Consider the following 47675-nt stretch of genomic DNA (forward strand, 5'->3'; position numbering starts at 1 on the left):
GGATCGACTGGTACAACTACCACCGACCCCACACCGGCATCCAAGGCCAAACACCCGCCAGCCGCGTCACCAACCTGCCCGAACAACACACCTAGTACGTGCCCGTCAGGTGGGCGAAGACGACCACGTTGCCCTGGTAGCCGGTGCGCGGGGAGAAGCCCCCGCCGCAGGTGATCACGCGCAGTTCGGCACGCGGTGACGAGCCGTACACGCGGGAGTCGGGGAAGGCCTTGGCGTCGTAGACCTCCACCGCGTGGACGGTGAACACGGCCGTACGTCCGTCGGCGCGGGCGATCTCGATCAGCGCGCCCCGGCGCAGCGCGCCGAGGTGGTAGAAGACCGCGGGCCCGGTGGCGTCGTCCACGTGCCCGGCGACGACGGCGGTGCCGGTGGCGCCCGGGGTGGTGCCGTCCCGGTACCAGCCCGCCAGGTTCCGGCGGGCTGGCGGTGGTACTTCGAGACTGCCGTCGGCCTGCAGCCCGAGCCCGGTGAGCGGGGCGTCCACCCGGATGGACGGGATCCGGATCCGGGTGGGCGGGGAGCCGGGGAGCGCGGCGATGGCGCCGGGGAACCGGGCCTGGGCGCTCAGCGCCTCACCGGCGGAGGGCAGCGGAGGCCGGACGGATTCGCCGGAGCCGCTGCCGATGAGCCAGACGCCGATGCAGGTGGCGAGTGCGACGAGCCCGCCGGCGCGGGCACGGGCGCGGCGTGCCTCTGCCTCCATGCGGCCCCCTCGGCTCGTGACGTGGTGATGTGGTGATGTGGGACGCCGTGATGCCGGACGTCGTGATGTGGGACGTGGTGACTGGCCGTCGCCCGGCCCCGCGAACGGGGGGGACCTCGCGGGGCGGGCGACGGGGGACGGTACCGGTCGGACCGCGGCCGGAGCCGCGGTGGGCGTCCGTCAGTTCCGCGTGCCGCTCGCCCGGCGACGCAGGAACCAGGTACCGCCGACGGCGGTGGCGGCCAGCACTGCCACTCCCGCCGCGATCTTGACGGGGTCGGTGGTGGTGGTCGTGCCACCGCCCACCCCGGTGCGCACGTGGCCCTGGGGGGCGCGTTCGTGCTCGGTGACGATCAGGTCGCCGGTGGCGAACTTGCCGTTCGCGCAGGTGGCGCCGATCGCATGGGTGCCGGGCTGGGTTCCGCGGCCGACCTGGAACTGCCCCACGACCACCTCCTTGTGGGTGCCCGGGGCCAGTGTGAAGCGGCCGCCCCCGACGGTGGTGGCATCGCCCTCGGCGTGACTGCCCGGGCCGCAGGCCTTCGTGTTCACCGTGACGGTGGTGCCGGGGGCGGCGGACGCGGGCCAGATCTCCAGCGGGGCGAAGTCGCCGGCCGCGAAGTTCGTCATGCCGAACCCCGTCATGCCCAGGTCCGCGGCGGCGACCGCGCCGGCCACCGGGCCGGTGAACGCGACGGCGGTCAGCGCGGTGGCGGTGAGCACGTGGGCGGTGCGTCGGCGCATGGGGGGTCTCCTGTGGACACGGGGTCGTGTCTCCGAGGTAACCCGGGCGGCGGGCCGGGCGCCTGCTGATGCGGAGTCAGATCGGGGTCCCGGTGCCGGGCCGATGGGTTGCTTCCGCAGGTGGGAAGGGGTGCGGGGGTACTTTTCGTACCCCACCCCGTCCGGGTGACGGGTGGCGGGTGACGCCGGCCTCGCGGGTGCGGGCCGCCGCTGCGCGGAGCCTCTCCCCGCCCCGCCCTTCCCCCGTTCCCCGGGGCTCCGCCCCGGACCCTGCGCCGCACCGTCGGCGGGGCTGGTGCGCGCCGGCCCGCCCCGGACCGCGCACCTCGGGGGCCGGGGGCTGGCCCGGCGGGGCGGATTCGGCCCAGCCCCCGGCTCCCCCCCCCCCCCCCGGAGTCCGGCGAGCCGGCGAGCGGTGGGGGGAGAGGGGGTTACGCCAGGGGGAGGGTGAGGGCGGCCGAGGCTCCGGTGGGGGAGGCGTTGGTGAGCGTGAGCCGGGCCCCGATGACCTGCGCCTGGCCCAGGGCGATGGTCAGGCCCAGGCCGGTGCCCTGGCCGCGTTCGGTCGCGCCCGTCAGGAACCGCTGCGGGCCGTCCCGCAGCAGCGTCCGGGGGAAGCCCGCGCCGTGGTCCCGGACGGTGACCGTGTTGGCGGCCACCGTCACGGTGATCGGGTCCGCGCCGTGCCTGCGGGCGTTGAGCAGCAGGTTCGTCAGGATCCGCTCCAGCCGCCGGACGTCGGTGCGCACCCGGGCCGTGCCGTCGGCGGCGCCGAGGAGCTGCGCCTCCACGCCCGAACGCCGGGTGGCCGACTCCACCAGCGGCCCCAGCGGGTGGACGTCCAGCTGGGCCACCTCCCGGTCCCCGTCGAGCCGGGCCACCTCCAGGAGGTCCTCCGTCAGTGCGCAGAGGGCCGCGACCCGGTCGCGCACCAGCTCCGTGGGCCGTCCCGGGGGGAGCAGTTCGGCGGCGGTGAGCAGACCGGTCAGCGGGGTCCGCAGCTCGTGGGCCACGTCCGCCGTGAAGCGCTGCTCCGCCACCAGCCGCCGTTGCAGGCTGGCTGCCATCGTGTCGACCGCCGCCGACAGCTCGGCCACCTCGTTCCGCGTCCCGGGAACGCCCGACGGGCCGATGCGCGCGTCGAGTTCGCCCGTACTGATCCGCCGGGCCGTCTCGGCCGCGGACCGCAGGTCCTTGCTCAGCCGGCTGGCCAGCGCCGCCCCGCCGATCGCGGCGAGGGTGACGACGACCACCCCGAAGGCCATCAGCTTCTGGTCCAGCTCCCACAGTTCGTCCTTCTCCGCCGCCAGCGACTGCCGTACGGAGAGCACTTGGTCGCCGCCGACCGGCCGGGCGGCCCACACCGCCGGGTGGGGGCCGTGCAGGTCGAGGTAGGTGGTGCGCTGCCCCGCCAGGGCGGCCTGCCGCAGGGGTTCGGGCAGGCCGGGGCAGTCGAGGCGGGCGTCGGCCTCCCCGACCTTGTCGAAGTCGAGCTGGCCCGTGAGCTCGTACACCTGCCGGACCCGGACGAGCTGCGCGACGGCGCTCTTGCGCGCCGCGTCGGCGACCTGGTTCGCGCGGGCCTCGTGGATCAGGATCCCGATGGTGAGCGCGACGAGCGAGCAGCCGGCGGCGAGCAGGACGGCGATCTTCCAGCGCAGCCCGAGGGAGTGCAGGAGGCGGCGGCAGCGGAGCAGGAAGCGCTTCACCTGGCCGCCCGGCTCGTGGGTTCGGGGGATGCGGAGCCGGACGGCCGCGGGGCCGGGCAGCTGCCGGAGTGCGGCGCGGAGATGGCGTTGCCGAACGTGTGGTCGTCGCTGAGGACGCTCATCCGCTGCCCGTCCCAGTGGTAGCGGATGTCGTGCGAGGAGCCGTCCTCGTCGGTGGTGCGGACCAGCAGGTCGGCGCCGAGGGTCTCGACGCTCATCCGCCGGCCGCTGGTGTACAGGATCGGCACGATCTTCCCGTCAGCGGCGGTGTAGACGCTCAGCACCGAACGCCCCGTCTGGGTGTCGGCGGCGACGATCAGCTCGTGCTTCCCGTCGCCCGTGAGGTCCACGTACCGGGCCGGCCGTACCCCGGCCTTGCCCGGCCCCTGGATCTGTTTCTCCCAGCTGAAGCGCTTCATGTTCCTGTCCGCGCGGATCACGGCCATCACGTCGACCTCCTCGATCCCCTGCGGCCCCACCGGCGGGGCGCCTTCGAGCGGCTTCGGCGGTGCCTCCCGGCCGGCCACCGCCGTACCGGTGGAGCTGGGCGAATCCGTCCACGAGGGCCACAGCGGCTTCGGCCGGGGCTGGGAGGAGACGGGTGGCGCGACCTCGTCGGGCCCGAGGCCCCCGGGTGCGCCGCAGCCGCCGAGGCCGATGCAGAGCAGGGCGGCCGCGGCGAGGCTGCGGAGGGTCGGTCGAGTCATGGAAGGCGGAACCGTCGGGTGGTGGGGGAGGGCGGGTGCGGAGGGCTGGATGCGGGGGGCCGGGTGCGGCGAGGCAGACTGACGGTAGACGGTAGACGGCGCCCGTCACGGGGACCGGGCGGACGTGTAACAGCGGTGCGTACGCGGGCTCCCGGGGCCGAACTCGGGACCTTCGGCCCGCCCCGCGGCCGGTGGGAGTCCGGTCAGCAGCTCAGTCTGAATCGAGGGAGGCCCGCATGACATCGGCCGATCGGCCGGAAGGCCACGGCGAAGGAACGATTCCGCAGGGCGAGGAGCTCCCGTTCTTCGTCTACGGAACCCTGCGCCCCGGCGAGGTCAACCACGACCTGTTCCTGCGCGGCCGCACGGCCGCCGAGGAGCCCGCCCGCCTTCCGGACGCGGCCCTGTACGAGGGCCCCGGATACCCGTACGCCGTGGACCGCCCCGGCTCCGCCATAGCCGGGGAGCTGATCACCCCGGCCCCCGGGGCCTATGGGGAACTCCTCGTGGCGCTCGACCTGCTGGAGGAGTACGCGGGCCCCGGACACCCCGCGAACGTCTACGACCGCCTCGCCCGCGAGGCGCTGCGCCCCGACGGCACTCCGGTCCGCGCCTGGGTCTACCTGGCCGCCCCGACCCTGGCCCGCCACCTCGCCCGCGCCGGCACCCCCATCCCGGGCGGCGACTGGCTGCGCCGCTGAGGCCTCTCGGCTCTACGGGCCTCTCGGCTTTACGGGCCTCTGGGCTCTACAGGCCTCTGGGCTCTACAGGCTCTCGGCTCTACAGGCCTTCCGCGCCGCGGTTGCGCAGGCGCCGGCCGTACTGCTGGAGGACCCACAGCTCCTCCTGGACCGCCGCCAGCTGCTCCGGGGCGTCCTGGTGGCCGAGGCGGGACAGGGTGCCCTGGATCTCGTGCACCCGGCGGTCCACGGCGCGGAGCCTGACCTGGACCAGCTGGACCCCGGCGTAGACCTCGTCCACGGTCTTCGCGTGGATGGCCTCGACGACGAGCTCGGTGACCAGCGCGCGGACGGTGTCGTTCGGCGCGGCGTCCCGGACCCGGGTCAGGTAGTCCTCGGTGCCGAGCGAGGCGCCGCCCGCGTCCATGATGGCCTGGCGCACGGCCGCGTAGGGCGGTGCGGTGAACTCGTCCATGCCGTACGCGTCGAAGGCGGGGGAGACCAGGGCCGGGCGCTGGAGCGCCAGCTTGAGCAGCTCGCGCTCGGTGATGTGGGCGGGACTGCGCAGGTTCAGCGCGGGTCCCGTGGGCGCCGCGGAGGGCGCCGCGATGTCGTCGTAGGAGTGGCCGGAGTGACCGGAGTGACCGGAGCCGGGGCCCCCGGAGTGGGCGGACTGCCCCCGGCGCTGCTGCTGGGGCTGGTTGCCGCGCTCCCGGGCCCAGCGGTCGAGCTGGGCGATCCGCTTGACCACGAACTGCTCGTCGCGCATGCCGAGCATGCCCGCGAGCTGGACCGCCGACTCGTGCTGGATCGCGACGTTCTTGATCTTCTTGATGATCGGGGCGGCTTCCTCGAGCGCCGCCGCCCGCCCCGCCGGGTTCTCCAGATTGTGCCGGGCCACGATGTGCTTCAGCGCGAACTCGAACAGCGGGGTGCGGGCCTCGACCAGCCCGGCCACGGCCGCGTCGCCCTTGGCCAGGCGCAGGTCGCAGGGGTCCATGCCGCCCGGGGCGATGGTGATGGAGGTCTCCGCCGCGAACTTCTGGTCGTCCTCGAAGGCGCGCAGCGCGGCCTTCTGGCCGGCCGCGTCCCCGTCGAAGGTGAAGATCACCTCGGCGGTCGCGTTGTCCATGAGCAGCCGGCGCAGGATCTTGATGTGGTCGCCGCCGAAGGCGGTGCCGCAGGTGGCGATCGCGGTGGTGACCCCGGCCATGTGGCAGGCCATCACGTCGGTGTAGCCCTCGACCACGACGGCCCGCGAGGTCTTGGCGATCTCCTTCTTGGCCAGGTCGATGCCGTACAGCACCTGGGACTTCTTGTAGATCGCCGTCTCGGGGGTGTTCAGGTACTTGGGGCCGTTGTCGTCGTCGCGCAGCTTGCGCGCGCCGAAGCCGACGACCTCGCCGCTGATGTCGCGGATGGGCCACATCAGGCGGCCGCGGAAGCGGTCGATGGGCTTTCCGCTGCGGCTGTCCTGGGCCAGGCCCGAGCTGATCAGTTCTTTGTCGCTGAAGCCCTTGCCGCGCAGGAAACGGGTCAGGTGGTCCCAGCCGGCCGGGCTGTAGCCCACGCTGAAGTGCTGGGCCGCCGCCTGGTCGAAGCCGCGCTCGGCCAGGAACTTGCGGCCGATCTCCGCCTCGGCGCTGCCGAGCTGGTCCATGTAGAACTGGGCCGCGGCCTTGTGCGCCTCGACCAGCCGGATGCGTTCGCCGCGCCCGCTGGTGCCGGCGGTGTAGCCGCCCTCTTCGTACCGCAGGGTGATGCCGGCCAGGCCGGCGAGGCGCTCCACCGCCTCCGAGAAGGAGAGGTGGTCGATCTTCATGACGAAGTCGAGGGTGTCCCCGCCCGCCTGGCAGCCGAAGCAGTGGTAGAAGCCCTTGCTGGGGCTGACCTGGAAGGACGGGGACTTCTCGTCGTGGAAGGGGCAGAGGCCCTTGAGGTTGCCGCCGCCCGCGTTGCGCAGCTGGAGGTACTCCGAGACCACGGCGTCGATCGGGACCGCGTCCCGTACCGCCTTCACGTCGTCGTCGTTGATCCGTCCCGCCACACGCGCAAGTCTACGGCCGGGCGGAGACGATCCCGTCAGGCACCCTCCGCCGGAAGGAGCGCCGAAAGCGGAATCGAGGGATCCGCCAGCTTCTCCCGGTCCACGGGCGCCTTCGACCTGATCAGGGCCTGGATGTCGTCGGTGACGTCCCACACGTTCACGTTCATCCCGGCCAGCACCCGGCCGTCCGAGAGCCAGAAGGCGATGAACTCCCGCTTGCCCGCGTCCCCGCGGATCAGCACCTGGTCGTAGCCGCCGGCCGGGGCGTACCCCGAGTACTCCAGACCCACGTCGTACTGGTCGGAGAAGAAGTACGGAACCCGGTCGTACGAGACCTCCTGCCCCAGCATCGCCCGCGCGGCGGCCGGGCCGCCGTTGAGCGCGTTCGCCCAGTGCTCCACCCGCAGCCGGGTCCCCAGCACCGGGTGGTGCGCGGCCGCCACGTCCCCGACGGCGAACACGTCCGGGTCGGAGGTGCGCAGCGAGGCGTCCACGGCGATGCCGCCGCCGTGCTCCCGGTCCACCAGGGCCAGGCCCGAGGTCTCCGCGAGCGCGGTCCGCGGGGCGGCCCCGATCGCCGCGAGGACCGCGTGCGCCGGGTGCTCCTCCCCGTCGTCCGTACGGGCCGCCAGCACCATGCCGTCGTGCCCGACGATCTCCGTCAGCTGGGAGCCGAAGTGGAAGCGGACCCCGTGCTCGGTGTGCAGGTCCGCGAAGAGCCGGCCGACCTCCGGGCCGAGCACCGCGTGCAGCGGGGTCGGCGCCGGTTCGATCACGGTGACCTCGGCCCCGTACCCGCGGGCCGCCGCGGCGACCTCCAGGCCGATCCAGCCGGCGCCCGCGATCAGCAGGTGCCCGTTGTCCCGGCCCAGGCCCGCCAGGGCCTTGCGGAGCCGCTCGGCGTGCGAGAGCCGGCGCAGGTGGTGCACCCCGACCAGCTCGGTGCCCGGGATGTCCAGCCGGCGCGGTTCGGCGCCGGTGGCGAGCAGCAGCTTGTCGTAGGGCAGCGCCGTGCCGTCGCCGAGGACCACCTTCTTGGCCTCGCGGTCGAGATGGACCGCGGGCTGGCCGAGGTGCAGCTCGATGTCGGAGGCCGCGTACCAGGACGCCTCGTGCACGAAGACGCTGTCGCGCTCCTCCTTGCCCGCCAGGTAGCCCTTGGAGAGCGGCGGCCGCTCGTAGGGATGCTCGCGCTCGTCGCCGATCAGGATCACCCGTCCCGTGAACCCCTCGGACCTCAGCGTCTCGGCCGCCTTAGCCCCGGCGAGCCCTGCGCCCACGATGACGAACGTCCGGTGTGCGTCGACCACCTGATGCCTCCTCATAACCTCTGCGCCACATGCGACCACATGCGAGCGTCCCGCACCGAGCCTGCCGCGTGAAGGGGGAGTGGCCCGATCGGCTCACCCTTCGGCGCGTCGCGCGCGCTGGGTGAGACGGGCGTGCAGGGAGCGCGCGGAGGCGTCCGTGAGGGCCGCGATCTGGTCCACGACCGCCCGCTTCCTGGTCCGGTCGTCCGGGGCCGCGTCGAAGATCGCGCGGAACTGCGGGTCCAGACCCTCGGGCGCGCGGGCGCTGACGGCCTCAGCCAGTTCGGCCAGGACGATGCGCTGATCGGCTCGGATCCGCTCCTGCTCGTCACGCTGTATGACGTACAGGTCGGCCACCGCCTTCAGCACCGCGCACTCGTTGCGGGCCTCGCGCGGCACCACCAGCTCCGCCGCGTACCGGGTCAGCCGGCCGGTCCCGTACGCCTGCCGGGTCGCGCCCTCGGCGGCCAGGCAGAAACGGCCGATCAGCTGGCTGGTCGCGTCCTTCAGCCGGGCCTGCGCCACGGCCGAGCCGTCGTACCCGTGCGGCCACCACTCCTGCTCCATCAAACGGTCCAGTGCCTCGCGCAGTTCCTCCGGCTCGGTGTCGGCGGGCACGTAGCGGCCGATGGCCACCCGCCAGATCTCGGTGCGCTCGGGCTCCGCGAAGAGCAGGTTCGGGTCGAGGTGCCCGGCGTGCAGACCGTCCTCGAAGTCGTGGACGGAGTACGCCACGTCGTCCGACCAGTCCATGACCTGCGCCTCGAAGCACTTGCGGTCCGCGGGCGCGCCGCGCCGCAGCCAGTCGAAGACCGGCAGGTCGTCCTCGTAGGCGCCGAACTTCACCGAGCCGGGGTCGGTGGGGTGGTCCCCGCGCGCCCAGGGGTACTTGGTGGCGGCGTCCAGGCAGGCCCGGGTCAGGTTGAGCCCGACGCTGACCAGCTCGCCCGTCGCCGGATCGGGGACGAACCGCTTGGGCTCCAGCCGGGTCAGCAGCCGCAGCGACTGGGCGTTGCCCTCGAAACCGCCGCAGTCCTTGGCGAACTCGTTGAGCGCTTCCTCGCCGTTGTGGCCGAAGGGCGGGTGCCCCATGTCGTGGGACAGGCAGGCGGCTTCGACCAGATCCGGGTCGCAGCCGAGCGCGGCGCCGAGCTCGCGGCCGACCTGGGCGCATTCCAGGGAGTGCGTCAGCCGCGTACGGGGACTCGCGTCCCAGTCGTACGAACGCGTCCCCGGGGTCACCACCTGGGTCTTCCCGGCGAGCCGGCGCAGGGCGGCGGAGTGCAGGACGCGGGCGCGGTCACGCTGGAAGGCGGTCCGCCCGGGCCGTTTGTCGGGCTCGGTGGCCCAGCGCTCGGTGTCGGCGGGATCGTACGGCTCGCCGGGCAGGTCGAGGGCGGGTCGGACAGGTGCGGTGGTGCCTTCCATGCCTTCCATGGTCAAACGGTAACCGCACGAACCGACAAGACGAGGCAAGAGGAGCAATCCGAGCGATTGGGACCGGGCCGGCCGTCAGGCGGTGGCCAGTTCGAGCGGCTCCCCGTGGCCTACGGGCCCTGCGAGCGCGGCGGCGGCTTCGTCGTAGCGCTGGAGCACCAGCCGGGCCAGCGCCGGATGCGCGCCCAGCGGGGCCGCGGCCGGACCCGGCGCGGCGGCGGCGCTCGCCGCGGCGAAGCGGCCCGGGGCGGTGAAGTAGGAGGCGACCGCGACCCGGTGGAGGCCCCGCGCGGCCAGGGCCCGTACGGCGGCGGGCACGGAGGGCGCGGTGCCCGAGGCGTAGGCGGCCACCACGGGCACCCCGCCGAGCCGCTCCGAGAGCAGGTCGGCGGTGGCCCGCACATCGGCGGCGGAGTCGGGGTCGCGGGACCCGGAGGCGGCCAGCACCACCGCCGACCCGGCGCTCCAGCCGGCCTCCACGAGCCGCTCGTACAGGGCCTCGACGAGCAGCGGATGCGGGCCCAGCGGGGCGGCGACACGGGTCCGCAGGTGCCCGGCGCGGGCGGCGGAGGCCGGCAGGTCCCGCTTGACGTGGGTGCCGCGGCCGAGCAGCAGCGGCACCAGGACGGCGTCCCCGCGGGCCCGGTCGAGGGTGTGCTCCAGCAGCGGGTGGTTCAGCTCGATGTGACCGAGCCGGACGTCGAGACGGGGGCGGAGCTCACGGACCCGTTCGAGCAGGGCTTCGACGGTGTGGAGGGCGCGCGGATCGCGGCTGCCGTGGGCCACGGCGACGAGGACGGGCTGCTGCATGGGAGGACTCCTGCGTGGTGTCGGGGACGCAGACCGCTGAGCTGCGCACCGAGCTGGGCGGTGATCCGGGTCAGCAGCTCCGCCGTGGTCGCGGGCGGAAGCGGTGGAAGGGACTGGGGCAGGGGCAGGGGCAGGGACTGGGACTGGGACTGGGACTGGGGCAGGGACTGGGACTGGGACTGGGGCAGGGACTGGGACTGGGACTGGGACTGGGGCAGGGACTGGGACTGGGGCAGGGACTCGGGAGGATGCGCCGGCTCCGTCATGAACCGATCCTGCGCGCGACAGGTTGCCTCCGCGTTGCGCCGGGGTGACGGGTGTTTTCCGGCTGCTCACAGGGGGGTGGACGGCGAGGGTGGGATCGGCCCGGGCTCCCCTGTGCGCGGGCGCGGGCGCGGACGCCGGTGCCGGGAGGCTCGGGGGACGGGGACGGGGACGGGTGGGGGTCACATGGATGGCTTCCTGAACTGGGCGGCCCGCGGATGCAGAGCGCCGCCCGCCGGCGCGGCCGTCCCGGGCGGTGCGGAGCCGGTCCGGGCGTCGGCCTGCACCCACGGGGAGCCGGAGGCGGGGGACCGCGGGCTGCTCCTGTGCGCGGCCTCCCGGCCCGCCCTGGAGGGCCGGGTCTCCTTTCTCGTCCCGGCGCCGGGGCGGGGAGCGGCGTACGCCGCGGTGCGGCACCGGGCCCTAGCCCGGGCGGGAAACCGCCGGGACCGTACACGCGTCCGTAGACGACGGAGCCACCAGCAGGACCGATAGGGCCGACGAGGCCGACCAGGTCGACAAGGGGAACGCATTGAGGCGTGCAGGGCGAGTGCTACGAGGTCTGCCGGGGGCGGCGCGGGAGCGGCTGAAGGGCGTGCGGATCGGGGTGCCCCGGACCGTACGGGCCCGGCGGCGGGCCGTGCGGGTGGTGATGGCGGGCTGCGTGCTCGCCCTGCTGCCCTCCGCGTGGACGCACGCGTCCGCCGGGCCCCGGCTGCGGACCACCGCCGACGCGCCGGCCGCCGAGGTGGCCGTGGTGTTCGGTGCCGGGCTGTGGAAGGGCCGGCCCACGCCGTACCTCGCGCGCCGCCTCGACGCCGCCGTCGAGCTCTACCGCGCGGGGAAGGTCAAGGTCGTCCTGGTCACCGGCGACAACAGCCGCACCGACTACGACGAGCCCGACGCGATGCGCGCGTACCTGACGGGCCACGGGGTGCCCGACGCCCGCGTCGTCAGCGACTACGCGGGCTTCGACTCGTGGGACTCCTGCGTCCGGGCCCGGGAGGTCTTCGGCGTGCACCGGGCGGTGCTGATCAGCCAGGGCTTCCACATCCGCCGGGCGGTCGCGCTGTGCCGGGCGGCGGGCGTGGACTCCTACGGGGTCGGGGTGTCCGACGTGCACGACGCGACCTGGTACTACGGCGGGGCCCGCGAGGTCTTCGCGGCGGGCAAGGCGGCACTGGACGCGGTGTTCGAGCCGGAGCCGCGGTTCCTGGGGCCGAAGGAGGAGGGGGTGTCGCGCGCCCTGGCCTCTCTGGCAGACTGACGCCGCGATCGGCGTATGCCGATTAGTCATATACCGATCTGTCTCGTGCGTCAGGGGTGTGGAACCGTGGCTGTTGTGGATCTGAGCGGCAAGGTCGTCGTCGTCACCGGTGGGGCCCGCGGTCTCGGCGCGGCGGCCGCGCAGGCCGTCGTGGACGGCGGGGGCAAGGTGCTGATCACCGACGTCCTGGAGGCCGAGGGCGCCGAGACGGCGGCCAAGCTCGGCGACGCGGCGCGCTTCCTGCGCCACGACGTGACCAGCGAATCCGACTGGGACGCGGTCCTCGCCTTCGCCGTGGCCGAGTTCGGCCGCATCGACGGACTGGTCAACAACGCGGGCATCTCCACCGGCCAGTTCCTGGAGCACGAGAGCGTCGAGCACTTCCGCAAGGTCCTCGAGATCAACCTGGTCGGCGTCTTCATCGGCATCAAGGCCGCGATCCCGCTGATGCGGGAGAACGGCGGCGGCTCCATCGTCAACATCTCCTCCGCCGCCGGCCTCACCGGCCTCGCCCTGACCGCCGGCTACGGGGCCTCCAAGTGGGGCGTGCGCGGACTGTCGAAGATCGGCGCGGTCGAGCTCGCGGAGTCCCGGATCCGGGTGAACTCCGTCCACCCCGGGATGACGCTCACCCCGATGACGGCCCCGGTCGGCATCGAGGCGGGCGAGGGCAACTACCCCGGCGCCCCCCTCGGCCGCGTCGGCCTCCCCGAGGAGATCGCCGCCGCCGTCGCCTTCCTCCTCTCGGACGCCGCGGGCTACATGACGGGCGCCGAACTCGCGGTCGACGGCGGCTGGACGGCCGGCCTCACGGTGAAGTACCTGACGGGACAGTGACGTACCTGACGGGACGGTGACGTGCCTGGAAGTACCTGACGGGACAGTGACCCGGCCCCGGCGCCCGGCGGATATTCGGGTGCCGCCGCCGGGGCACCGGGCTACGGTCCGCCCCGTGGAACACGACGCACCCCTCGTACGCGAGGTCCCCGGCCACCGCACCGTGCCCCTCCTCCCCGAGCGGGGCATGCTGAACGTCGACGCCGTCGACGGCCGGATCGTGTACGTCGAGATCCTCGACCGGCCCCCGCTGGGCGGGGCCTCACCGCGGCCGCCGGGAGGCGCTGAGGCGGAGCACGCGGAGATGTAACGGGAGGCTGCGGCCCGCGTAACACCCCCGACGCACGCTGGGCTCCATGCACCCCTCGGATTCCGTCACCGCCACGCACTGTCCGTACTGCGCGCTGCAGTGCGGGATGAACCTGCGCCCCGGGCCGGGCGGCGCGGGCGTGACGGTGGAGGAGCGGGCCGACTTCCCCGTGAACCGGGGCGCGCTGTGCGGCAAGGGCCGCACCGCCCCCGCCGTGCTCTCCTCCCGGGTGCGCCTCACCGAGCCGCTCGTCCGCACCGGCGCCGGGCGGCTGGAGCCGGCCACCTGGGAGGAGGCCCTCGACGCCGTCGCCGGCGGCCTCGCCCGCACACGGCGGTCGTACGGGGCCGACGCGGTCGGGGTGTTCGGCGGCGGCGGGCTGACCAACGAGAAGGCCTACGCCCTCGGGAAGTTCGCCCGCATCGCCCTGGGGACCTCGCAGATCGACTACAACGGCCGGTTCTGCATGTCCTCGGCCGCCGCCGCGCACCAGCGGGCCTTCGGGCTCGACCGGGGGCTGCCCTTCCCGCTGGAGGACATCCCCCGGACCGGCTGCGTCATCCTCGTCGGCTCCAACCCCGCCGACACCATGCCGCCGGCCCTCCGCTTCTTCCGGGAACTCCGCGAGAACGGCGGCACGTTGATCGTGGTGGACCCGCGCCGCACGCGCACCGCCGAACAGGCCGACCTGCACCTGGCCCCGCGCCCCGGCACCGACCTGGCGCTGGCGCTCGGCCTGCTGCACCTGGTGGTGGCGGGCGGGCACACCGACGAGGAGTTCATCGCCGGGCGCACCAGCGGCTGGGAGGAGGCCCGCGCGGCCGCGATGGCCCACTGGCCGGAGCTGGTGGAGCGGATCACCGGCGTGCCGGTGCCGAAGCTCCGCGAGGCGGTCGCGATGTTCTGCGCCCCCGAATCCGCGATGGTGCTCACCGCACGCGGCCCCGAGCAGCAGTCCAAGGGCACCGACACCGTCGGGGCCTGGATCAACCTCTGCCTCGCCACCGGCCGGGCCGGCCGCCCGCTCTCCGGCTACGGCTGCCTCACCGGCCAGGGCAACGGCCAGGGCGGCCGCGAGCACGGCCAGAAGGCCGACCAGCTCCCCGGTTACCGCAAGCTGACCGACCCGGCGGCCCGGGCCCACGTCGCCGGGGTCTGGGGGATCGACCCCGACACGCTCCCCGGCCCGGGCCGCAGCGCGTACGAACTCCTCGACGCGCTGGGCTCCGAGGTCAAAGCCCTGCTCCTGATGGGCTCCAACCCGGTGGTCTCGGCCCCCCGCGCCGCCCACGTCGAGGAGCGCATCCGCTCCCTGGACTTCCTGGCCGTCGCCGACGTGGTCCTCTCCGAGACGGCGGCCCTGGCGGACGTGGTGCTCCCCGTCACCCAGTGGGCGGAGGAGACCGGAACCACCACCAACCTGGAGGGCCGCGTCCTGCTCCGCCGCCGGGCCCTGACCCCGCCGCCGGGGGTCCGCTCCGACCTGGAGGTCCTGCACGGGCTGGCCGCCCGCCTCGGCATGCCGAAGGCCTTCCCGGCCGACGCGGAGGAGGTCTTCGAGGAGCTGCGGCGCGCCTCGGCGGGCGGCCCGGCGGACTACTCGGGCATCACCTACGCCCGCATCGAAGCCGAACAGGGCGTCTTCTGGCCCTGCCCCGCGGCGCCGGAGACCGCGGCGCCGGAGACCGCGGCGCCGGAGACCGCAGCGCCGGAGCCCGCGGCGGCCCCTGCCGCCCCGGCGGAGCCCGGCCCGGTGCCGCAGCCCGGCCCGGTGCCGCAGCCCGGCCCGGTGCCGGAGCCCCACCCCGGCACGCCCCGGCTCTTCCTGGACCGCTTCGCGACCGAGGACGGCCGGGCCCGCTTCGTGCCCGTCTCCCACCGCGACGCCGCCGAGGTGCCGGACACGGAGTACCCGCTCCTCCTCACCACCGGCCGGGTCGTCGCCCAGTACCAGTCGGGCGCGCAGACCCGCCGGGTGGACGAGCTCAACGAAGCCGCCCCCGGCCCCTTCGTGGAACTCCACCCCCGCCTCGCGGCCCGCATCGGCGCGGTCGACGGAGCCCCCCTCGCGGTCACCTCCCGCCGCGGCCGCGCGGTCGCCCCGGCCCGCATCACGGACACCATCCGGGCGGACACCGTCTTCATGCCCTTCCACTGGCCGGGCGAGGGCCGCGCCAACACCCTGACCAACCCGGCGCTCGACCCGGTCTCCCGGATGCCGGAGTTCAAGGTCTGCGCGGTCCGGGTGGAACCGGCCTAGGCGCCGCCCCGGGGCGCCGGCCCCGGCCCCCTCAGGGTGCGATCAGGTCCACCTTGATCACCTTGCAGGTGATCTCGTCCTCCGTCAGCCGGGCGAGGGCCGCGGCCTTCACCTCGGCCCGCTGCCCGGGCGCCAGGCCGTTGCTGATGCCCGCGCCCTCGGCCAGCCGGATCCCGGTGGGGCCGAGGAACTCGATGCTCACGAGGTAGGTGATGGTCCGCCCGCCGCTGTTGGTGACGGTCAGCCCGGCGGAGGGCCAGCGCGTGGCGGGGTCCACCCCGCACGAGTCGATCCGCACGTCGCCGACGGGCCCCCGGGAGCCGGGCGTGGGCAAGCCGGGCGTCGGGGAGCCGGGCGTACGGGAACCGGGCGTCCGGGACGCCCCGGTGACGGGCGCCGTGGCCCGGGCACTCTCCCCGTCCCGGTGCTCCGTCCCCTTGCCGCCCGGACCGACGAGGGTGATCAGCAGACCGGCCACACCCAGGGCGATCAGCGCGCCGAGCAGTCCGAGGAAGACGAACAGCGCCGTCCTGCGGCGCTTCGGCGCGGGCGCCAGGGGTCCGGCCGGCGGCCGGTCGTTCCGGCGGCGCCATCCCGGAGGCGGGTTCGAGGGGGGCACGGACACCTCCAGGGGGCCGGACCGGTGATCGTGCAGCTCAGCATCGCACCCGTCCGGCTCCGCCACACGTCGGCGCCGGGGGACCGGGGGAGCCGGGGAGCCCGGTCTCCTCGGACATGCGTCCGATCCGCATCGGGGTTCTGGTCCGGGGGTAACCATGGGTCACGCACCGGACCCAGAAAGTGGTCGCACGCCCCTCGTGGCAGCGATGTGTCGTACCCCACACTGAGGTGCGGTGCACCCGTCCTCGGAGCCCTGTGGAGGTCGCCCCCGTGCAGACCCAGAGCCTCACCGTCACCGTCAGCCCGCCCGCCGAAGAGCCCGCGGCCGAAGAGCCCGAGCCGGGGGCCGACGCCATGCACGAGGAGGAGGCCGAAGAGGCCGCAGAGGCCGAGGAGTTGGAGGGCCCGGAGCAGTCGGAGAAGGTGCCCCCGCCGCGCAGGCGCCCGGCGGAAGGCTCCGGCGGAGCGGGACCGTCCGCCGACCTCTTCCGGCAGTACCTGCGCGAGATAGGCAGGATCCCGCTGCTCACCGCCGTCGAGGAGGTCGAGCTCGCGCGGCGCGTGGAAGCGGGACTGTTCGCGGAGGAGAAGCTCGGCAGCGGAGCCCCGCTCGACCTGCAGCTCACCCTCGACCTCGACAAGCTCGTCGTCATGGGCCGGATGGCCAAGCGCCGCCTCATCGAGTCGAACCTGCGGCTCGTCGTCTCCGTCGCCAAGCGCTACGTCGGCCGCGGACTGACCATGCTCGACCTGGTCCAGGAGGGGAACCTCGGACTGATCCGCGCCGTCGAGAAGTTCGACTACGCCCGCGGCTACAAGTTCTCCACCTACGCCACCTGGTGGATCCGCCAGGCCATGTCCCGGGCGCTGGCCGACCAGGCCCGCACCATCCGGGTCCCCGTCCACGTCGTCGAACTGATCAACCGTGTCGTACGCGTCCAGCGCCGCATGCTCCAGGAGCGCGGGTACGAACCCACCGCCGAGGAGGTCGCGGTCCACCTGGAGCTGACCCCCGAGCGGGTGCTCGAAGTGCTGCGCCTCGCGCAGGAGCCGGTCTCCCTGCACGCGCCCGTGGGCGAGGAGGACGACGTCGCGCTCGGCGACCTCATCGAGGACGGGGACGCCGCCTCACCGGTCGAATCGGCCGCGTTCTTCCTGCTCCGCGAGCACCTGGAAGCGGTGCTCTCGACCCTCGGCGAGCGGGAGCGCAAGGTCGTCCAGCTCCGCTACGGGCTCGCCGACGGGCGGCCGCGCACCCTGGAGGAGATCGGGCGGATCTTCGGAGTGACCCGGGAGCGGATCCGCCAGATCGAGTCCAAGACCCTCAACAAGCTGCGCGACCACGCCTTCGCGGACCAGCTGCGCGGCTATCTGGACTGAGCACGCGGGCACGCACGCGGGTACGCGGGTACGGGAAAGGGGCGCCCCGCAGGACGCCCCTCCCGGTACCCGGCCGCGCTAGTCGACCTCGGCCACCGCCTGCGCGAACTGCGCCGCGTACAGCCGCGCGTACGCGCCGCCCGAGAGCAGCAGCTCCTCGTGCGTGCCCTGTTCCACGATCGAGCCGCTCTCCATGACCAGGATCAGGTCCGCGTCGCGGATCGTGGACAGCCGGTGCGCGATCACGAAGGACGTACGGCCGTGCGCGAGGCGCGCCATCGCCTTCTGGATCAGCACCTCGGTACGGGTGTCCACCGAGCTCGTGGCCTCGTCGAGCACCAGGATCACCGGGTCGGACAGGAACGCCCGCGCGATGGTGACCAGCTGCTTCTCGCCCGCGCTGACGCCGGCGCCCTCGTCGTCCAGCACCGTGTCGTAGCCCTCGGGCAGGGTGCGGATGAACCGGTCGGCGTGGGCCGCCTTCGCGGCCTCCTCGACCTCGGCGCGGGTGACCTCGCGCGTGGCCCCGTAGGCGATGTTCTCCGCGATGGTGCCGCCGAACAGCCAGGTGTCCTGGAGCACCATGCCGATGCCGCCGCGCAGTTCCTCGCGGGTCATCTTCGCTATGTCGACCCCGTCGAGGGCGATCTCCCCGCCGGTGACCTCGTAGAACCGCATCAGCAGGTTGACCAGCGTGGTCTTGCCGGCGCCGGTCGGGCCGACGATCGCGACCGTCTGTCCGGGGTCGACGCTCAGCGAGAGGTTCTCGATCAGCGGCTTGTCCGGCTCGTAGCGGAAGGCGACCTTGTCGAAGGTGACCTGCCCGCGCAGGTCCGCCGGACGCTCCGGAACCTCCGCGTCCGCCTCCTGCTCCGGGGCGTCCAGCAGCTCGTAGACCCGCTCCGCGGAGGCGACGCCGGACTGCACCAGGTTCGCCATGGAGGCGACCTGCGTCAGCGGCATCGAGAACTGGCGCGAGTACTGGATGAAGGCCTGCACGTCACCGATCGACAGGGTGCCGGAGGCGACCTTCAGCCCGCCGACGACCGCGACGAGCACGTAGTTGATGTTCGAGATGAACAGCATCACCGGCTGCATGATCCCGCTGACCAGCTGCGCCTTGAAGGAGGCCCGGTACAGCGCCTCGTTCTGCTCGGCGAACAGGGCCGCGGACTCCTTCTGCCGGCCGAAGACCTTGACCAGGGTGTGGCCCGAGTACATCTCCTCGACGTGCGCGTTCAGGGCGCCCGTGGACTTCCACTGCGCCACGAACTGCGGCTGCGACTTCTTGCCGATCTTCGCCGCGACGTACGCGGACACCGGGATGGTCACCAGCGCGACCAGCGCCAGCACCGGCGAGATCCAGAACATCATCGCCATCACGCCGACGATCGTCAGGAGCGAGTTGAGCAGCTGACCCATCGTCTGCTGGATCGTCTGCCCGATGTTGTCGATGTCGTTCGTGGCCCGGCTGAGCACCTCGCCGCGCTTCTGCTGGTCGAAGTACGACAGCGGCAGCCGCGACAGCTTCGCCTGCAGCTCCTCGCGCATCCGGTAGACGGTGCCGTTCATGATGTGGTTCGACAGCCGGGTGGCGACCAGCATCAGCAGACCGGCGACCGTGAAGACGGCCAGCGCCCACAGCGCCACCGCCCCGACCGCGCCGAAGTCGATGCCCTTGCCCGGGGTGAAGGCGGTGCCGGACAGCATGTCCGCCATCCCGCCCTCGCCCCTGGCGCGCAGGGCGTCCAGCGCCTGCTGCTTGGTGAGGCCCTTGTCGAAGTTCCGGCCGACGATCCCCGCGAACACCAGGTCGGTGGCCTGGCCGAGGATCTTCGGCCCGGTCACCGACGCGGCGACGCTGCCGACGACCGCGAGGATCATGCCCCACAGCTTGACCCGGTCGCGCGCGAGCGCGCTCAGCAGCCGCTTGCCGGACCCCTTGAAGTCCATGGACCGCGTCGTCGGCGGTCCCATCATCATCCGTCCTCCGGGCCCGCTCACGCCGCCTCCGCTTCCGTCAGCTGGGAGAGCACGATCTCCCGGTAGGTCTCATTGCCGGACATCAGCTCGTGGTGGCGCCCCTCGCCCACCACCTGCCCCTCGTCGAGGACGATGATCCGGTCCGCGTCGCGGATCGTGGAGACCCGCTGGGCGACGATGACCACGGTCGCCTCCTCGGTCTCGCGGGCCAGCGCCGAGCGCAGCGCCGCGTCCGTGGCGTAGTCCAGGGCCGAGAAGGAGTCGTCGAACAGGTAGATCTCCGGGCGCTGTACGAGCGTGCGCGCGATCGCGAGCCGCTGGCGCTGGCCGCCGGAGACGTTGGTGCCGCCCTGGGCGATCGGCGCGTCGAGCCCGCCCTCCAGCTCGGACACGAAGCCCTTGGCCTGCGCCACGTCCAGCGCGTGCCACAGCTCTTCGTCGGTGGCGTCGGGGCGTCCGTAGCGCAGGTTGGTGGCCACCGTCCCGGAGAAGAGGTACGGCTTCTGCGGGACCATGCCGACCGTCCTGGCGAGCAGGTCGGGGTCGAGGCGCCGTACGTCCTCGCCGTCGACGAGCACGTCGCCGCCGGTCGCGTCGAAGAGCCGGGGGATCAGCCCCAGCAGCGTGGACTTGCCGCTGCCGGTCGAGCCGATCACCGCGGTGGTCTCGCCGGGGCGGGCCACGAGGTCGACCCCGCGCAGCACGGAGGCCTCGGCGCCCGGGTAGCGGAAGTCGGCGCCGCGCAGTTCCAGCAGGCCGTGGCGGGCGAGCTCGCGGACCGGGTCGGTGGGCGGGATCACGCTGGACTCGGTGTCCAGGACCTCCTGGACGCGCTCGGCGCAGACCTCGGCGCGCGGCACCATCATGAACATGAAGGTGGCCATCATCACGGACATGACGATCTGCATCAGGTAGGCGAGGAAGGCCGTCAGCTGCCCGATCTCCATGCCGCCGCTGTCGATGCGCATGGCGCCGAACCAGATGACGGCGACGCTGGAGATGTTCACGACCACGATCACCGTCGGGAACATCAGCGCGAGCAGCTTGCCGGCCGCCAGCGAGACGCCGGTCAGGTCGGCGTTGGCCTCGCGGAAGCGGTCCTTCTCGTAGTCGTCGCGGATGAAGGCGCGGATCACCCGGTTGCCGGTGATCTGTTCGCGCAGGACCCGGTTGACCGTGTCCAGGCGCGTCTGCATCTTCCGGAACAGCGGGCGGGTCTTCAGCACGATCGCCCCGACCGACAGGCCGAGGATCGGGACGACGGCGAGCAGGACGCCGGAGAGCTTCACGTCCAGCGAGAGCGCCATGAAGATGCCGCCGACGCACATGATCGGTGCGGAGACCATCAGCGTGAAGGTCATCAGCACGAGCATCTGGATCTGCTGCACGTCGTTCGTCGTACGGGTGATCAGCGACGGGGCGCCGAAGTGGCCGAGCTCACGTGCGGAGAAGCTCTGCACGCGGTCGAAGACGCCGGCCCGGACGTCCCGGCCGAAGGCCGCGGCGGTACGGGCCCCGTAGTAGACGGCGCCGACGTTGCAGACGAGCTGGACCAGCGAGACGCCGAGCATCAGTGCGCCGAAGCGCAGGATGTAGCCCGTGTCGCCGCTGACGACACCGTTGTCAATGATGTCGGCGTTCAGCGTGGGCAGGTAGAGGCTCGCGCTGGTCTGCAGCAGTTGCAGCAGGACCAGCACGGCGATCGGTTTCCGGTACGGACCGAGATGGGTCCGCAGAAGTCGTATGAGCACGCGCAGGCTCCGGTCGGCATGATCGAGGGGGTTCACTCCATCTTCTGCCAACGGGAGGCCGGAACCCACCGCTTTTCGTAAAGCCCGGTCAAAAGGAGTAGGCCGGGCGCGGGAGGGCGTAGGCCGCGTCCGGCCTACTCCCTTCGAGCGGCATCCGGCCCGGCCGTCAGAAGGCCCCCGGGTGGATCTGGTCGCGGGTCGCGACGTACTGCTGGCGCGCCCCCTGCCAGGCCGGGTACTCCTCGTCCGGCTCGAAGAGCTGCGCCGCGGGCGCCGGCCACACGGGCGGGGTGTTCGAGGCCGGACCGCCCTGCGCCAGGCCGAGCGCCCAGGCGGCCTGCCGGGCCGCGCCCAGGGCCGCGTAGTCCGCCGGCGCCGGGACGAGCACCTGGGTGCCGAACAGCCCCGGCGCGAAGGCCTGTACGGCCGGCAGCTCGGCGGCCGCGCCGAGCAGGAACACCCGGCGGATCTCCACCCCGCGGCTGCGCAGCACGTCGAGGGCGTCCACCAGCCCGCACAGCATGCCCTCGAAGGCGGCCCGCGCGAGGTGCTCCGGCTTCATGGAGTCCCGGCGCAGCCCCGACAGGGTTCCGGCGGTGTGCGGCAGGTTCGGCGTGCGCTCACCCTCCAGGTACGGCAGGAGTACGAGTCCGTGCGCGCCCGGCGTCGACTTCAGGGCGAGCTCGCTCAGCCCCTCCAGGTCGGTGCCGAGCAGTTCGGCGGTGCCGCGCAGGGCCCGTACGGCGTTCAGGGTGTTCACCACCGGCAGGTGCCGCCCGGTGGCGTCGGCGAGGGAGGTGATCAGACCGCCCGGCTCCGACAGCGCCTCGTGGTGCACCGCCATCACCGATCCGGACGCGCCCAGCGAGACCACGGCGTCGCCGGGTCCCATGCCCAGCCCGAGCGCGGCCGCCATGGTCTCGCCGGTGCCGGCGGATATCAGCAGCCCCTCGGGCGTGGTCCCGGCGGCTTCGGCGGGGCCGAGCACCTCGGGGAGCAGCGCCCGGTGCCCCAGCGCGAGCTCGACCAGGTCGGGGCGGTAGGCGCCGGCGGCGGCGGACCAGTAGCCGGTGCCGGAGGCGCCACCGCGGTCGGTGGTCCGGCGGGCCGGGCGGCCCAGCAGCTGCCACACCAGCCAGTCGTGCGGGGACATCAGGACGGCCACCCGCCGGGCCGCTTCCGGCTCGGTGCGGGCCAGCCAGGCCAGCTTCGCGAGGGGCTGCGCCGCATGGGGGACGGATCCGACGGCCTCGACCCAGGCCTGCCGGCCGCCGAAGGACTCGATCAGCTCGGCGGCGGCGGCCTGGCCGCGCTTGTCGTTGCCGATCAGGGCGGGGCGCACGAGGCCGCCCTGCGCGTCCAGCGGCAGCAGCCCGTGCTGCTGCGCGGAGACGCCGATGGCCTGCACCCCTTCGAGGAGCCCGCCGCCGGCGGCCTCGCCGAGCGAGAGCAGCCAGGCCTGCGGATCGGTCTCGTGCGGCACCGCCTCGCCGGTGGGCTGCGGATGAGGGGCGTACCCCTGGCGCAGCACGGCGCCCGTCTCGGTGTCACAGACGACGATGCGTGTGAACGCGGAAGAGCTGTCCAGCCCGGCGACTATCCCCATGCGGAGAATTCTGCCGCACGCGGGGGCGGGCTCGACCGCCCCGGAGCGGCCCCGTCCCTTATGCGGAACCCCGCGGGTCCGCGTACGCGACTCCGGCGCGCGGGCCACGTACGAGGACCCGCGCGCCGGACCGGGCAGCTCAGGTGTTGCTCGTGCCCCATTCGTCCTCGGCCGCGCCATTGCCGCCGACCCGCGCCCGCAGGCCCCGTACCCGCCCGGCGAGGGCGTCCGGCACCGCGTCGCCGACCTTGTCGCTGACCGCGGCGAAGGCCTTGCCGGCGAACTCCCGGCCGCTCTGACCAGCGCTCTCGGCGGCGTTGCGGACCGCGGGGTTCTGCGCGAACTCGCGCGCGGACTTCTTCAACTGTTCATACCGCTCGCGTCCGGCCCGGGTCCCGAGCACGTACCCGAGGGCCAGTCCGACCGCGAACGTGACCTTGTACCGCATGCCTGCCGCCCTTCGTCGTGTGGTGCCCGGCCCGCTGGCGATACCGATTGGCGGAGCACCCCCCTGCTTGCGCTAATCTATGACTCGCAACGGGCGCTCGCCCCCTGGCCAAGGCCGGAGGTGGGCTGTTCGGTGCAACGCAGCAATCCCCTGTAGCTCAATTGGCAGAGCAGCCGACTGTTAATCGGCAGGTTACTGGTTCGAGTCCAGTCGGGGGAGCGCGGTCCCCTGTAGCTCAATTGGCAGAGCAGCCGACTGTTAATCGGCAGGTTACTGGTTCGAGTCCAGTCGGGGGAGCAAGAAGGAACGAGGACCCCAGGTGGGTCCTTTTTCTTTTTTCTGCCCTCCGCACGCAACCGGGCAGCGCCCGGCGCGGTCTCTCTGGGCAGGCGAAGCCGATCATGCGAGGCATCCGAGGCAGGAGATCGTATGAGCGGCTATGCTGCGGCAGACGGCGCGCACACATGTACGCGCCACGCCGTGAAGGGGCGGTAGCTCAGCCGGTTAGAGCAGCGGACTCATAATCCGTCGGCCGTGGGTTCGAGTCCCACCCGCCCCACTCGCGCAGGTCAGAAGAAACCTTCTGGCCAGAGGAAACGCTTCCTCCGGCCCGCGGCCGTTGCCCCGGCTTCCCGGAACCGGCTTCCCGGAACCGGCTTCCCGGAACCGGCTTCCCGGAACCGGCTTTCCGGAACCGGCTTCCCGGAACCGGCTTTCCGGAACCGGCTTCGCGCCGGTCGGCCAGAAGGTGATCTCCGGTTCCCGGTACGACGGCGTGCTGGTCGCATTCGGCACGATCCGCGGGCTGTTGGCTCATGCGGCCTTCGCCGTGGCCGGGCTCTCGGCCTTGGTCCGCTGCGGCGTAGCCCGTCCGCCGGCGATGACGGACAGGTACCGTTTGGCCATGGATCCTTCGGGGGCGAGCGCTACCGACACCGAGAGCAGCCGCCGGGCGTCAGCCGTCCAGTACTTCGGCCCCGTGATCCCCCTCGACGGGACGGCCTCGTGGGGATGAGGCACCGCATGGACCTGCACCTGGCCGGCGCACGCCTCGGCCTCAGCAGGGAGCGGTGGCTCGCGGAGGGCTTGCACGTATCGCCTGCCCTGTGGCGGCACCCAACGGGTTCCTACGCACCGGCCGAACAGGGGCCGGTCACGGCCCCCGACGGGCTTGCCGTACAGATCACAGGACCGGACTGGGGTGTGGTCCTGTCCGTCGAGCTGCGGCCCGACGGGACGGTCGCTCTGGCCTATCACTCGACCGTCGGGTGGGTGGAGGAGCGCATGCGCGTCCGCTCCCTCGAAGCCTGGGACGCTCTGCTGGACAACGCCGTGCGGCGCGGTCACGGCCTGCGGGTGCAGCACGCCCAGTTGCTCGCCACCAGTTGCACGACGGGCTGGCTCGACTGGCTGCACGGCGAGTTGTGGCTGCTGCCGGGCTCCCTGGTCCGCATCCGTGGCGGATTCCTCGACTCCCTCGTGCACTCCATCAGCCCCCGAGTGCCGGAACACAGGGCCACGACCGTGATCGGCTACGACCCCGCGGCCGTCCTGACGGGCCACCGCACCAACAAGGTCATCCCCTTCGACGGCATCGCGCACGCCCGTCTGCACCGCGGTCTCACCACGTCGGGCCTTGCGGTGACGATGACGGACGGCACCCGCCACAAACTGCTGTGGCTGTCCTCCGAACCGGCCCGCCGCATACTGACCGACCGGCTGCTGCCCGTACTCGGCTCCCGCCTGACCCGGTGAGCCGGCCGCCGCCGGGTGCCGGACCCGTCTGTGATGCTGCGCGTTCGGGGCGGTGGCAGGGGCCGGCCGGATTCATGCCCGGGTGCCCGCCCCGTGCGCCCGCCCCGGGCGGCCGTCAGAGCAGGGGCTGGACGTCGCCGTGGGTGACGGTGCGGCCGGTGGTGCGGGTGGTGAGGTCGCCCGGGGGGATGCCGGGGTGGTGTCGCGGGCCGGCCGCGGGGGCCGGGCCGTCGTCCTGGCCGGGCGCGGCGAGGGAGATGCGGGAGATCATCCGGTAGCGGTCGCCGCGGTAGACCGAGTGCACGAACTCCACCGGCCGTCCGCCGCGGTCGCTGGTGAGCCGTTCGAAGCGCAGGGCCGGGGAGAGGACCGGTACGCCGAGCAGTCCCGCCTCCTGCTCGCTGAGCACGGTCGGCTCGATGGCCTGCACCGCTTCGTGGACCGTGACGCCGTGGGCGGTGCCGAGCAGCTGGTAGAAGTCGCCGCTCTCCATGTCGGCGGGGGAGAGGCCGGGGGCGAGCTCGGCGGGGACGTGCAGGTGCTCGATGGCCATCGGTTCGCCGTCCACCAGGCGCAGCCGGACGATGGAGAAGATCCCGGCGGCCGGGGAGAGGCGCAGCTTGCGGCCGATGCCGGCGCCGGCCGGGAGGGTGGTGAACTCCAGTACGCGGCTCGCCCAGCTGCCGGAGGCCTTCGGGAGGCTGAAGCCGGGCTCGCCGCCGGCCGGCGCCAGTTCCTGGGTGACCTTGGCGGGGGCCACGAACATGCCCCGGCCGTGCTCGCGGACCAGCAGCCCGGTGGCCACCAGCTCGTCGGCCGCGGCGCGCAGGGTGGGGCGGGAGACGCCGAGCGCCTCGGAGAGCGTCCGTTCGGACGGGATGGCGTCTCCGGGTGCTCCGGAGTCCACCAGTTCCCGCAGGTACGCGCGGACCCGGGTCCGTTTCACCGCTGCCGCCGGCATCCCCTCGGTCATCGCCGCGCCCTTCCGCCCTGCCTGATCAGACCAGTTCCTGTTATTTGACCAGTTGGATCATACCTGTTGTGCGGTCGGTGTCGGCCATTTCTCTGCCCCTTCCCCTGTACTGGGCTGGTTCTGGGCTTGATTTGGGGCGGGCCAGAGGTCTTGACCACTCTCCGAGGCTGTGTCACCTTCTCTCCAGCGCTTACCAGTTGGTCAACTGGCCAAGTTGTCCAGTCCTCCCCATCGAGGTGGCAAAACCGTGAGAAATCCCGCGCATCCGCGCCTGCTCCCCATCGCAGCGGCCCTCGCCCTCGCACTGACCGGCGCCGGCCTGGCCGGCTGTTCCTCCTCCGCGGACTCCCCTGACTCCTCCGGCAGTTCGGCCGGTCCGGCCAAGCTGACGGTCTGGATCATGCGCGACAGCGTGACCGACGGCTATCTGCAGCGGTTCACGTCCGACTTCGAGGCCACCCACGCCGGTATCACCCTGGACGTCCAGATCCAGGAGTGGGACGGCATCGGCCAGAAGATCACCAGCGCCCTGGCCAGCAAGGACGCGCCGGACGTCATCGAGGTGGGCAATACGCAGGTCGCCCAGTACGCGGCCAGCGGCGGTGTGCACGACCTCAGCGACAAGGTCACCGAGCTCGAAGGCGCGGACTGGATCCCCGGCCTGGCCGAGCCCGGGAAGATCGACGGCAAGCAGTACGGCATCCCCTGGTACGCGGCGAACCGCGTGGTGATCTACCACAAGGACCTCTTCGCGCAGGCCGGCATCACGGCCCCGCCGAAGACCCGGGACGAGTGGATCGCCGACACCGAGAAGCTCAACACCGGTGGCAACGACGGGATCTACCTCGCGGGGCAGACCTGGTACGCCCTGGCCGGCTTCGTCTGGGACGAGGGCGGCGACCTCGCGGTCAAGGGCTCGGACGGGAAGTGGAAGGGCGCCCTGGACACCCCGCAGGCCCGGGCCGGCGTCGAGTTCTACAAGAAGCTGCAGGCGCTCGGCAAGGGCCCCAAGGACTCCGACGAGGCGAAGCCGCTGCAGGCGGAGGTCTTCGCCAAGGGCAAGAGCGCCCAGGTGATCTCCACCCCGGGCGGGGCCAACGCGATCATCAAGGCCAACCCGGCGCTGAAGGACAAGCTCGGCTTCTTCCCCATCCCCGGCAAGAGCGCCGACAAGCCGGGCGCGGTCTTCACCGGCGGCTCGGACCTGGTGATCCCCGAGGCGTCCAAGCACCAGGCCGCCGCCTACGAGGTGGTCAAGGCGCTGGCCGGGGCGAAGTGGCAGAGCGAGATGGCCAAGGAGATGAGCTACGTCCCCAACCGCACCTCCCTCGCCGGAGCACTCGCCGGCAACGAGGGCGCGGTGGCCATGGCGGCGGGCGCGGTGAGCGGACGGGGCACCCCCAACTCGCCGAACTGGGCGGCCGTCGAGGCCAACAACCCGATCAAGCAGTACATGACGCAGGTGCTCACCGGCGCGGACCCGGACGCAGCGGGCAAGGCCGCCTCCGAGGCCATCACCAAGGCCCTCAACAGCGCCTCCTGACAGGAGAGTCACCGCCGTGTCCACCGCTCCTCCCCCGGCCCGCACCCGGGTCTGGCCGTACCTGCTGGTCGCCCCCACCGTGGTGGGCGCGGCGTTCCTCCTGGTCTATCCGCTGCTGCGGAACCTGCTGATCTCGGTCCAGCACTTCCGGATGGCCGAACTGATCCACGGCCGCGCCCCGTTCGTCGGCGCCGCCAACTACACCGCGCTGCTCGGCGATCCGGAGTTCTGGGCGGTGGTCCGCCGCACCCTGTGGTGGACCCTGCTCAACACCGCCCTGATCACCGGCCTCGGCACGCTGATCGCGCTGATGCTGATCCGGCTCGGCCGCCGGATGCGGCTCGCGGTGATGAGTGCGCTGGTGCTCACCTGGGCCACCCCGGTGATCGCCGCCACCACCATCTTCCAGTGGCTGTTCCAGTCCCGGTTCGGAGTGGTCAACTGGATCCTTGACCAGTTGGGGCTGCACGGCTTCCGGGAATACGCCTGGTTCGCGCACGACCGCTCCACCTTCGCCATCCTGGTGGCCCTGGTCGTCTGGCAGTCGGTGCCGTTCGCCGCGCTCACCCTGTACGGCGGGCTGACCACCATCCCCGCCGAACTGTACGAGTCCGCCCGGCTCGACGGCGCCGGAGCGTGGCAGACCTTCCGCCTCGTCACCTTCCCGATGCTGCGGCCGCTGTTCGCCCTGATCACGTCCCTGGAGGTGATCTGGACCTTCAAGTGCTTCGCCCAGATCTGGGTGGTCAGCCAGGGCGGCCCGAACGGCGCCACCACCACCCTTCCCGTGTACGCCTTCCAGATCGCCCAGTCCCTGCACAAGTACGACGTCGGGTCGGCCGCGTCGACGCTGACCGTGCTGATCCTGCTCGTCGCGCTGGTCGCGACCCTGCGCCGGATGTACCGCCAGGAAGGCGAGACCCCGTGACAACCTCCGCCACCGCAGTCCGCGCCCTGCGCCGGCTCCCGCTCACCCTGGCGGCGCTGGCCGTCCTCGTCACCTCGGCCTTCCCGGTGTACTGGATGGTGATCACCGCCTTCAAGCCGACCACCGAGATCCAGTCCGAGACTCCCGGCTTCCTGCCGCTGCACCCCACCCTGGACCACTTCGTCACCGCGGTCCGCGCCCCGGGCTTCGGCTCGTACTGGCGCAACAGCCTGCTGGTCACCCTCGGGGCGGTGCTCCTGGCGCTCGTGGTCGCGCTGCTCTCCGCCTTCGCGGTCGGCCGGATGCGCTGGCGCGGCCGCCGGGCCTTCCTGCTCCTCGTGTTCACCGCGCAGATGGCGCCCTGGGAGGCGCTGCTGATCCCGATGTACGTCATCGCCCGGGACACCGACATGCTCGACAGCCTGACCATGCTGACCCTGGTCTACTTCATGACCACCCTGCCCTTCACCATCGTCACCCTGCGCGGCTTCCTCGCCTCGATACCCGCCGAGCTGGAGGAGGCCGCCCTGGTCGACGGCTGCACCCGCACCGCGGCCTTCCGGCGGATCACCCTGCCGCTGCTCGCCCCGGGGCTGCTCTCCACCTCGCTCTTCGGCTTCATCACCGCCTGGAACGAGTTCGCCTTCGCCAACACCCTGATCATCAAGAACCAGGACGCCCGCACCCTGCCGGTCTGGCTGTCCTCCTTCGCCAATGTCTTCGGCACCGACTGGGGCGCCACGATGGCCGCCGCCAGCCTGTTCATGCTGCCCGTCCTGCTGGTCTTCCTGTTCTTGCAGAACAAGGTCACCACCGGGATGACCGCCGGCGCCGTCAAGGGCTGAGCCCGCCCCCTCTGGAGAGAATCCGTGATCCTGCCGACCCCCGTCGCGCTCGTCGCCTCCGCCGGCCACTTCACCCTCACCGGCCGCACCGCCGTGCACGCCCCCGGTGGCGCCGCTCCCGCGGCCGACCTGCTGCGCGCCCTGCTCGCCCCCGCCACCGGGCTGCCGCTGCCCCCGGAGCCCGGGGGAGCGCTCTCGCTCCTGCTCGACCCCGCCGAACGCGGGCTCGGCGAGGAGGGGTACCGGCTCCGCGTCACCCCCCAGGGGGTGCGGCTGCTCGCTGCCCGGCCCGCCGGACTGCGCCACGCCGTCCAGACCCTGCGCCAACTGCTCCCGCCCGAGGCGCTGGCCGACAGCCCGGCGCCCGGGGTCGAGTGGACCGTGCCCTGCGTGGACATCACGGACCGGCCCCGGCACGCCTGGCGGGGGGTCATGGTGGACGTGGCCCGGCACTTCCAGCCCCTCGACGTGCTCCTGCGCACCGTCGACCGGCTCGCCCTGCACAAGTTCAACGTCCTCCACCTGCACCTCACCGACGACCAGGGCTGGCGCATGCCCGTCGACGCCTACCCCCGGCTCACCGAGATCGGCTCGGTCCGTGCCCGTTCGATGCTCGGGCGGGCCGGTTCCGGCCGCTTCGACGACCGCCCGCACGGGGGCGCGTACACCAAGGACGAGCTGCGCCACCTCGTCGCGTACGCCGCCGAACGCGGCATCACGGTCATGCCGGAGATCGAGATGCCCGGTCACGTCCGGGCCGCCCTCGCCGCCTACCCGCACCTCGGCAACCGGCCCGAGCGGCGACTGGACGTGTGGACCGAGTGGGGCGTGTGCGAGAACATCCTCGGCGTCCACGACGAGGTGCTGGACTTCTGCCGCACCGTCCTCGACGAAACCATGGACCTCTTCCCCTCCCGCTACGTCCACCTCGGCGGCGACGAATGCCCCACCGTCGAGTGGGAGACCAGCCCCGCCGCGCTCGCCCGCACCGCCGAACTGGGGCTGGCGGCACCGAGGGAGCTCCACGGCTGGTTCCTCGCCCAGGCCGGCGCCCACCTGGTGGCCAACGGCCGGCGCCCGGTCTGCTGGGCCGAGAGCGGCGGCGGTGCGCTGCCGAAGGACTTCACCGTGATGCCGTGGCGGGACGCCGACCACGGCCTGGCCGCCACCCGCCTCGGCCACGACGTCGTGATGGCCCCGTTCCGCTCCACGTACCTCGACTACCCGCAGTCCGCCGGCGCGGACGAGCCGCTCGGGCAGGACGGCGCGATCGTCGATCTGCCCGCCGCGCACGCCAACGAGCCCGCCCCCGCCCAGTGGTCGGCCGCCGAGCGGGACCGGGTGCTCGGGACCCAGGCCCAGCTGTGGACCGAGTTCGTCACCACCGAGGAACGCTTCGACTACCTGGCCTACCCGCGGCTGTGCGCGATCGCCGACCGTGCCTGGAACCCGGCCAGCGACTACTCCGGCGACTTCCTGCCCGCGCTCGCCCGGCACCGCCCGCGGCTGGCCGCCCTCGGCGTCCACCACGCCGACCGGCCCTGAGACCGGGGGCCGGCGGTCCGCGCCGCCGGCCCCTCGCACCACCCCGCAGTGCAGCCCAGCCCCCCGGCTCGCCGGCTCCGGCCCGCGCAGCCACCCATGGAAAGGGATCCACGTGTCAGCTCGACCGCGCTCGAACTCCCGGCTCCTCGCCGCCGTGGCGCTCGCCTCGGCCGCCGGCCTGGCCTCCGCCGCGCTGGTGGCCGCACCGGCCTCCGCCGCCGCCGACGCGCTCAGCGTCCAGTACCGCACCAGCGCCGGCGGCGCCACCGCCGACCAGACCGAGCCCTGGCTCCAGGTCACCAACACCGGCACCACCACCGTCCCGCTCAGCCAGGTGAAGCTGCGCTACTACTTCAAGTCCGACGGCCCCTCGGTGACCTACCGCTTCGCCTGTTCCTGGGCGGTCAAGGGCTGCGCCAACATCACCGGCACCTTCGGCACCCTGGCCAACCCGACGGCCACCGCGGACCGTTACCTGGAGATCGCCTTCACCGCGGGCGCCGGTTCGCTCGGCCCGGGCCAGTCCACGGGCGACATGCAGCTGCGCTTCAACCGCGCCGACTGGCAGACGCTGACCCAGTCCGACGACTACTCCTTCAGCTCCGCGCAGACCTCGTACGCCGACGCGCCCCGGGTCACCCTGGAGCACAACGGCGCCCTGATCTGGGGCACGGCCCCCGCCGGCAACGACCCCACCACCCCGCCCACGACGCCGCCGACCACCCCGCCCACGACGCCGCCGAACGACCCGAACGCACCGGTCCTGTTCGACGACTTCACCTACACGTCGAGCGGCGACCCGGCGATCCAGCAGCACGGCTGGACGGTCAAGTCCGGCCAGGGCGGGCCCGGCGTCCCCGGCGCCACCTGGTCCCCGGCCGACATCACCTTCCCGGTCACCGGCGGCAACTCCGTCATGAACCTGGGGCTCACCACCGACGGCACCGCGAGCGGCACCCGCGAGACCGAACTCCAGACCACGGCAAGGAAGTTCAGGAACGGAACCTACGCCGCCCGGGTCAAGTTCGACGACACCCCGACCGGCGGCCCCGACGGCGACCACGTCAACCAGACCTTCTTCGCCTTCACCCCGCTCAACCGCCCGATGGACCCCGACTACAGCGAGCAGGACTTCGAGTACCTGCCCAACGGCGGCTGGGGCGAGCAGGGCAACATCATGTACGAGACCACCTGGGAGACCTACAACCCCGACCCGTGGAACGCCGTCAACGCCCACGGCCAGCAGCGCCAGTCCTACGACGGCTGGCACGACCTCGTGTTCACCATCGACAACACCAGCGTCACCTACTACATCGACGGCCAGCAGGTCGCCGCCCACGGCGAGCCCTACCTGCCGGAGACCGGCCAGTTCATCGACTTCAACCACTGGCTGATCGACCTGAACGGGCAGACCAGCAGCACCCCGCGCTCGTACGACCAGCAGGTCGACTACGTGTACTTCGTCAAGGACCAGGTACTGACCCCGGCCCAGGTCACCGGCAACATCGCGGCCCTGCGTGGTGCCGGCACCACCTTCAAGGACACCGTCCCCGGCAGCTGACCCAGCCCTGCCCGTCGTCCGCCGACCGCCGATCCGGGCGGTCGGCGGACGAGGCATGCCGCCCGTTCCGGTGCCCCCGGCCGCGCGGAGGGCGGTCGCTGCCGCCGCCCGTGCTCAGGGGAAGCGCAGGGTGAGGGCGAGCCCGCCCTCGGCGCCGGGGCGAGCCGTCAGCGTGGCGTGGTGGGCCCGGGCGATGGAGGCGGCGATGGAGAGTCCGAGGCCGTGGCCGGTGGTGGCGGTGCGGTCGGCGTCGAGGCGGCGGAAGGGCTCGAAGAGGCCGGGGACGCGGTCGGCGGGGATCCGGGGGCCGGTGTTGGTCACCGTCACGGCGGAGGCGTCGAGGCGTACGAGGACGTGGCCGCCCGGGTGGTTGTACTGGACGGCATTGCGGATCAGGTTGGTCAGCAGGTGGCGCAGGAGGACGGGATCGCCCGGAACGACCAGCGGTGCGGCGGCCTCCGTGTCGAGGAGCACGCCGGCCCCGGCCGCGAGCGGGGAGAGTTCGGCGGTCAGGAGCCGGGCGGTCGCCGCGACGTCCACGGGCTCGGTCCTCTCCAGCCCGCGGTCGCTGCGGGCCAGCAGCAGGAGCGCGTTGATGAGCCCTTCCGCCTCCCGGTTGGCGGTGAGCAGATCCTCGCGGACTTCGGTGAGGCCGTCGGGCAGGGGGTCGGCGAGGCCGACCTGGAGGGTGGTGCGCTGGACGGCGAGGGGCGTCTTCAGCTCGTGGGAGGCGTTGGCGACGAAGCGGCGCTGGCTCTCGAAGGACTTCTCCAGCCGGTCGAGCATGGTGTCGAAGGTGTCGGCGAGCCGGTGCAGTTCGTCGTCCGGGCCGGTGAGCGCGAGGCGCTGGTGGAGGTTCTGCTCGCTGATGCGGCGGGCGGCTTCGGTCATGGAGGCGACGGGCCGCAGGGCGCGTCCGGCGAGCCACCGGCCGAGGAGTCCGGCGAGGAGGGCCATGACGAGGAGGCCGACCGCGGACCACAGGGCCATCTGGCGCAGCGCGGTGTCCTGGACGGCCTGCACGGTCCGGTCGATCTTCCGGATCGCGGCGACGTCGCTCGGCGGCTCGCGCGTGAGGTCCGGGCGGGTCGGGAGCGCGGGTGCGGGTTCGAAGGGGTTCGGATTCGGCTCTCCGCTGGGCTGCCCGCTCGTCTGCCCGCTCGGTGCGTCGCTCGTCCGCCCGCTCGGCGGGTCGCTCGGGAGGTCGCCGTACGAAACCGAGATGCCCTGGACCTGCTGGGCCGTTCCGTAGCGTGCGAGCACCACGACGAAGGCCAGGAGCAGGATCCCGGTGAGCAGGAAGAGCCCGGAGAAGGCCAGGGCCAGGCGGGTGCGGAAGGGCAGTCCGTGCAGGAGCGCCCGGGGGTTCAGTCGCACAGCCGGTACCCCTCTCCCTTGTCGGTGAGGATCAGGCAGGAATCGCCGAGTTTGCCGCGCAGGCGGCTGACGGTGGTGCGGACCACGCCGGTGGCCGTGTCGAGGTGCTCGTCCCAGACCGTGCGGACGAGCTCGTCGTGGGTCACCGGTCCGCCGCCGGCGCACATCAGCAGGCGCAGGACCGCGGTCTCCTTCGCGGACAGCTCCAGCGTCCTGCCCTCCACGGACACCTCACGGCGCGCCTCGTCCAGGGTGAGACGGCCCAAGCGGAGGACGGACGGGGGCGGTTTCGGGGCGCGCCGGCTCAGCGCCCGGACCCGGGCGACGAGTTCGCTGAAGTCGAAGGGCTTGGCCAGGTAGTCGTCGGCGCCGAGCTCGGTCAGGCCGTAGATCCGGTCGGTCAGCTCGCCGGCGGCGGTGAGCATCACGATCCGCGGCGGGTCGGTGAGCTCACGCAGCCGCCTGCAGACCTCGTCACCGCTCATGACCGGCAGGTCGCGGTCCAGGATGAGCACGTCGTAGGCGGTGAGCAGGCACATCCGCTCGGCCTCGTCGCCGGTCGCGGCGATGTCCACGGCCATCGCCTGGCGGCGCAGGCCGGTGGCGAGGGTGCGGGCCAGGACGCGGTGATCTTCGGCTACCAGGACTCTCATGGCTCCAGCAAACCAAGATCACGATTGCAGGCGGATAAAGACGCGGAAGAGCGCGGTGGGGGCTGACCGGCAGCGTGACCGGCCGGACCGTTCGGCGGTTCCTTATGCCGCTGTAACACGCTTACTTTCCAGTAAACGGCGGGCTGCTTTCGTCTGGGCATGAACTTCGTCAAGCGTGCCGGGACGAGCCTTGCGGCCAGGAAAGCCAGGACCGCCGCCCTGCTCGCGATCTTCCTCGTCCTCTGCACGCTGCTCCTCGGCGGATTCCTGCTGCAGGCCGCCGCCGCCCGCCAGGAGGCCGCCGCGCAGCGCACCATCGGCGTCGACGTGACGGTCAGGAAGGAGGGGCTGACCCCGGCCCTGGCCGACCGGCTCGGCGGCTCCGCCCTGGTGCACCGCTACAACGCCGAGATCCGGGTGCGGGCCGCAGCCCAGGGGTTCACACCGCTGACGTCCAAGGTCCCGGAGCCGGCCGCGGCCGAGGAGGAAGCGGCGGGCGGGGAGAAGGCGGCGGGCGGGGAGAAGGCGCCGGGCGGGGAGAAGGCGGCGGGCGAGCTGGCCGTGCACGGGGTGCGGGATTCGGACATGCTGCTGCCCTTCTCGTACGGCTCGACCCGGCTCACGGCGGGCCGGGGCATCACCCCCGAGGACGCGGGCCGTGACGTCGCGATGGTCGAGCGGCGTCTGGCCGACAAGAACCGGCTGAAGGTGGGCGACACCCTCCGGGTGCGCTCCGCGGACGGCGAACGCACCATGCCCGTGACGGTCGTCGGCATCTACCGGGACTCGGCGCAGGAGCCGGCGATGTGGGTGGCGCCGCACGAACTGCCCGGCAACAGGGTGTACGTCCCGGTGGGCACCGCCCGGAAGCTCGGCGGCGGGACCGCGACGGTCAGCGAAGCGGTCTACAAGATCGGCTCGCCGGACCGGGCGCGGCGGCTGCACGCCGAGACCGCGAGGCTCCTGGGCGGGGGCGGCTTCGACTTCCGCGTCAACGACAAGGCGTACAAGGACCAGGTCCGCCCGATCCAGCGGGTCGGCACGTTCGCGGGCCTGCTCGTCCGGGTGATCGCCCTGGCCGGCGCGCTGATCCTCGGACTCATCGTGATGCTGCAGATCCGAGAGCGGCGCTCCGAACTCGGAGTGCTGCTCTCGATGGGCGAGCGGAAAGGGAAGCTCATCGGCCAGCACGCCGTCGAGATGGCGGCCGTGGCCCTGCCCGCCGTCGCGCTCGCCGCTCTGGCCGGATCGCTGGCCGGCCAGTCCGCGGGGGACGCCTTCCTGGGCGGCCGGGACGACAAGCCGGTACCGGCGGCCCGGTCCCAGGCCCCCGCGTTCACTCCGCCCACCGTGCGGGTCGAGCCGGCCGACGTCGGCAAGGTCGCCGGCATCGCGCTGGGGATCTCCCTGGTCTCCACCGTCGTCCCCGGCATCGCCATCCTGCGCCTGCACCCCCGGTCCATCCTCACCGACACCGAATGACCGTCCCCCACGTCACCGCACGGCCATCCGCCGGCACGGACCGAGAAAGCCGATCCCCATGAACTTCGTCAAACGCGCAGGGCTCAGCCTGTGGGCCCGCAAGGGCCGCACCCTGATCACCCTCGCCACCTTCCTCGTCATCTCCGTGATGGTCCTGGCGGGCGTCCTGATCAACGGCGCGACGGCCCGGGCCGAACGCGACGCCAAGCGCTCGGTCGGCGCCGAGGTCAACCTCGACCTGGACATGAGCCAGATGGGCAGCGCGGCGCAACTGCAGGCACCGAGCATCGAGGCCGCGACCGTCGACAGGATCGGGTCCCTGCCCCAGGTGCAGAAGTACACCTACTCCCTGTGGGACCGCGTCCTGCTGACAGGCAAGAACAAAGTGGTCGACAGTGGTGCGAAGGACTCCATGGGCCTGGGCCCCGGAGGGACGCTGGGCATGGGCGTCCTGGACTCCTCGCTGCTGCCCGACTTCCGCAGCGGCAAGTCCACCCTCGTGTCCGGCTCGCACATCACGGCCGCCGACAAGGACAAGAAGCAGCTCCTGATCGAGGAGCGCCTGGCCGAGCTGAACGGCCTCGCGGTCGGCGACAGGATCACCCTCACCGGCAACGACGAGAAGACCACCGGCGAGTTCACCGTCGGCGGCATCTACCGCGACCCGCGCCCCACCACCGACGCCGACCCCGAGTTCGGCATCAGCCCCGCCAACATGCTCTACGGACCGGTGGGCGGCCTCGCCGCGCTCGGCTCCGGGAGCAGCACGCCCACGAGGGTCAGCAAGGCGACGTTCCTCCTGAACGACGCCGACGGACAGGACGCGTTCAAGAGCGCGGCGAAGCAGCTCGCGGGCAAGGCACTGACCGGCTTCAAGCTCGACGCCAACGACAAGGCCGTCCAGCAGATGACCGGCCCCCTCAAGAGCATCCGCTCCACCGCCACCGTCGCCATGTGGCTGATGGCCCTCGCGGGCGCCGCCGTACTCGCCCTCCTGGTCAACCTGGCCGTCAAACAGCGCCGCACCGAGTACGGCGTCCTGCTCGCGATGGGCGAGAAGAAGGGCAGGCTCATCGCCCAGCAGGCCCTGGAAATCGTGGTCGTCGCCGCTGTCGCCATCGGCGTGAGCTCCCTGTTCGCCCCCCGGCTCACCCAGAGCGCCGGCCAGGCACTGCTCGGCAAGGAAGCCTCCGCCGCCGCGGAGAAGCTCGGCTCCTGGAAGCCCCCCGCCGTCGGCAGCACCGGGCTCGGCGAGGGCATCGACTGGAACGACCGGCCCGTCGACAACGCCGACCCCATCGACAAGATCACCGTCGCACTCGACCCGGCGGACCTCGCCGCCGTCGCAGGCATCGGGCTGGGCATCGGACTCCTCGCCACCGTCCTCCCGGCCGCCTCCGTCCTGCGCCTGAGCCCCCGCACCATCCTCACGAAGGGCAAGTGACCCGCCATGACCACGCCCACCACCCCCACCAAGCCCACCACCCCCACCGGGACCACCACGACCCCCGAGACCGCGGCCCCGCCCGTCCTCCGCCTGTCCGGCGTCAGCCACACCTACGCCGGCCAGCGCCGCAGGACCACCGTCCTGCGGGATGTCGACCACTCCTTCGAACGCGGCGTCTTCTACACGATCCTGGGCCCCTCCGGCAGCGGCAAGACCACGCTGCTCTCCCTCGCGAGCGGCCTCGACACCCCCACCAAGGGCACGGTCACCTTCGACGGGCAGGACCTCACCGAGCTCGGCCTCGGCCGCTACCGCAACAAGCACGCCGCCACGGTCTTCCAGCAGTACAACCTCCTCACCTACATGACCGCCCTCCAGAACGTCACCACCGCCATGGAGATCACCGGCGCGAAACCCGCCACCGGAAGCCGCAGGGCCCGCGCCCTGCACCTCCTCGAAGACATCGGCCTCGACAAGGCGGCGGCCACCCGCAATGTCCTGCAGCTCTCCGGCGGTCAGCAGCAACGCGTCGCCATCGCCCGCGCGCTCGCCTGCGACGTCGACATCCTCTTCGCCGACGAGCCCACCGGGAACCTCGACGAGGACACCGCCCAGGGCATCATCGACACCTTCCGCGACCTCGCGCACCAGCAGAACAAGTGCGTGGTCGTCGTCACCCACTCCCAGCAACTCGCAGCCCAGTCCGACCGCATCCTCACCCTGCGCAAGGGCAGGCTCACGGAACAGACCAACGCGTGAGGAGACCCGCGCCCGCGCGGCCCTGACCGTGTGGCCGTCGACCTCCCGAGACTCCACCGGACGGCCGGCGGAAGGCAGCCCGTGGTTTGTCACACAACGGTCATGAACGGAGGAGAACCGGCTGTCCGACGCCGGCCGTCCTCACGGCTGTATCCGCCCTTTCCAGAGGAGAGCCGTCCACCATGATGCGTGTTCGCCCCCAGGCAGTCCCGGCCGCTTCCGCCCGGGGCCGCGGTGGCTCCGCGGCCCGGCTGTTCGCCGCCGCCACCTGCCTGTTGCTCCTCACCGCCTGCGGGTCCGGCAGCGACGGCGACACGGCGGGGGCGGACGACTCGAAGGTGTCCGCCGACGTGGCGGGTGTGCGGGCCGCGGCGTCGAAGGCGGCCGTTCCGCCCAAGGTGACGACCGGGGCCGTACTGGACTTCGACCTGATTCCGGGGGCGGGGAAGACGGTGGGCACCGGTCAGCCGGTGTCCCTGCAGTTCGAGAAGCCGGTCAAGGACAAGGCCGCGGTGGAGAAGGCGCTGACGGTCACCGCGTCGACCCCGACCGAGGGCTCGTGGGGCTGGGTCACCACCCCCACGGGCCACGACCGCCTGGACTGGCGTCCCAAGAGCCCCTGGAAGCCCGGTACGGACGTCACGGTCAAGGGCACGCTCACCACGGTCGACCCGGGCGGCGCGCACTTCGACCGGGACCTGAACCGCACCTTCACGATCGGCCGGGACCAGCAGCTGACCGCCGACCTCGACACCCACCGGCTCATCGTCGAGCGCGACGGCAAGGTGGTGAAGTCCATTCCCATGTCCGGCGGCCAGCCCGTCAAGGGCCGCCAGTCCCGGCTGGGCACCTACGCCCTCAAGTCCCGGGAACCCAAGGTGCACATGACCTCCGCGTCCGTGGGCGGGCCGGTGGACTATGACGTGGTGGTCAACTGGGGCATGCGGGTGACCGACACCGGCGCCTACGTCCACCAAGGGGTTCCCGAGGCGCAGCAGTACATCGGCAGGAGCAACCACAGCGCCGGCTGCATCGGGATGACCCCGGCCGACTCGAAGTGGCTCTTCGACAACACCCTCCTCGGCGACCTGCTCACGATCAAGGGCCGGGAAGCCATCAAGAACGTCGACGGCCCCGGCAACGGATACGCCGACTGGAGCATCGGCTACGAGGAATGGAAGAAGCTCAGCAAGGCCTCCTGACCCACCGCCCGCGACGGCCTGCGCCGTCGGCCTCCGCGGCCGTCCGCCTCCGCGGCCGTCCGCCTCCGCGGCCGTCCGCCTCCGCGGCCGGCAGCCGCGCCCGGCCGGCCGGCCCCGGCGCGGCTGCTGTCATCGACGGGCCACGGCCGTCAGGAGGCCTCCGTTTCGTCCGCCAGGTGGCGCAGGACGTCCTTCAGGTCGCCGCGGCGGGCGAAGGCCGTGCGCTGGCGGTGGGCGCCCGAGCCGTCGCGCAGCAGGCCGGCCATGGTCTTCGCCGCGTGGTCGAGGTCGCCGGACGCGGCCAGTTCGGGGGCCACCAGGTCGAGCAGGGCCTCCGCCAGGTCCGCCGCCGGGAGCTCGACCCCCGTGTACGGATCGAGCCCGAAGCCCTCCAGACCGTCGTGGGCCGCCCGCCACCGCGCGAGGCGCAGTACGTCCTCCCGTACGGGCGGGTCGGGACGCTCCTCGGCGATCTCGCGCAGGGCCGTGGCGACGAGGGCGCGGGCCAGTTCGGCCTGGAGGATGGCCGAGTCGATGTCCGGGGACATGTCGGGGGCCCGCAGTTCGAGCGTCGGCCAGTTCCCCGAGGGCCGCAGGTCCCAGTAGACCATCTTGGTGTCGAGGGCCGCCCCCGAGCCGAGCAGGGTCTGCACCGAGCGCCGGAAGTGGGCCGTCGAGGTGAAGTGCGGGGGCAGGCCCGCCGAGGGCCATCCCGCCCAGGCCATCGCCCGCCAGCTGGCGTGACCGGTGTCGCGGCCGCCCCAGAAGGGGGAGTTGGCCGCCAGTGCGATCAGCGTGGGCAGCCAGGGCCGGAGCCGGTTGGAGACGGCCACCGCCGTGTCCACGTCGAGGGTGCCGATGTGGATGTGCCGGCCGCAGCTGACCAGGGTGTCGGTGAGCGCGCCGAACCGCCGGGCCTGCTCGCGCTGGCGCGGCTCGTCGTCGGTGAGGTGGAGCGGGCCCTCCAGGGCGACCACCGGCGAGGGCGCGGCCAGCAGCCGGCAGCCGTGGGCGCGGGCGGCCCGCGCGAGGGTCCGCCGCAGGCCGGCGAGCTCGGTGCGCAGGGTCGCGGCCGAGTCGGCGACGGGGGTGGAGATCTCCACCTGGTAGCGGGTGCCTTCGGGGTGCAGTTCGTGGGGGAGCCCCGCGGCGGTGGACAGGACGAGCGGGGCGGCCGGGACCACCCGCAGGGTGCGGGCGTCGACGAGGAGGAACTCCTCCTCGACCCCCAGGGTGAGGGGGAAGACCGGGTCGGTCGCGGTCGCGCGGGGTGCCCCCGTCTTCGCGGTGTCGGTCCTCGTGGTGCCGGTGCTCGTGGTGCTGGTGCCAGGTTCGATCACTGCGCCTCCCTGGACATACGAGTCTTTTCATCATGAGCTGAACTCCAGGCGAGGAGCGCACGTCTATTCGGTCAAATGTCCGGTGATAGTGGCGAGTTACCGGCAAGGAATGCGCCACCGCGGGGCCCGGGTTCCGGGTGGGGTGAATGGTGCGCGTGCGCGGCTCCGGCCGGGGTCCGGGCAGGGGCCGGCCGGGCAACGCCAGGGCTCCGGCCGGGCACCCGCCCAGGCGCCGGCCGGGCACCCGCCCAGGCGCCGGCCGGGCACCCGCCCAGGCGTCGGCCGGGCACCCGCCAGGGCTCCGGCCGGGGTCCGGGCAGGGGCGGCTTATCATCCGTTGTGACTCGTAAGACCGCACCGCCTCCGCCCGCGCTCTCGCCCCCGCGCCCCCGGCGCCGCATATGGGCCGACCTCACCCCGCTCAGAACGTCCCCGGACTTCCGGCGGCTGTGGTTCGGCGGAATCGTTTCCTGGCTCGGCCAGGCGATGACCGCCCTGGCCATTTCGCTCCAGGTCTACGAGATCACCGGCTCCAGCTTCTCCGTCGGACTGGTCGGGCTCTGCTCCCTCGTCCCCCTGGTCACCTTCGGGCTCTACGGCGGGGCCATCGCCGACACCGTCGACCGCCGCAAACTCGGCCTCGTCAGCGCGCTCGGCCTGGCCGCCCTCTCCTTCGCCCTGGCCGGCGCCGCGCTCCTGGACTACCACCGGGTCTGGCTGCTGTACTCCGTCGTCGCGCTCCAGTCCCTCTGCGGGGCCCTGAACGGGCCCGCCCGGTCCGCGATGATCCCGCGGCTGCTGCCGGCCGAGCAGCTGCCCGCCGCCAACGCGCTGAACTCCGTGGTCATGACCTTCGGGATGACGGCCGGCCCGGCACTGGGCGGGGTCATCGTCGGCTGGTGGGGCTACCAGGCCGCGTACCTGATCGACGCCCTCACCTTCGGCGCCGCCCTCTACGCGACGTGGCGGCTGCCGCCGATGAAGCCCGAGGGGGCGGGCGACCGCACCGGGCGGGCCTCCGTACTCGACGGCCTGCGCTTCCTGGGGACCCGGCCGAACATCCGGATGACCTTCTTCTCCGACCTGGCCGCCATGGTGCTGGCCCAGCCGAAGGCGCTGTTCCCGGCCGTCGCCGTGCTCTGGTACGGCGGCGACGCCAAGACGGTCGGGCTGCTCGTGGCCGCCCCCGCCGTCGGCGCGCTGTTCGGCGGGCTGCTCTCCGGCTGGCAGGGGCGGATCCGGCGGCACGGGGTGGCGATCCTGCTCTCCGTCGCCGCGTGGGGGCTGGCCATCGCCGTGTTCGGGCTGACCCGCCAGCTCTGGCTCGGGCTGGTCTTCCTGGCCCTGGCCGGCTGCGCCGACAGCATCTCGATGGTGTTCCGCACCACCATGCTCCAGGCCGCGACCCCGGACGGGATGCGGGGCCGCCTGCAGGGCGTCTTCATCGTGGTTGTCGCCGGCGGGCCCCGGCTCGGAGACTTCCTCGCCGGGGCCGCCGCCGAGCTCACCTCCCCGGCCGTCGCGGTCACGGGCGGCGGTCTCGCCTGCGTCCTGGTCCTGGCACTGCTGGCCCTGCGCTGGCGGGGCTTCGCCCGCTACGACGCGCGATCGCCGCAGGCCTGAGGGACGCGGGCGCGCCCGGGCCCGGACCCGCCCGGGTCGTGCGGGGGAGGCCCCGCAGGACCCCGCAGGACCTCGCAGGACCCCGCAGGACCCCGCAGGGCCGTGACCGGGCGGATTCCTACGCGTCCACCGGCTCGCGGGTGCGGTCGCTGACCTCCCCGCCGGTGTTGGCGGTGCCGGCCGGCTCGAACAGCAGGATCGCCGTCTCCCCGTCGGCCTGCGGGCAGTGCTCCACCCCGCGCGGGACCACGTGGATCTCCCCGGGGTTCAGGACGACGTCCCCGGCGCGCAGCCGGATCGTCAGGGTGCCGCTGACGACGAGGAAGAGCTCGTCGGTGTCCTCGTGGGTGTGCCAGATGAACTCGCCCTGGATCTTGGCGATCTTGACCTCGTAGTCGTTGACCCGGGCGATCCGGTGCGGGACCCACTGCTCGGTGAAACCGGCGAGCTTCTCCGCGATGTTCACCACGTGCCCCGCGACCGCCGGGCGGCCGTTCTCGTGCGTGCTCGCGTGCGTGCCCTCGTGCGTGCTCTCGGTTGTCGTCATGGGGGCAGGCTGCCCGCCAACGCCCCGGCCGGTCTTGTACGTTCCTGACATGGCAGCCGCGACGCGTCCGCGCAGTACGGTCTCGGCCTGGCAGCCGCCGGTGCCGGGGATCGCCGAGGTGTTCCACGCCCGGTTCACCGACCACGCCTACCCCGCGCACGTGCACGACACGTGGACGCTGATGATCCTCGACGGCGGCCGCGTCGACTTCGGGCTCGACCGCGAACGGCACGGCGTCGGCGGCTCGGACACGGTGGCCCTGCTGCCGCCCGGGGTGGTGCATGACGGGCGGACCGTCACCGAGGCGGGCTTCCGCAAACGGGTGCTGTACCTCGACGCGTCCGTGCTCCCGCAGTCGCTGACCGGGGCCGCCGTCGACGCGCCCCTGCTGCTCGACGCCGCCCTGCGCGACCGGGTCCACGCACTGCACCGGGCGCTGGGCCCGCGGGAGTTGCCGGCCGGCGCGGTCGAGCGGCTGGAGGCGCAGTCGCGGCTCGCCTTCGTCCAGGAGCGGCTGCGCACGTGGCTGGAGGGGCGCCAGGTGGTCCCGTACGGGGCTCCGGGCCCGGACACGGCCGTACGACTGCGCGAGCTCCTCGACGCGCGGGTCCTCGGCGGGATCACCTTGGAGGAGGCTTCCGCGCTTCTGGGGCACGCCCATCCCACCCACCTGATCCGCAGCTTCCGGCAGGCGTTCGGGCTGCCTCCGCACGCCTACCTCACCGGACTGCGGGTCGCGAAGGCGCGGCGGCTGCTGCTGGCGGGGATGCGGCCGGCCGAGGCGGCGGTGGCGGCGGGTTTCTACGACCAGGCGCATCTGACGCGGCACTTCGGGCGGCACGTGGGGATCGGTCCGGGGCGGTTCGCCCGGTCCGGGCGCGTGTGAAGGGAAGTTGGCGGGTTCGTTGCCATCGCGTTGCCCGGTCTTCCGTTTTCTTTCGATTCGTCATATGACAGTTAGGAAGTTCATTACCCTCAGCCGATCCAGGAGGAAGGCCTTCATGCGCCTTCGTATGCTCGTCACCACCGCCGTGGCCACCGCCGCGCTCGCCGGAGCCCTCGTTCCGCAGGCCCAGGCCCAGGCCCCCGCGGCTCCCCGGGCGCCGAAGGAGGACCGTTCCTGCTCGCCGTACCTCTCGGTCGCCGGGTACTCGGACTCCCTCGACAAGACCCTCCTCGACGGGAAGCCGGTCGGCGGGCTCTCCGGGCTCGCAGTGGACCGGGACGGCACGATCGCCGCGATCTCCGACAAGTCGGCGCTGTACCGGCTGAAGGTGGGCCGCGGCGACACCCCGACGGCGACGGCCGCCGCGCGGCTCCCGCTGACCGACGGCGCGGGCAAGGTCCTCGACTCCGAGGGGATCGTCGTCGACCGTGACGGCACCTACCTGGTGACGGACGAGACCGCCCCGGCGATCCGGCGGCACGCCCGCACCGGCGAGGTGCTGGGCTCGCTGCCGATCCCGGCCGGGTTCAAGCTCGCGCCCGAGGGCCGGGCCACCGTCAACCAGACCTTCGAGTCGCTGACCCTGCTGCCCGGCGGGCACACCCTCGTCGCCGGCGTCGAGGGCGCACTGGCCGGCGACGGGAAGGACGCGCAGGGGCGGACGCTCCAGCGCATCCAGACCTGGGAACGCCGCGGCCGGGACGGGGAGTTCGTACTGGGACGGCAGTACGCGTACCCGGTGGACGCCGGACACGGGCTGGTGGAGCTCGCGCCGACGCGCGACGGCCGGCTGATCGTGCTGGAGCGCGGCTTCACACAGCAGTTCAAGATCACGGTGCGGCTGTACGTCGCCGACCCGCTGGGCGCCACGGACACCTCGAAGGTGGCGGCGCTGGCGCAGGGCCCGGGGCTGCGGACCGCGCGCAAGACGCCGATCGGGGACTTCGACGACTGCCCGACGCTGGGCGCCCCCTCGAAGCTGCCGCAGAACCACCCGCTGGTCGACAACGTCGAGGGCATGGTGGTCACGGACTACGACGGGCACGGACGGGTGCGGCTGCTGCTGACCAGCGACGACAACGAGCTGGCGCAGCAGATCACCCGGCTGTACCGGATGGACGTGAAGCTCCCGGCGCGGAGCTGGGAGCGCTAGCCAGGGGCTAGTCCGTCTCCTTCGCGGGGGAGACGATGCCGCGGGCGACGCCCAGGGCGACCAGGTCCTGGGGGCGGACGCGCAGTTGGTCCGCCGTCGCCGGGGCCGACTCCGGGGGCCGCTTGAGGATGGCCGCCGCCAGTTCGGGGGCGATCACCGAGAAGTAGCTGTCGGGGGTGACCCAGGTGTTGCCCGGCGCCGCCAGGGCGAGCGCGCCGCCCGAGCCGCCCTCGCCGATCAGGAGCGTGGTGACGGGGACCGCGGCCGAGGCGAGCGCCGCGAAGGCGTCGGCGATGGCGGCGCCCGCGCCCGCGTGTTCGGCGGCGGCGTCGTTGGCCGCGCCGGGGGTGTCCACGAGGGTGAGCACCGGGATCCCGAGCCGGTCCGCGAGCCGGACGACGCGGGCCGCCGTACGGTACCCGGCCGGGCGGGTGGCGGTGCCGCACTGGGCGGCGTAGGCCATGGCCCGGCCCTCCCGGAGCCCGAACCCGCACAGCATCCCGGGGTCGGTGCCGCCCGCCCGGTCACCGGAGAGGTGGAGGCGGAGCTCGAAGTAGGAGTCCAGGTACTGCTCCGCGCGCGGCCGGCCGGGGTGCCGGGCCTGCCGGACGGCGTCCCATCCCGTCGGGGGCAGCTCTACGCCGGCCAGCGCGGCCGGGGGTTCCACGGCCCCGGGGGAGCGGGGCGCGGCCAGCACCCGGAGCCAGGCCGCCAGGGTCGAGGGGAGCTGCGCGGCGGGCACGAGGGCGTCCACGTGCCCGGCGGCGTACTGCCCCTCGGCGGTGTAGGCGGCCGGATCCGCGTCCGGCGGCCGCACCCGGGACCCGGCGAACCCGACCTGCGCCCCGGGCAGCGCGAGGATCACGTCGGCCCCCGCTCCGAGGGTGGCCCAGCCGCCGCCGGTGGTGGGGTCGCGCAGCACGGCGATCTGGGGGAGGCCGGCGGCGCGGGTGAGGGCGGACTGGCGGGCCACGCGCTGCAGCTGGGTCAGCGCGAGCATGCCCTCCTGCATGCGGGAGCCGCCGGTGGCGATGAGGGACACCAGGGGGAGGCGGTGGGTGCGGGCGTGGGTGTAGGCCGCCTCCAGGCGGTCGCCGGTGCGGTGGCCGAGGGACCCGCCGAGGAATCCGAACTCGAAGGCGATCACGGTGGCTTCGTGGCCGCCGATGCGGGCGGTGCCGGTGACGACGGACTCGTCCTCGCCCGTCCGCTGCGCGGCGCGGGCGCGGGAGTCGTCGTAGCCGGCCCAGCCGAGGGGGCCGTCGGGGGCGGAGTGCCCCGGCGGGGCGGGGAGTTCGGTGAAGCTGCCGGGGTCGGTGGCGGAGGCGATGGCGGCGCGGGCCGAGGGGCGGGTCGTCACGCCGTCAGCGTACGGGCCCCGCCCTGGTGCGCGGCTCGTGCGGTGCGGGTGGCCGGGCCCTGCGGGGCGAAGTCCCCTACCTGTACCTGCCCTTCCACCGTTCCCCGGGCTGCGCCCGGACCCCTTTGCCGGGTGCGGCGCCGTTGCCGGGGGCTGGGTTGCCGCGCAGCGGCAAAATCCAGCCCCTGGCGTTTGAGGCGCGGGGCCCGGGGCGGAGCCCCGGGGAACGGGCGAAGGGCGGGTAGGGGACTTCGCCCCGCAGGGGCGCCCCGGTCCCCGCGCAGCGTCAGAGCGGGGCTTCCCACGTCAGGGTCGTGCCGCGGGTGCCCGATTCCGTGCGGCCGTCGTCGGAGACGGTGAGGCGGACCCGGCTGGGGACCGCGTCGACCTCGACGTCGATGGAGGTGACCTCCGCCCGGCGGTGGGCCGCGGCCAGGGCCCCGCGCAGGGCGGAGAGGAGGTCGCCCGCGACCGGATCGGGCAGCAGCGCGTCGACCGTGCCCGCGAAGTGCACCGACGGCTGGAAGCCGAACAGGACGGCCGCCCCGCCGGTCTCCCGCAGGACCCGCCCCCGGAAGGTGGTCGGGGCGTCCGTCGGCGGCTGCTGCAGGGCGAAGATGGCCGTGCGGACCTCCTGGATGGTGGAGTCGAGCTCGTCCACGGCCCGGCCCAGCTCCTCGCCGACCGTGTCCGTGTCCCCGGCCGGGGCCTTGTCGGAGCGCCGCCGGGTGCTCTCCAGCATCATCTCCGTCGCGAACAGCCTCTGGACCACCAGGTCGTGGAGGTCGCGGGCGATGCGGTCCCGGTCCTCGTAGACGGCCAGCTGCTCCCGGTCGTGCTGCGCGTCCGCCAGGACCAGGGCCAGCGCGGCCTGGGAGGCGAACTGCGAGGCCAGCAGCCGGTCGACCGCGTCGTAGGCGGGGCCGCCGCGTTCGCGCGGCAGGGCGAGCGTGCCGATGAGCTGCCCGCCGCTCTGCAGGGGCAGCATCATGCTGGGGCCGAAGCGCTCGCGCACGTGCGTGGTCATCCGGGGGTCCGTCGCCGAGTCCTCTATGAAGACCGGCTCGCCGCCCAGGAGCTGCTCCAGGACCGCCGAGCCCGGGGCGATGGCCGTGCCCACCAGGTCGCCGGGGTCCCCGTGCGTGGAGGCGGCCACGATCTCCATGCCGCCCTCGGGGGTGGGCTGGAGGACCACCCCGGCCGCGGCGTCGGCCAGCAGCCGGGCCCGTTCGGCGACGCACATCAGCGCGTCGGCCGCCGGCCGGCCCGCCAGCAGGGTGGTGGTCACGGCGGCCGCGCCCTCGATCCAGCGCTCCCGGCGGCGCGCGGTCTCGTACAGCCGGGCGTTGCCGATCGCTATGCCCGCCTGCGAGGCCAGGACGCGCACCAGTGCGAGGTCCTCGTCGGTGAACGGGCCGCCGCCCCGTTTGTCGGTGAGGTAGAGGTTGCCGAAGACCTCGGTGTGGACCCGGATGGGCACGCCGAGGAAGCCCTTCATCGCAGGGTGCCCCGGCGGGAAGCCGGCCGCGCGGGGGTCCTGGTTCAGGTCCTCCAGTACGAGCGGGCGCGGATCGGTGATGAGGGTGCCGAGCAGGCCGCAGCGGCCGTCCGGCAGGTGGGGGATCGCGGCCCGCTCGGCCTCGGTCATCCCGGAGGTGAACAGCTCGGTCGCCGGGGCGCTCGCCCCGGGCATCTCGGAACTGATCGCGGCGCGCGCCGTCCAGGGCGCGGGCGCGGCGAT

38 protein-coding genes, 3 tRNA genes and 1 pseudogene are annotated in these 47675 nt (G+C 73.1%); 22 read left to right on the plus strand and 20 right to left on the minus strand.

What is annotated here, in order from left to right:
* Window positions 1-91: 91 nt before the first annotated feature.
* From ACWCP2_RS32580 to ACWCP2_RS32595, 4 genes are all read right to left on the minus strand, one after another.
* Window positions 92-724, minus strand: a complete 633-nt coding sequence (locus ACWCP2_RS32580; protein WP_450912161.1) for a class F sortase — start codon at window positions 722-724, stop codon at window positions 92-94.
* A gap of 180 nt (window positions 725-904) precedes the next feature.
* Window positions 905-1468, minus strand: a complete 564-nt coding sequence (locus tag ACWCP2_RS32585) for a hypothetical protein (protein WP_450912162.1) — start codon at window positions 1466-1468, stop codon at window positions 905-907.
* A gap of 431 nt (window positions 1469-1899) precedes the next feature.
* Entirely contained in the window at window positions 1900-3177 is a 1278-nt protein-coding gene (locus tag ACWCP2_RS32590) for an ATP-binding protein (protein WP_450912163.1), read from the minus strand.
* Window positions 3174-3884, minus strand: coding sequence for a hypothetical protein (locus tag ACWCP2_RS32595; protein ID WP_450912164.1), 711 nt, complete (start codon window positions 3882-3884; stop codon window positions 3174-3176). Before ACWCP2_RS32595 ends, ACWCP2_RS32590 begins: the two co-directional genes overlap by 4 nt.
* A 236-nt stretch (window positions 3885-4120) precedes the next feature.
* Between ACWCP2_RS32595 and ACWCP2_RS32600 the strand changes: the two genes are divergently transcribed.
* The gene (locus ACWCP2_RS32600; protein ID WP_450912165.1) at window positions 4121-4585 is read left to right on the plus strand and encodes a gamma-glutamylcyclotransferase family protein; all 465 of its coding nucleotides are present in this window, start codon (window positions 4121-4123) and stop codon (window positions 4583-4585) included.
* A 79-nt stretch (window positions 4586-4664) separates the two neighbouring features.
* Here ACWCP2_RS32600 and dnaG read toward each other — a convergent pair whose 3' ends face one another.
* The 4 genes and pseudogenes from dnaG to ACWCP2_RS32620 form a co-directional block, all read right to left on the minus strand.
* Entirely contained in the window at window positions 4665-6611 is a 1947-nt protein-coding gene (gene dnaG, locus ACWCP2_RS32605; protein WP_450912166.1) for a DNA primase, read from the minus strand.
* A 35-nt stretch (window positions 6612-6646) separates the two neighbouring features.
* Window positions 6647-7921, minus strand: coding sequence for an NAD(P)/FAD-dependent oxidoreductase (locus tag ACWCP2_RS32610; protein WP_450912167.1), 1275 nt, complete (start codon window positions 7919-7921; stop codon window positions 6647-6649).
* A 93-nt stretch (window positions 7922-8014) separates the two neighbouring features.
* Complete coding sequence (locus ACWCP2_RS32615; protein WP_450912168.1) at window positions 8015-9358, minus strand: deoxyguanosinetriphosphate triphosphohydrolase; 1344 nt, start codon at window positions 9356-9358, stop codon at window positions 8015-8017.
* 75 nt (window positions 9359-9433) lie between these two features.
* A pseudogene (locus ACWCP2_RS32620) lies at window positions 9434-10302 on the minus strand (sirohydrochlorin chelatase).
* A gap of 782 nt (window positions 10303-11084) precedes the next feature.
* Here ACWCP2_RS32620 and ACWCP2_RS32625 point away from each other — a divergent pair.
* The 4 genes from ACWCP2_RS32625 (at window position 11085) to ACWCP2_RS32640 (ending at window position 15106) form a co-directional block, all read left to right on the plus strand.
* Entirely contained in the window at window positions 11085-11699 is a 615-nt protein-coding gene (locus ACWCP2_RS32625) for a SanA/YdcF family protein (RefSeq protein WP_274552782.1), read from the plus strand.
* Window positions 11700-11714: 15 nt separating this feature from the next.
* The gene (locus tag ACWCP2_RS32630) at window positions 11715-12536 is read left to right on the plus strand and encodes a glucose 1-dehydrogenase (protein WP_450912169.1); all 822 of its coding nucleotides are present in this window, start codon (window positions 11715-11717) and stop codon (window positions 12534-12536) included.
* A 115-nt stretch (window positions 12537-12651) separates the two neighbouring features.
* Window positions 12652-12846, plus strand: a complete 195-nt coding sequence (locus tag ACWCP2_RS32635) for a hypothetical protein (protein WP_450912170.1) — start codon at window positions 12652-12654, stop codon at window positions 12844-12846.
* Window positions 12847-12892: 46 nt separating this feature from the next.
* Window positions 12893-15106 (plus strand): molybdopterin oxidoreductase family protein, encoded by a 2214-nt coding sequence (locus tag ACWCP2_RS32640; protein ID WP_450912171.1) that lies wholly within the window; start codon window positions 12893-12895, stop codon window positions 15104-15106.
* 31 nt (window positions 15107-15137) lie between these two features.
* Here ACWCP2_RS32640 and ACWCP2_RS32645 read toward each other — a convergent pair whose 3' ends face one another.
* The gene (locus ACWCP2_RS32645) at window positions 15138-15725 is read right to left on the minus strand and encodes a hypothetical protein (protein ID WP_450912172.1); all 588 of its coding nucleotides are present in this window, start codon (window positions 15723-15725) and stop codon (window positions 15138-15140) included.
* A 182-nt stretch (window positions 15726-15907) separates the two neighbouring features.
* On the opposite strand from ACWCP2_RS32645, the gene ACWCP2_RS32650 reads away from it, so the two are divergent.
* Window positions 15908-17107: an RNA polymerase sigma factor gene (locus ACWCP2_RS32650; protein WP_450912173.1), complete on the plus strand. Its 1200-nt coding sequence runs from the start codon at window positions 15908-15910 to the stop codon at window positions 17105-17107.
* Window positions 17108-17185: 78 nt separating this feature from the next.
* Here the strand turns inward: ACWCP2_RS32650 and ACWCP2_RS32655 are convergent, their stop codons facing one another.
* The 4 genes from ACWCP2_RS32655 to ACWCP2_RS32670 all read right to left on the minus strand — a co-directional run bounded on the left by ACWCP2_RS32655 (window position 17186) and on the right by ACWCP2_RS32670 (window position 22895).
* Window positions 17186-19111, minus strand: a complete 1926-nt coding sequence (locus ACWCP2_RS32655) for an ABC transporter ATP-binding protein (RefSeq protein WP_450912174.1) — start codon at window positions 19109-19111, stop codon at window positions 17186-17188.
* Window positions 19108-20841: an ABC transporter ATP-binding protein gene (locus ACWCP2_RS32660; protein ID WP_450912175.1), complete on the minus strand. Its 1734-nt coding sequence runs from the start codon at window positions 20839-20841 to the stop codon at window positions 19108-19110. The genes ACWCP2_RS32655 and ACWCP2_RS32660 overlap by 4 nt, the downstream gene beginning before the upstream one ends.
* A gap of 166 nt (window positions 20842-21007) precedes the next feature.
* Window positions 21008-22447, minus strand: coding sequence for an FGGY family carbohydrate kinase (locus ACWCP2_RS32665; RefSeq protein ID WP_450912176.1), 1440 nt, complete (start codon window positions 22445-22447; stop codon window positions 21008-21010).
* 139 nt (window positions 22448-22586) lie between these two features.
* Window positions 22587-22895, minus strand: coding sequence for a YtxH domain-containing protein (locus ACWCP2_RS32670; protein WP_450912177.1), 309 nt, complete (start codon window positions 22893-22895; stop codon window positions 22587-22589).
* Window positions 22896-23041: 146 nt separating this feature from the next.
* Here ACWCP2_RS32670 and ACWCP2_RS32675 point away from each other — a divergent pair.
* The 4 genes from ACWCP2_RS32675 (at window position 23042) to ACWCP2_RS32690 (ending at window position 24650) form a co-directional block, all read left to right on the plus strand.
* Window positions 23042-23114: transfer RNA gene (locus ACWCP2_RS32675), tRNA-Asn, on the plus strand.
* Between the two features lie 5 nt (window positions 23115-23119).
* Window positions 23120-23192, plus strand: a tRNA-Asn gene (locus tag ACWCP2_RS32680).
* A gap of 188 nt (window positions 23193-23380) precedes the next feature.
* A tRNA-Ile gene (locus tag ACWCP2_RS32685) sits at window positions 23381-23454 on the plus strand.
* A gap of 464 nt (window positions 23455-23918) precedes the next feature.
* Entirely contained in the window at window positions 23919-24650 is a 732-nt protein-coding gene (locus ACWCP2_RS32690; RefSeq protein ID WP_450912178.1) for a hypothetical protein, read from the plus strand.
* Between the two features lie 115 nt (window positions 24651-24765).
* Here ACWCP2_RS32690 and ACWCP2_RS32695 read toward each other — a convergent pair whose 3' ends face one another.
* Window positions 24766-25623, minus strand: coding sequence for a GntR family transcriptional regulator (locus tag ACWCP2_RS32695; protein ID WP_450912179.1), 858 nt, complete (start codon window positions 25621-25623; stop codon window positions 24766-24768).
* 247 nt (window positions 25624-25870) lie between these two features.
* On the opposite strand from ACWCP2_RS32695, the gene ACWCP2_RS32700 reads away from it, so the two are divergent.
* The 5 genes from ACWCP2_RS32700 (at window position 25871) to ACWCP2_RS32720 (ending at window position 32045) form a co-directional block, all read left to right on the plus strand.
* A complete protein-coding gene (locus ACWCP2_RS32700; protein WP_450912180.1) occupies window positions 25871-27166 on the plus strand; it encodes an extracellular solute-binding protein in 1296 nt (431 codons plus the stop codon).
* A gap of 16 nt (window positions 27167-27182) precedes the next feature.
* The gene (locus tag ACWCP2_RS32705) at window positions 27183-28094 is read left to right on the plus strand and encodes a carbohydrate ABC transporter permease (RefSeq protein ID WP_450912181.1); all 912 of its coding nucleotides are present in this window, start codon (window positions 27183-27185) and stop codon (window positions 28092-28094) included.
* Window positions 28091-28939: a carbohydrate ABC transporter permease gene (locus tag ACWCP2_RS32710; RefSeq protein ID WP_450912182.1), complete on the plus strand. Its 849-nt coding sequence runs from the start codon at window positions 28091-28093 to the stop codon at window positions 28937-28939. The genes ACWCP2_RS32705 and ACWCP2_RS32710 overlap by 4 nt, the downstream gene beginning before the upstream one ends.
* A gap of 24 nt (window positions 28940-28963) precedes the next feature.
* Window positions 28964-30484: a beta-N-acetylhexosaminidase gene (locus ACWCP2_RS32715; RefSeq protein ID WP_450912183.1), complete on the plus strand. Its 1521-nt coding sequence runs from the start codon at window positions 28964-28966 to the stop codon at window positions 30482-30484.
* Between the two features lie 112 nt (window positions 30485-30596).
* Complete coding sequence (locus ACWCP2_RS32720; protein WP_450912184.1) at window positions 30597-32045, plus strand: cellulose binding domain-containing protein; 1449 nt, start codon at window positions 30597-30599, stop codon at window positions 32043-32045.
* A 114-nt stretch (window positions 32046-32159) separates the two neighbouring features.
* Here the strand turns inward: ACWCP2_RS32720 and ACWCP2_RS32725 are convergent, their stop codons facing one another.
* Window positions 32160-33422 carry a sensor histidine kinase gene (locus ACWCP2_RS32725; protein WP_450912185.1) on the minus strand — a complete coding sequence of 421 codons (1263 nt, stop codon included), beginning with the start codon at window positions 33420-33422 and terminating at the stop codon, window positions 32160-32162.
* On the minus strand, window positions 33413-34075 hold the full coding sequence (locus tag ACWCP2_RS32730; protein ID WP_450912186.1) for a response regulator transcription factor: 663 nt from the start codon (window positions 34073-34075) through the stop codon (window positions 33413-33415). The genes ACWCP2_RS32725 and ACWCP2_RS32730 overlap by 10 nt, the downstream gene beginning before the upstream one ends.
* Window positions 34076-34234: 159 nt before the next feature.
* Between ACWCP2_RS32730 and ACWCP2_RS32735 the strand changes: the two genes are divergently transcribed.
* From ACWCP2_RS32735 to ACWCP2_RS32750, 4 genes are all read left to right on the plus strand, one after another.
* Window positions 34235-35557: an ABC transporter permease gene (locus ACWCP2_RS32735; protein WP_450912187.1), complete on the plus strand. Its 1323-nt coding sequence runs from the start codon at window positions 34235-34237 to the stop codon at window positions 35555-35557.
* A 58-nt stretch (window positions 35558-35615) separates the two neighbouring features.
* Window positions 35616-37001 (plus strand): FtsX-like permease family protein, encoded by a 1386-nt coding sequence (locus ACWCP2_RS32740; RefSeq protein WP_450912188.1) that lies wholly within the window; start codon window positions 35616-35618, stop codon window positions 36999-37001.
* Between the two features lie 6 nt (window positions 37002-37007).
* Entirely contained in the window at window positions 37008-37763 is a 756-nt protein-coding gene (locus ACWCP2_RS32745; RefSeq protein WP_450912189.1) for an ABC transporter ATP-binding protein, read from the plus strand.
* A 182-nt stretch (window positions 37764-37945) separates the two neighbouring features.
* Window positions 37946-38965 carry a L,D-transpeptidase gene (locus ACWCP2_RS32750; protein ID WP_450912190.1) on the plus strand — a complete coding sequence of 340 codons (1020 nt, stop codon included), beginning with the start codon at window positions 37946-37948 and terminating at the stop codon, window positions 38963-38965.
* Between the two features lie 149 nt (window positions 38966-39114).
* On the opposite strand, the gene ACWCP2_RS32755 is transcribed toward ACWCP2_RS32750, so the two are convergent.
* Complete coding sequence (locus tag ACWCP2_RS32755; protein ID WP_450912191.1) at window positions 39115-40305, minus strand: carboxylate-amine ligase; 1191 nt, start codon at window positions 40303-40305, stop codon at window positions 39115-39117.
* A gap of 339 nt (window positions 40306-40644) precedes the next feature.
* On the opposite strand from ACWCP2_RS32755, the gene ACWCP2_RS32760 reads away from it, so the two are divergent.
* The gene (locus ACWCP2_RS32760; protein WP_450912192.1) at window positions 40645-41928 is read left to right on the plus strand and encodes an MFS transporter; all 1284 of its coding nucleotides are present in this window, start codon (window positions 40645-40647) and stop codon (window positions 41926-41928) included.
* A gap of 118 nt (window positions 41929-42046) precedes the next feature.
* On the opposite strand, the gene ACWCP2_RS32765 is transcribed toward ACWCP2_RS32760, so the two are convergent.
* Window positions 42047-42475, minus strand: coding sequence for a cupin domain-containing protein (locus ACWCP2_RS32765; RefSeq protein ID WP_450912193.1), 429 nt, complete (start codon window positions 42473-42475; stop codon window positions 42047-42049).
* Between the two features lie 49 nt (window positions 42476-42524).
* Between ACWCP2_RS32765 and ACWCP2_RS32770 the strand changes: the two genes are divergently transcribed.
* Both ACWCP2_RS32770 and ACWCP2_RS32775 read left to right on the plus strand, forming a co-directional pair.
* The gene (locus ACWCP2_RS32770) at window positions 42525-43361 is read left to right on the plus strand and encodes an AraC family transcriptional regulator (RefSeq protein ID WP_450912194.1); all 837 of its coding nucleotides are present in this window, start codon (window positions 42525-42527) and stop codon (window positions 43359-43361) included.
* A 115-nt stretch (window positions 43362-43476) separates the two neighbouring features.
* Complete coding sequence (locus ACWCP2_RS32775) at window positions 43477-44574, plus strand: esterase-like activity of phytase family protein (protein ID WP_450912195.1); 1098 nt, start codon at window positions 43477-43479, stop codon at window positions 44572-44574.
* Window positions 44575-44581: 7 nt separating this feature from the next.
* Here ACWCP2_RS32775 and ACWCP2_RS32780 read toward each other — a convergent pair whose 3' ends face one another.
* The gene (locus tag ACWCP2_RS32780) at window positions 44582-45934 is read right to left on the minus strand and encodes a carboxyl transferase domain-containing protein (RefSeq protein ID WP_450912196.1); all 1353 of its coding nucleotides are present in this window, start codon (window positions 45932-45934) and stop codon (window positions 44582-44584) included.
* A gap of 286 nt (window positions 45935-46220) precedes the next feature.
* Window positions 46221-47675, minus strand: coding sequence for a sensor histidine kinase (locus ACWCP2_RS32785; protein WP_450912197.1), 1455 nt, complete (start codon window positions 47673-47675; stop codon window positions 46221-46223).

The sequence above is a fragment of the Streptomyces sp. NPDC002104 genome (assembly GCF_053593795.1).

Excerpts from the sequence above, each read along its gene's own strand:
- ACWCP2_RS32580 (WP_450912161.1), bottom strand. The coding sequence starts at position 724 with ATGGAGGCAGAGGCACGCCGCGCCCGTGCCCGCGCCGGCGGGCTCGTC.
- ACWCP2_RS32585 (WP_450912162.1), bottom strand. The coding sequence starts at position 1,468 with ATGCGCCGACGCACCGCCCACGTGCTCACCGCCACCGCGCTGACCGCC.
- ACWCP2_RS32595 (WP_450912164.1), bottom strand. The coding sequence starts at position 3,884 with ATGACTCGACCGACCCTCCGCAGCCTCGCCGCGGCCGCCCTGCTCTGC.
- ACWCP2_RS32600 (WP_450912165.1), top strand. The coding sequence starts at position 4,121 with ATGACATCGGCCGATCGGCCGGAAGGCCACGGCGAAGGAACGATTCCG.
- ACWCP2_RS32615 (WP_450912168.1), bottom strand. The coding sequence starts at position 9,358 with ATGGAAGGCATGGAAGGCACCACCGCACCTGTCCGACCCGCCCTCGAC.
- ACWCP2_RS32625 (WP_274552782.1), top strand. The coding sequence starts at position 11,085 with ATGGCGGGCTGCGTGCTCGCCCTGCTGCCCTCCGCGTGGACGCACGCG.
- ACWCP2_RS32630 (WP_450912169.1), top strand. The coding sequence starts at position 11,715 with ATGCCGATTAGTCATATACCGATCTGTCTCGTGCGTCAGGGGTGTGGA.
- ACWCP2_RS32640 (WP_450912171.1), top strand. The coding sequence starts at position 12,893 with ATGCACCCCTCGGATTCCGTCACCGCCACGCACTGTCCGTACTGCGCG.
- ACWCP2_RS32665 (WP_450912176.1), bottom strand. The coding sequence starts at position 22,447 with ATGGGGATAGTCGCCGGGCTGGACAGCTCTTCCGCGTTCACACGCATC.
- ACWCP2_RS32670 (WP_450912177.1), bottom strand. The coding sequence starts at position 22,895 with ATGCGGTACAAGGTCACGTTCGCGGTCGGACTGGCCCTCGGGTACGTG.
- ACWCP2_RS32690 (WP_450912178.1), top strand. The coding sequence starts at position 23,919 with ATGGACCTGCACCTGGCCGGCGCACGCCTCGGCCTCAGCAGGGAGCGG.
- ACWCP2_RS32695 (WP_450912179.1), bottom strand. The coding sequence starts at position 25,623 with ATGACCGAGGGGATGCCGGCGGCAGCGGTGAAACGGACCCGGGTCCGC.
- ACWCP2_RS32730 (WP_450912186.1), bottom strand. The coding sequence starts at position 34,075 with ATGAGAGTCCTGGTAGCCGAAGATCACCGCGTCCTGGCCCGCACCCTC.
- ACWCP2_RS32735 (WP_450912187.1), top strand. The coding sequence starts at position 34,235 with ATGAACTTCGTCAAGCGTGCCGGGACGAGCCTTGCGGCCAGGAAAGCC.
- ACWCP2_RS32740 (WP_450912188.1), top strand. The coding sequence starts at position 35,616 with ATGAACTTCGTCAAACGCGCAGGGCTCAGCCTGTGGGCCCGCAAGGGC.
- ACWCP2_RS32745 (WP_450912189.1), top strand. The coding sequence starts at position 37,008 with ATGACCACGCCCACCACCCCCACCAAGCCCACCACCCCCACCGGGACC.
- ACWCP2_RS32750 (WP_450912190.1), top strand. The coding sequence starts at position 37,946 with ATGATGCGTGTTCGCCCCCAGGCAGTCCCGGCCGCTTCCGCCCGGGGC.
- ACWCP2_RS32765 (WP_450912193.1), bottom strand. The coding sequence starts at position 42,475 with ATGACGACAACCGAGAGCACGCACGAGGGCACGCACGCGAGCACGCAC.
- ACWCP2_RS32770 (WP_450912194.1), top strand. The coding sequence starts at position 42,525 with ATGGCAGCCGCGACGCGTCCGCGCAGTACGGTCTCGGCCTGGCAGCCG.
- ACWCP2_RS32775 (WP_450912195.1), top strand. The coding sequence starts at position 43,477 with ATGCGCCTTCGTATGCTCGTCACCACCGCCGTGGCCACCGCCGCGCTC.